Raw genomic sequence first — 55,835 nt, 5'->3', positions numbered from 1 at the left:
GATCAACTTCCCGGTGGGGGCCGGCACCAGCGGCCACCTGATGGGCGGCGCGCTCGCCGCCGTGCTGGTCGGGCCTTGGACCGCGGTCCTGTGCCTGGCGGTCGTCCTCCTCGTGCAGGGCCTGTTCATGGCCGACGGCGGCATCTCGGCCCTCGGCACGAACATCACCCTGATCGGCCTGGTGACGGTCGTCGTCGGCTGGTTCGTCTTCCGCGGGCTCCGCGCCGTCCTGCCCCGCCGGCTCGGCGTGGTCGCCCCCGCCGCCGCGATCGCGGCGCTGGTCTCGGTGCCCGTGGCCGCCGCGGTCTTCACCCTGCTCTTCGCGGTCGGCGGCCAGGTGCCCATCGACACCGGCACCGTGCTGACCGCGATGCTCGGCTGGCACGTCCTGATCGGCCTCGGCGAGGCCCTCATCACCGGCCTGGTGGTCGGCGCGGTCGTCACCGCCCGCCCCGACCTGGTGCACGGCGCCCGCAGCCTGCTCGCCACCCGCGAGCTCGAGATCCGGACGGTGCCGGCATGAGGTCGCGCCGCTTCTTCGCCGTCGCCCTCGTGGTCGCGCTCCTCGTCGCCGGGGTCGCCAGCTACTACGCCAGCAGCCACCCCGACGGGCTCGAGCACGTCGCCGAGCAGACCGGGTTCCTCGACTCCGCGGAGGACTCGCCCGTCGCGGACAGCCCGCTCGCCGACTACCAGACCGAGGGGGTCGAGGACGAGCGCCTCAGCGGCGGCCTGGCCGGCGTGCTCGGGGTGCTGCTCGTCCTGGCCCTGGCCGGCGGGCTCGCCTGGGCGGTACGCCGCCGCGGCCCGACGGCCGCGCCCCACGCCGACACAGTGACCGACGCGCCCCAGAAGGACGAGGCAGCCCGCTAGTGGGCGCCGGCCACGGCCACCGGCTGCACTACCACGGCCACAGCCCCCTCCACCGGGCGCCGGCGCACCTCAAGCTGCTGGCCCTGCTGGCGTTCGTGCTGGCCGTCGTGGCCACCCCCCGCGAGTGGTACGCCGCGTACGCCGGGTTCCTCGCCGTCCTGCTGGGCGTGATCGCGCTGAGCGGGGTGCCGTTCGGCTACCTGGCGAAGCGGATGGTGGTCGAGGTGCCGTTCGTGGTGTTCGCGGTGCTGATGCCGTTCGTGGCGACCGGCCCGCGCACCGAGGTGCTCGGGCTGAGCGTCTCCGAGCCGGGGCTGCTCGCCGCGTGGGGGCTGCTCGCCAAGGGCACCCTCGGCGTCCTCGCGTCGCTGACGATGGCCGCGACCACCGAGCCCACCGCGGTCCTGGCCGGCCTGCAGCGGCTCCGGATGCCCGAGCTGATCGTGCAGATCATGGGCTTCATGATCCGCTACCTCGACGTGGTCACCGCCGAGATGGGGCGGATGCTGACCTCGATGCGGTCCCGCGGCTGCGAGCCCCGCTCGCCGCGGCACTGGCCGGCGCTGGCGCGCTCGCTCGGCGCGCTGTTCATCCGCAGCTACGAGCGCGGCGAGCGCGTGCACCTCGCGATGGTCTCGCGCGGCTACACCGGCCGCCTCCCGGAGACCCGGGACGCCGCGTGACCACGCCGGTGCTCGACGTACGCGGCCTGGCCTACGCCTACCCCGACGGCCACCAGGCGCTGTACGGCGTCGACCTGCACGTCCACCGCGGGGAGCGGGTCGCCATGCTCGGCCCGAACGGCGCCGGCAAGACCACCCTGGTGCTGCACCTGAACGGGATCCTCACCGCCGGCGCGGGCACCGTCGAGGTCAGCGGCCTGCCGGTCGCCAAGCCGCACCTCGCCGAGGTACGCCGGCGCGTCGGCATCGTCTTCCAGGACCCCGACGACCAGCTGTTCATGGGGACGGTGCGCCAGGACGTCGCGTTCGGGCCGGCCAACCTCGGGGTGCGCGGCGCCGAGCTGGACCGGCGGGTGCTCGCCGCGCTGGAGCAGGTCGGGATGGCCGAGCACGCCGACCGGCCGCCGCACCACCTCTCCTTCGGCCAGCGGCGCCGGGTCGCGGTCGCGACCGTGCTGGTCATGGAGCCGGAGGTCCTGGTGCTCGACGAGCCGTCCTCCAACCTCGACCCCGCCTCGCGGCGCGAGCTCGCCGACATCCTGCGCTCGCTCGACGTGACGGTGCTGATGGTCACCCACGACCTGCCGTACGCCCTGGAGCTCTGCCCGCGCTCGGTCGTGCTCAGCGGCGGGACGGTGGTCGCCGACGGCGCGACGTACGACGTGCTGACCGACGACGCGCTGATGCGCGCCCACCGGCTGGAGCTCCCGTTCGGCTTCGACCCGCGCACCACGCGCCCGGCCCCGCCGCAAGGTTGATAGCCTCCACCCGACCGTTCGGCGTACGGAGGAGACGATGGTGAGCAAGGACAACGACACGTCGTCCCTCGAGCGTGAGATCGAGGAGGCGCGCGAGCATCTGGCCACCACGATCGACCAGCTCCTCTACCGGTCGAGCCCCAAGACGATCGCCAACCGCGAGATCGCCTCGCTGAAGGCGCACTTCGTCGACCCGGCGACCGGTCAGCCGCGCACCGACAACATCCTCAAGGTCGCGGGCGCCGTGCTCGGCGCCGTCGTCCTGGTCGTGGTCGTCCGGAAGGTCGTCAAGTAGTCCTGATGACCGACAAGACTCCCATCAAGATGCTGCACGACCGCATCCTCGTGGAGGTCGATCGCGACGCCGGGGAGCGCAAGTCGACGGGCGGCATCGTCATCCCCGCGACCGCCGCCATGGGCGCCCGCCGGCTGTCCTGGTCCAAGGTCGTCGCCGTCGGCCCGCAGGCGCGGGCGATCGAGGCCGGCGACCGGGTGCTCTTCGACGCCGAGGACAAGGCAGAGGTCGAGGTCCACGGCGAGACGTACGTCGTCCTGCGCGAGCGCGACGTGCACGCGGTGGCGGCCGACCGGCTCGCCGACGAGGCCACCGGCCTCTACCTCTGACCGGGGCTCGCTGCCGGGACGAAGCCGAGCTCGGCGTTGTCGGCGTCCTCGAGCGGACCGCTCGTCGACTGCCGGTGCGTGTTCGGGACGAACGCCGCCGCGGCGGCCGCGAGCAGCAGGCCGCAGCCGAGGACGAAGAACCCGACGGTGTAGCCGCGCTCGACCGGGATGCCGAGGTCGTCGACCTTGGCGGTCACGATGCCGGCCATCATCGCGGAGCCGATGGAGCCGCCGATGGTGCGGATGTTGGCGTTCATGCCGCTGGCCACGCCGGTCTGCGCCGGCGGGACCGAGGTCACCACGACCCCCGCGAGGCTGGCGAAGACCAGCCCGGACCCGACGCCCTGGACCGTGGTCGCGGCGTACAGCTGCCAGGTGGCGTCGTGCCACAGGGCGACCGAGAAGAACGCCGCGGCGGTCAGCACCGCGCCGGTGCCGATCACCACGCGGGCGCCGAGCGCGCGCACCAGCCGGGCGGTGGCGAAGCCCATGATGAAGCTGGCGATCGCCGAGGGCACCAGCAGCCGACCGGACTCGGTGATGGTCGCGTCGAAGCCGTACCCGGCGGACGCGGGGGTCTGCAGGAACTGCGGGAGGAACCCGAACGAGGCGAACATGCCGAAGCCCACGAACAGCGCGACCAGGTTCGTCGTCCAGACGCCGCGCAGCCGCATCATGTCCATGTCGATCATCGGCACGGGGACCCGGCGCTCGACGACCACCCACGCCGCGGCGACGAGGACGGCGACCGCGAACAGGCCCAGCACGCGGCCGGACAGCCAGCCCCACGCGTTGCCCTCGCTCAGCGCGAGCAGCAGGGCGATCAGCCAGACGGAGAGCAGGATCGCCGGCACCACCGGCATCCGGCCGGGGGTGCGCACCGGGGACTCCGGGATGAACAGCAGGGCCGCGAGCGCCGCCAGGCTGGTGGCGATCATCGGGATCCAGAAGAGCCAGTCGTAGCCGAGCGACCCGACGATCGGGCCGGCCACGACGATGCCGGCGCCGAAGCCGACGGCGGTCAGCGAGGACAGCACGCTGATCGCGGTCGTCATCCGCTCCTGGAACTCGTCGCGGATGATGCCGAAGGCGAGGGGGAGCACCCCGCCGCCGGCGCCCTGCACCACGCGGGCGGCGATCAGCCAGCCGATGCTGGGCGCCAGGGCGGCCGCCAGTGACCCGACGGCCAGCGCGGAGAGGGTGATCACGAGCATCCGGCGCTTCCCGACGGCGTCGCCGAGACGGCCCAGCAGCGGGGTGCAGATGGACGCCGAGAGCAGGTACGCGGTCAGCACCCAGGTCACGGTCGCCTGGTCGGTGTCGAACTCGCGCTGGGTCTCGGTGAGCACGGGGACGACGAGCGACTGCAGCAGCACGAAGGACGCCACCGAGACCGCGAGGACGGCGAAGGTGATCGGACGGCTGCCGCGGGGGACGGTGCGTGGCACGGGAAGGCTGCTCCTGACGAGAAGTCGTTGCCAGGGGCAACCGAATGGACGAGGCCCAGCGTAGGACCCGAGCAGCAGCGACACCCAGTCGGGAGCCCTACGGTGTGCTCATGACGGAGCGCGTGGTGGTCGTGGTCGGAGCGGGGCCGGGCGTCAGCGGGTCGCTGGCCCGGAGGTACGCCGCGGAGGGCTGGTCGGTCGCGCTGGTGGGGAGGGACGGCGAGGCGCTCGCCGCGCTCGCCGACCAGGTGCGCGCGGCCGGGGCCGAGGTGGCGACCGAGGTCGCCGACCTCACCGACACCGAGGCGGCCCGCCTGGCCCTGGTCCGGCTCGCCGACTGGTTCGGTCGCGTCGACGTGCTGCACGTCAACCCGAGCGCCTACCGGGAGAAGGACCCGCTCGAGCTCACCGTCGCCGAGCTGCTCGCCGACGTCGCGCTGGGCGTGGGCGTGCTGCTCACGGCGGTCCAGACGCTGCGGCCCTACCTCGGCGCGGGGAGCAGGGTCACCGTCACCGGCAGCATGGCCGCCGACCGGCCCTGGCACCGCGCGGCCTCGCTCGGCGTCCAGAAGGCGGGGGTGCGCAACCTCGTGCAGAGCCTGGACGCCACCTTGCGGCCCGACGGGATCCGGGCGGTCTCGGTCACCGTGCGCGGCACCCTCGCGCCGGACGGCCCGTTCAGCCCCGACCGGGTGGCGGAGGCGCTGGTCGCCGCGGCGCGCCAGGACGAGGACGTCTGGAGCGCCGAGGTCGCCTACTCGGGCTGAGCGGGCGCCGGGATTGTCCCCGGCCGCGACCGGGCAGGGACCGGTCAGCGGACGCCGGTGTCCGCCCGACCCCGGAGGTTGCCGTGGAGCCCATCGACCCGGCGTACGGGACCGCGGTGCTGCTGCTCATCGCCGCCGCGTCCGTCGCCCTCCTGCTCGTCCTCATCATCGTCGTCAAGCTGCACGCCTTCGTCGCGCTGGTGCTCGTCAGCGTCGTGACGGCGGTGGCGGTCGGCTTCGACCCGGCGGAGATCCCCGACGCCCTGCTCTTCGGGTTCGCGGACACGCTCGGGTCCGTGGCGCTCCTGGTCGCCTTCGGCGTGATGCTGGGGCGGCTGCTGGAGGTGACCGGCGGGGCCCAGGTCCTCGCCGACCGGCTGATCTCCCGGTTCGGGGAGAAGCGGGCCCCGCTGGCCCTGGGCGTCGCGTCGCTGCTGTTCGGGTTCCCGATCTTCTTCGACGCCGGGCTGGTGGTGTTCCTCCCGGTCATCTTCACCGTCGCGCGCCGGTTCGGGGGCTCGGTGCTCGCCTACGCGCTGCCGTCGGCGGGGGCCTTCGCGGCCATGCACGCGGTCGTGCCGCCGCACCCCGGCCCGGTCGCCGCGGCGGAGCAGATCGGCGCCGACATCGGGCTCACGCTGGTGCTGGGCGTGCCGATCGCCGTCCTCGCCTGGTACGTCGGCGTGCTGCTGGTCTCCCGCGTGATGGCGGCGCGCGTCCACGTCGCCGTCACCGACGCGGTGCTCGGCCAGGTGATGAGCGCCGAGGAGGACGAGGACGCCGGCCGCCGGCCGCCGTCGTTCGCGACCGTGCTCGCGCTCCTGCTGCTGCCGATGGTGCTGATCTCCTTCGACACGGTGCTGGCGACGCTCGCGTCCGCCGACGTGGTCGACGAGGAGGCCGGGTGGGTCGCGGCGCTGTCGCTGCTCGGCCAGACCTCGGTCGCGCTGCTGCTCACGGTGCTGGCGGCGATCGTCGTGCTCGGGCGCCCGCGGGTGTCGATGGCCCGGATCAGCGAGCTGTTCGACCAGGCCCTCGGCCCGGTCTGCTCGATCATCCTGATCACCGGCGCCGGCGGCATGTTCGGCGGCATCCTCGAGCTCTCCGGCATCGGCGCCGCCCTCAGCGGCTCGCTCTCGGACCTCGGGTTCTCGCTGATCGTGCAGGCGTTCGTGATCGCGACGCTGCTCCGCGTCGCCCAGGGCTCGGCGACCGTCGCCATCACCACCACGGCGGGACTGATCGCCGCCTCGGTCGACGAGGCCAACCTCGGCGACCTGCAGCTCACCCTCCTGGTCGTCGCCATCGCCGCCGGCGCGACCGTCCTCTCCCACGTCAACGACTCGGGGTTCTGGCTGGTCGGCCGCTTCTTCGGCATGGACGTCCCCACGACCCTGAAGACCTGGACCGTGCTGGAGACGACGCTCGGCCTCTCGGTGTTCGCGATCGCCCTGGGGATCTGGGTCGTCGTCTGACGGGCGGCGGGATCGCCCGGGTGCGTCCGGGACGTCATACGAGGTGGCGGCTGTCGCGACCAGTTCGTATGACGTCCCGGGGCCCCGGCGGCGCGAACGGGGGCAGGTCAGCGGCAGCCGGGGCAGGTGCCGAAGATCTCCAGGGTGTGGCTGACGTCGGTGAAGCCGTGCTCGGCGGCGATGGACCGGGTCCACCGCTCGACGCCGGGGCCCTCGACCTCGACGGTGCGGCCGCAGTCGCGGCAGACCAGGTGGTGGTGGTGGGTGCCGGAGCAGCGGCGGTAGACGGCCTCGCCGTCCTCGGTGCGCAGCAGGTCGACCTCGCCGGCGTCGGCGAGCCGCTGCAGGGTGCGGTAGACGGTGGCGAGGCCGACCGGCTCGCCGCGGTCGCCGAGCAGCTCGTGGATCTCCTGCGCGGACCGGAAGTCCTCGACGGAGGCCATCGCCTCGACGACCGCCAGCCGCTGCCGGGTCGGGCGCAGCGGGGGCTCAGTGCTCGTCATAGTGCCTCCCGTGGACGGCGTGCCGGTGCCCGTCGTGGACGTAGTCGACGTGGTCGCCGTGGGTGACGGCCACGTGGCCGCAGTCGGGCCCGTGCTCGTGGGCGTGCCCCTCGCACACCTCGTGCTCCTCGACGTCCTCGGCGGCGAACGGCGTCACGAGCCGCTGGCGGCGGCGCAGGACCGCACCGACCGGCCAGGTGGCGATGAAGCATGCGAGAGCGAGCAGCACGATGGTCGGGCCGGGGGCGACGGAGACGTCGTGGTGCACCGAGAGGTACGCCGAGACCAGCAGGCCGCCGACCGCGGCACCGGCCCCGACGACCACCGCACCGGCGACCGTGACGCGGAAGGACCGGGCCAGCTGCTGGGACGTCGCGACCGGGACGATCATCAGCGCGGAGACCAGGAGCAGTCCCACGGTGCGCATCGCGATCGTGACGGTGACCGCGGCGAGGACCGCGACCAGCAGGTTGTAGGCCCGGACGTTGACGCCGGCGACCTGGGCGAACTCCTGGTCCTGGGCGACCGCGAAGAGCTGGGGGAGCAGGCCGAGGCCGAGCAGCAGGATCACCACCGCCAGGGCGAGCGTGAACCAGATGTCGGTGAGCGAGATCGAGGTGATCGAGCCGAAGAGGTACTGCTGCAGCGTCGCGCCGGTCTGCCCGGCGAGCCCGGTGATGAGCACGCCGCCGGCCAGGCCGCCGTAGAAGAGCAGGGCGAGTGCGAGGTCGCCGCTGGTGTGCCCGCGGTCGCGGATCACCTCGATGACGACCGCGCCGACGACGGCGACGACCACGGCGGTCCAGGTGGGGGCGATCCCGGTCAGCAGGCCCAGCGCCACCCCGGTGACCGCCACGTGGCCGAGCCCGTCGCCGAGGAGCGCGAGCCGGCGCTGCACGAGGTAGGTGCCGATCACGGGGGCGGCGAGCCCGGTGACGAACGCGGCCAGCAGCGCGCGCTGCATGAAGGGGTAGGAGAGGAGCTCGATCACCAGCGCACGTCCTGGTCGCGTCGGTCCAGCGGCGCCACGATCCCGGGGTGGTGGTCGTGCCGGCCCTCGTGGGGGTGGTGGTGGCCGTGCGCGTCGTCGACGGCGAGCGGCGGGCCGTCGTACACGACCCGGCCGTCGCGCAGCACCACCGTGCGGTCGACGAGCGGCGCGATCGGCCCGAGCTCGTGGGTGACCAGCACGATCGTGCTGCCCGAGCCGGACAGTGCCTCGAGGGCGTCGGCGAGCGCGTGCTGGTTGGGCAGGTCGACGCCGGCGGTCGGCTCGTCGAGGAAGAACAGGTCGGGCTCGCCGGCCAGCGCGCGGGCGATCAGCACCCGCTGCTGCTGCCCGCCCGAGAGGGTCGCCACGCTGTCGCCGGCCCGGTCCGCCAGCCCGACCAGCTCGAGCGCCGCGGCGACCGCGGCCCGGTCGTCCTTGCCGGCGGGCCGGAACAGCCGGCGCCGGGTCAGCCGCCCGGACGCGACGACCTCGGCCACCGAGGCCGGGACGCCGCTGGCGGCGCCGGTGCGCTGGGGGACGAACCCGATCCGGTGCCGGTCGCGGAAGGTCTCGTACGGCGTGCCGAAGAGCCGCAGCGACCCGCGGGCCAGCGGACGCAGGCCGGTGAGCGCCCGGACGAGGGTCGACTTGCCCGACCCGTTGGGGCCCAGCAGGGTCACGAACTCGCCCTGGCGCACGGTCAGGTCGACGCCGCGCACCACCGGTCGCCCGGCGATGGCCACGGACCCGTCGGTCAGCTCGATGACCGGTGCGGCGGCGCTCAACACCGGTTCGCCTCCTGCAGGGCGGCGAGGTTGCGGCGCATGAGGGAGAGGTAGTCCTCGTCGGCGGTGTCGTCGGTCAGCGCCTCGACGGTGTCCAGCACCGCGGTGCGCACCCCCGCGTCCCCGGCAAGGGTCTCGGCGGTCCCCGGTCCGGTCAGGGTCTCGGAGAAGACCGTGGTGATGCCCTCCTCCTCGATCAGGTCCTGGAGCTCGGCGAGGGCGGCGGGCGTCGGCTCGGCATCGGGGGAGATGCCGGCGATCGACTCCAGGTGCAGGCCGTAGCGCTCGAGGTAGCCGAAGGCGTCGTGCGTGGTGACCACGGTGGAGGTGGCGCAGTCGGCCAGGCCCTCGGCGTACTCGGCGTCGAGCTCCTCGAGGTCGGCGCGCAGCGCGGCCGCGTTGGCGGCGAACGTCTCGGCCTCGTCCGGCACGATCGTGGCCAGCTCCTCGGCGACCGCGTCGCCGAGCGCGGCCATCCGCAGCGGGTCCAGCCAGAAGTGCGGGTCGTCCTCGCCGTGGTCGTGGCCCTCGTGCCCCTCGTCCTCGGCGTGCTCGCCCTCGTGCTCCTCGTGCTCGTCGAACGGCACCAGGTCCACGACGTCCGCGGCGTCCAGCACGACGCCGGACGCGTTCTGCTCCACGGCCTCGTCGACGGCCGGCTGCAGTCCGCTGACGTGGACGACCAGGGGCGCGTCCGCGACCTGTGCGGTCTCCAGGAGCCCGAGCTGGAGGTCGTGCGGCTCCCCGCCGGCGGAGGTGAGGTTCTCGACGTCGAGGACGTCGCCGGCCACCCGCTCCGTGACGTACTGGATCGGGTAGAGCGCGGCGGCCACGGGCGTCCCCTCGGCGCCGGCCGCGGAGTCCCCGAGGCCCAGGGCGCCGCAGCCGCTGAGCGCCAGCGTGCCGAGCGCGAGGGCGGACGCGAGCAGTCGGGGAGCAGCCATGAGAACTATTCTCAAACTTGTTGAGAATCATTGTCAAACCTCGGCGTGGGTAGGCTGCGTCACGTGCTGGTCGTGAACAGGTTCCGCGTGCCCGACGCCGAGGCCGAGCGGTTCCGGGTCGACGTGGAGGCGGCGCGTACCGCGCTCGCGGCGCGCCCCGGGTACGTCGGCGGCGCGATCGGCCGCAACCTCGACGACCCCGGCCTCTGGGTGCTCACCACCACGTGGGAGCACGTCGGCGCCTACCGCCGCGCGCTGTCGTCGTACGACGTGAAGCTGCACGCCGTCCCGCTGCTGGGGCGCGCCCTCGACGAGCCCAGCGCGTACGAGCCCGTGGAGCCCGGGACCGACCTCAACGTGCACGCCGCCCGGTCGTTAGGCTGAGTCGTCCCGTCCGACCCGGAAAGGTTCACCGTGGCAAAGCCGCCCGCATCGACCGTCGATCACGTCGTCTCCCTCGCCAAGCGCCGGGGTTTCGTCTACCCGTGCGGCGAGATCTACGGCGGCACCCGGTCGGCCTGGGACTACGGCCCGCTCGGGGTGGAGCTGAAGGAGAACATCAAGCGCCAGTGGTGGCGCTCGATGGTGCAGAGCCGCGGCGACGTCGTCGGCCTCGACTCCAGCATCATCCTGCCGCGCCAGGTCTGGGAGGCCAGCGGCCACGTCGACACCTTCAGCGACCCGCTGACCGAGTGCCAGTCCTGCCACCGCCGGTATCGGGCCGACCACCTGCAGGAGGAGTACGCCGAGAAGAAGGGCCTCGACGACCCCGACGAGGTCGACCTCGCGACCCTCGCGTGCCCCAACTGCGGCACCCGCGGGGCCTGGACCGAGCCGCGGCAGTTCTCCGGGCTGCTGAAGACCTACCTCGGCGTCATCGAGGACGAGTCCGGGCTGCACTACCTGCGCCCCGAGACCGCCCAGGGCATCTTCGTGAACTTCGCCAACGTCGTCACCAGCTCGCGCCAGAAGCCGCCGTTCGGCATCGCCCAGATCGGCAAGAGCTTCCGCAACGAGATCACGCCCGGCAACTTCATCTTCCGCACCCGTGAGTTCGAGCAGATGGAGATGGAGTTCTTCGTCAAGCCCGGCGAGGACGAGGAGTGGCACCAGTACTGGATCGACGAGCGCACGCAGTGGTACGTCGACCTCGGGATCAACCCCGACAACCTGCGGCACTACGAGCACGCCCAGGAGAAGCTCAGCCACTACTCCAAGCGCACCGTCGACATCGAGTACCGCTTCCGCTTCGCCGGCTCGGAGTGGGGCGAGCTCGAGGGCATCGCCAACCGCACCGACTTCGACCTCTCCACCCACGCCAAGCACTCCGGCACCGACCTGAGCTACTTCGACCAGGCCGCCGACGAGCGCTACGTGCCCTACGTCATCGAGCCGGCGGCGGGGCTCTCCCGCAGCCTGATGACCTTCCTCGTCGACGCCTACACCGAGGACGAGGCGCCCAACACCAAGGGTGGCGTCGACAAGCGCACCGTGCTGCGCCTCGACCCGCGCCTCGCGCCGGTCAAGGTCGCCGTGCTGCCGCTCTCGCGCAACGCCGACCTCTCGCCCAAGGCCAAGGACCTCGCCACGGAGCTGCGCCGCAGCTGGAACGTCGACTTCGACGACTCCGGGGCGATCGGCCGCCGCTACCGCCGCCAGGACGAGATCGGGACGCCTTTCTGCGTCACCGTCGACTTCGACACCCTCGAGGACGGCGCCGTCACGGTGCGCTCGCGCGACACGATGGCCCAGGAGCGGATCCCGCTCGAGGGGATCACCCGCTACTTCGCCGAGCGGCTCCTCGGGTGCTGACCGGATCGGCGGCCCGGCTGGTGCGCACCGGGCACAATGGCCGGATGCCGAACCGCGCCACCGCCGCCGTCGTCCCGACGCTCCTGGCCGCCCTGCTGCTCGCCGGCTGCTCCGGGGACGACGGTGACGCCGCTCCCGCCGAGGAGAGCGACTCCGCCTCGTCGAGCGCGACGGCGGCCGAGGCGCCGTACCTGCCGGTGCCCGAGGGCGTCGAGCTGACCGCCCCCGGGACCGAGCTGGCGCTGCGGGAGCCCGCCGTGCTGGCGTGGGAGCCGCGCCAGGACGCCGTCGGCGTGATCGAGGTGCGCGTCGACCGGCTCGAGAAGACCACGTTCAAGCAGTCGTTCGCCGGCTGGAAGATCGAGGGCCCGACGAAGAAGAGCACCCCGTACTTCGTGCGCGGGAAGGTCGAGAACGTCGGCGACACCGACCTCGGCGGCGTGCGCGTGCCGCTGTACGTCGTCGACGGGAACAACACGCTGGTCGAGTACTCCAGCTTCGGCAGCTCGTTCAAGCCCTGCGGCAGCACCGACTTCCCCAAGAAGTTCGCGCCCGGCGCCACGAGCGACTTCTGCCTGGTCTACCTCGCCCCGGACAAGGGCGACCTGACCGCGGTGAGCTTCCGGCCCACCCAGGAGTTCAACCCGATCACCTGGACCGGCAAGGTCACCTCCCCGAAGGCCGCGAAGGCGGGCCAGGGCGGCAAGAAGGGCGCGAAGGGGAAGAAGCGCTCCTGATCGCCGAGGCGATTTCGCCCCGCGGCGGCGCGCGCCGGAGAATGACGGCATGACCGTCGCGTCCGCCCTGCCGACCTCGCTGACCCTCGGGTCGCTCGAGGTGGCCACCCCGGTCGTGCTCGCCCCGATGGCCGGCATCACCAACGCGGCGTACCGGCGGCTGTGCGCTGAGCAGGGCGCCGGCCTCTACGTCTGCGAGATGATCACCAGCCGCGGGCTGGTCGAGGGCGACCAGCACACCCTCGACATGCTGGTCTTCGACGAGCTGGAGACGGTGCGCTCGGTGCAGCTCTACGGCACCGACCCTGTGTACGTCGCCAAGGCCGTGGAGATCCTGTGCGCCGAGCACGGGGTCGCGCACGTCGACCTGAACTTCGGCTGCCCGGTCCCCAAGGTGACCCGCAAGGGCGGCGGCGGGGTGCTGCCGTGGAAGCGGGGGCTGCTCGGCGAGATCCTCGAGGGCGCGGTCGCCGCGGCCGCGCCGTACGACGTGCCGGTGACGATGAAGACCCGCAAGGGCATCGACGAGGACCACCTGACCTTCCTCGACGCCGGGCGGATCGCCCAGGAGGCCGGCTGCGCGGCGATCGCCCTGCACGGGCGCACCGTGGCGCAGGCCTACTCCGGCGCGGCCGACTGGGACGCGATCGGCGAGCTGGTCGCCCACGTCGACATCCCGGTCCTCGGCAACGGCGACATCTGGGAGGCCGCGGACGCGGTGCGGATGGTGCAGCAGACCGGGGCGGCGGGTGTCGTCGTCGGCCGCGGCTGCCTGGGCCGTCCGTGGCTGTTCCGCGACCTCGCGGCGGCGTTCGGCGGCGAGCAGGTCGCGACCCTCCCGGCGCTCGGCGAGGTCGTGGCCGTGATGCGACGGCACGCCGAGCTGCTGTGCCGGCACATGGGGGAGGAGCGGGGCTGCAAGGAGTTCCGCAAGCACGTCTCCTGGTACCTCAAGGGGTTCACCGCGGGCGGGCAGCTGCGGCGCTCGCTGGGGCTGGTCGACTCGCTCGCGGCCCTCGACCTGCTGCTCGCCGACCTCGACCCGGACGAGCCGTTCCCGGCCTCGGCGCTGGGTGCGCCGCGCGGCCGGCAGGGCTCGCCGCGGCAGCGCGTCGTGGTCCCCGAGGGCTGGTACGACGACACGGACGGCGCCGGCAGCCACCTGCGCGAGGACTCCGGCGAGACGTCCGGCGGGTGACCGTGACGCGGCCGCGAGGTGAACGGGCCGTGACTCGTCGCACGTTGATTTAACGCTCAAAGATTGGGCGCGCCCTGCCGTCTGTGTTTGGCTAGGCCCGACGCCGCGTCCGCCCCCGCGAACCGGCGTCTCCCATGTCTTCAACAGCAAAGGATCAGCGCGTGGCAGACCATCGCCACAAGCGGGACACCACCGCCCGCAGAATGCCCCGTGCCTCCGTCGTCGCAGGCCCGCTCGCCGTCCTGGCGACCGCGTCCGTCGTGACCCTCGGCGTCCTCACCCAGGGACCCACCAGCACCATCGTCAGCGCGACCGACGGGGCCGCGAGCATCGGCGCCACGGCCGGTGCCACCGAGGCCGCCGTACCCCCGCGTCAGCCCGTGCTCTCCCGCGGCGGCGCCCGCGTCATCAAGCCGCTGAGCCCGGTCGAGAAGGTCATGGCGACCCCCGCGGTCCTCGAGGCCGTCCGCCAGGCCGACACCACGCTCTGGGCCACCGAGACCCTCAACCTGTGGTCCGCCCCGAACGCCCAGGCCGACCAGGTCGGGCAGCTCGAGGAGGGCAAGAAGGTGCTGGTCACCGGTCGCTCGCTCCTCGGCCGGGTCGAGGTCGTCGTCGACGACAAGGCCCGCTGGGTCAGCGCCGGCTACCTCGTCGAGGAGAAGCCGAAGCCCGAGGCCGAGCCCGAGGCAGAGACCGAGGCCGGGGGAGGGACCGAGGTCGCCGCCGCCGCCAGCTGCACCAACGGCACCTCGGTGCCGAGCGGCGTCAGCCCCAACATCGTCAAGGTGCACGAGGCCGTCTGCGCCGCGTTCCCCGAGATCGCGACGTACGGCACCTTCCGCAGCGACGGCGAGCACGGCCAGGGCCTGGCCGTCGACATCATGGTCAGCGGCGAGCGCGGCTGGGAGGTCGCGGAGTTCGTGCGCGAGCGCTACTCCGACCTCGGCGTCAGCTACCTGATCTACGCGCAGAAGATCTGGTCGGTCGAGCGCTCCGGCGAGGGCTGGCGCGGCATGGAGGACCGTGGGTCCACCACGGCCAACCACTACGACCACGTGCACGTCACGACGTACTGAGCCCGGACCCGGCGCGTCGCCGCCCGTCGGCGGCGCGTCGGCACCGGTCAGTAGGGTCACCGTCGATGGACCTCCACGAGCTCTACGACGACGCCGCGTGCGCGCGGGTCGTCGCCGAGCCCCCCAAGCGCGTCGACGCCCCCGTGCGGACGCCGTTCGAGCGCGACCGCGCCCGGGTGGTGCACGCCGCGTCGGCGCGTCGGCTGGCGGCCAAGACGCAGGTCGTCGACCCCCAGTCCGACGACTTCGTGCGCAACCGGCTGACGCACAGCCTCGAGGTGGCCCAGGTCGCCCGCGACCTGTCCCGCGCGCTCGGCAGCCAGCCCGACATCGCCGAGACGGCGGCGCTCGCCCATGACCTCGGGCACCCGCCGTTCGGGCACAACGGCGAGCGCGCGCTGGCCGAGCTGAGCGACGCGTGCGGCGGCTTCGAGGGCAACGCCCAGACGCTGCGGCTGCTGACCCGCCTGGAGGCCAAGACGTTCGACGCCGACGGCCGCTCGGTCGGGCTGAACCTCACCCGCGCGACGCTGGACGCCTGCACCAAGTACCCCTGGCAGCGCGACGCCGCCCAGGTGCCGGCCGGCGTGCACGCCGACGGCGCGCCGCGGCGGCTGAGCAAGTTCGGGGTGTACGACGACGACCTGCCGGTGTTCACCTGGATGCGCGAGCCGGCGCCGCCGGGCACCCGGCAGTGCCTGGAGGCGCAGGTGATGGACCTCGCCGACGACGTCGCCTACTCGGTCCACGACGTCGAGGACGGCGTCGTCGCCGGCCGCGTCGACCTGACCCGCCTGGACCCGGCGGCGGTGTGGCAGACGGTCCGCGACTGGTACCTCCCCGACGCGGCCGACGACGTCCTCGACGAGGTGCTGGCCGAGCTGCGCGCCCAGGGCAGCTGGCCGACCGCGCCGTACGACGGGTCGCGGCGCAGCCAGGCCGCGCTGAAGAACCTCACCAGCGACCTGATCGGCCGGTTCTGCGGCGCCGCGCAGACGGCGACGTTCGCCGCGAGCGGCGGCCCGTTCGTGCGCCACCGGGCCGACCTGGTCGTGCCGGAGCGCACCCGCCTGGAGATCGCGGTCCTCAAGGGGATCGCCGCCCACTACGTCATGCGCACCGAGGACCGCGTGCAGCTGATGGTGCGCCAGCGCGACCTGATCCTGGAGCTGGTCTCGGTGCTCGCGCACCGCGGCCCGGACGCCCTGCAGCGGTCCTTCGCCGACGACTGGCGCGCGGCCGCCGACGACGCCGCCCGGCTGCGGGTGGTCATCGACCAGGTCGCCTCGCTCACCGACGCCAGCGCGGTCGCCTGGCACGAGCGGTTGCGCACCGCCCCCTAGGGTCGATCACGTGAGCGCACCCCTGGTCTGGCTGCCCTTCGACCCGGCCCTGCTCGGCGACCCGCCGGAGCAGCTGCGCTACGAGGTGGTGGACCCGACCGAGCACGTGCCGGGGTCCGTCGGCGAGGTCGCGTTCTACGTGCCGCCGTACCAGATGGGGCCGGCGATCGGGGACGTGCTGCCGCGGATGTCCGGCCTGCAGGTGCTGCAGCTGCTGTCGGCCGGGGTGGACAACGTCCGCGACCGGGTGCCGGCCGGCGTGACGCTCTGCAACGGCCGGGGCATCCACGACACCTCGACCGCCGAGCTCACCGTGGCCCTGGTCCTGGCCTCGCTGCGTGGCATCCCGGACTTCGTGCGGCGCCAGGACCGCCACGAGTGGCGGGGGGAGTGGCGGCCCGCGCTGGCCGACAAGCGGGTCCTGCTGATCGGGTACGGCGCGGTCGGCCGGGCGATCGAGGCGCGGCTGCTGCCGTTCGAGACCGAGGTGGTCCGCGTCGCCCGCCGCGCCCGGGAGGGGGTGCACGCCCTCGAGGACCTGCCGGGCCTGCTGCCGGACGCCGACGTGGTGATCCTCGTGGTGCCGCTCACCGAGGCCACCCGCGGGCTCGTGGACGCCGACTTCCTGGCCCGGATGAAGGAGGGGGCGCTGCTGGTCAACGTGGCCCGGGGCCCGGTCGTCGTCACCGAGGACCTGGTGGCGGCGCTGCACGCCGGCCGGGTCACCGCCGCCATCGACGTCGCCGACGGGGAGCCGCTGGCCGCGGACAGCGCGCTCTGGGAGGCACCCGGCCTGCTGGTCTCCCCGCACGTCGGCGGGGCGAGCAGCGCCATGTGGCCGCGGGCACACCGACTGGTGCGCGACCAGCTGCACCGCTTCGCCCGCGGCGAGGACCTGTGGAACGTGATGTCGGGGGAGTACTGACCCGACCGTAGGATCGGGCCCGTGCCGGGCCGGATTCGCGAACAGAGCATCACCGAGGTGCGCGAGAAGGCGCGCATCGACGAGGTCGTGTCCCAGTACGTCACCCTGCGCAACGCCGGCGGCGGCTCCCAGAAGGGGCTGTGCCCCTTCCACGACGAGAAGTCGCCGTCGTTCCACGTCACGCCCAGCCGGGGCTTCTACCACTGCTTCGGCTGCCAGAAGGGCGGCGACGTCATCAGCTTCCTGATGGACATCGACGCGCTGTCGTTCGGCGAGGCGGTGGAGCGGCTCGCCGACAAGTACGGCGTGCAGCTGCAGCGCGAGGACTCCGACGAGCGTGACGACAAGCCCCGCGGCCCGCAGCGCGGCAAGCTGATCGAGGCCCACCGCGTCGCCCAGGAGTACTACGCCGAGCAGCTGGCGACCCCCGAGGCGCTCCAGGCCCGGCAGTTCCTGGCCGAGCGCCAGTTCGACCAGTCCCACGCGGAGATGTTCGGCATCGGGTTCTCCCCGCGCGGCGGCGAGGACCTCTTCCGCCACCTCCGCGCCCGCGGGTTCTCCCAGGACGAGGTCGTGGCCGCCGGCCTGGTCGCGGTCGGCCGCTCGCCGTACGACCGGTTCCGCGGCCGGCTGATGTGGCCGATCCGCGACGCGAGCGGCGACACCATCGGCTTCGGCGCGCGCCGGATCTTCGAGGACGACCGGATCGAGGCGAAGTACCTCAACACCTCCGAGACCACCATCTACAAGAAGAGCCAGGTGCTCTACGGCATCGACCTCGCGCGCAAGGAGGTGGCCCGGTCCGCGCAGGCCGTCGTCGTGGAGGGCTACACCGACGTGATGGCCTGCCACCTCGCCGGCGTCGGGACAGCCGTGGCGACGTGCGGCACCGCGTTCGGCGAGGAGCACTCGCGGGTGCTGCGCCGCTTCCTCCACGACCACGAGGAGTTCCGCGGCGAGGTGATCTTCGCCTTCGACGGCGACGCGGCCGGCCAGAAGGCGGCGCTGCGCACCTTCGCCGGCGACCAGAACTTCGTCTCCCAGACCTACGTCGCCGTCGAGCCCGACGGCCTGGACCCGTGCGACCTGCGCATCCAGAAGGGCGACGCCGCGGTCCGCGAGCTGGTGGCGCGGCGGGTGCCGCTGTACCGCTTCGTGCTCAGCAACGTCGTCAACAAGTACGACCTCGACCGCGCCGACGGGCGGATCGACGCGCTGCGGGAGAGCGCCGGGCTGGTGGCGTCGGTGCGGGACCAGTCCAAGGTGACCGCCTTCGCGCAGGAGATCTCCAAGATGATCGGCGCGGACGTGGACACCAACGCCGTGCTCTCCGAGGTACGGCGGGCCGCCAAGCGGCCGGCCGCGCGACCCGCCGAGCAGCGCAACCACCGTGCCCCGGAGCCGGCCGAGGAGGCGCCGCCCCCGCGCCGTCAGCTGCCCGACCTGCGCGACCCCCGTTTCTCCCTCGAGCGCGAGACGCTCAAGCTCGTGGTCCAGCACCCGATGGCGATCGGCCGCACCACCGGCGAGATCGGCGCCAACGACTTCCGGCACCCGACGTACCGCGCGGTGTGGGACCTGGTCGCGGCCGCGGGCGGGCCCGCGGCGGGGTCGGGCGACCCCGGGTGGGCGAGCCGGCTGCGCGACGCGGCGACCGACCCCGAGGTGTCCTCGGCGATCAGCGCGCTGGCGGTCGAGCCGCTGCTCACCGCCAAGGAGCCCGACGCGGCGTACGTCGCGGTGCACGTCACCCGGCTGCTCGAGCTCACCACGATGCGGCGCATCGCCGAGCTCAAGTCGCGGCTCCAGCGCACCAACCCCGTCGAGCAGGCCACCGAGTACAACCGGATGTTCGGCGAGCTCGCCGCCCTCGAGCAGCACCGCCGCGCGCTGCGCGACCGGATCGTGGGGGGCGCATGAGGTTCCGACGTACGCCGGCGCCGCTCGCCGTCGGCGCGGGGGAGCGGCTGCTCGCCTGGGCCGAGACCGCCGACGGGGCCGTAGGCGGCACCCGCGACGCGCTCTACCTCCCCGACGGCACCCGCCTGCCGTGGGAGGAGGTCGAGGCCGCCGACTGGGACCTCGAGGGGTCCGTGCTGACCGTGACCGAGGTCGGGTCGTGGGGCGAGCTGCGCCGCCGGCACCGGCTCGAGGTCGAGGAGCCCGGGCGGCTGCTGGAGCTGGTCCGGGAGCGGGTCACGGCCAGCGTCGTCCTGCAGCGGCACGTCGCCGTCACGGGCCGGCGAGGACTGCGGGTGATCGCCCGTCGCGCTCCTCGCGGGGACCGCCCGCTCACCTGGGTCTACGAGTACGACGAGGGGATCGACCCCGCTAACCCGGAGGTGCGGGCCGCCGCCGCGGAGGCGTTGGCCGCCGCTCGCAACGAGGTCGACGTCCGGTAGGTGGCGATTTCCGTCGCCCTCGGACGGCTTGCTAGGGTTTCCCGCGCTGCACCGATCCCCTGTAGCTCAACTGGCAGAGCATTCGGCTGTTAACCGGAGGGTTGTTGGTTCGAGTCCAACCGGGGGAGCAGGAAGAGGGCCTCTGGCCTGGCGAGAGCCAGGTCAGAGGCCCTCTGAGCTTCTCGGCCCGCCGGAGCTCAGTCGTCGTCCTCGCTCTGGGGCGCACTCTTGTCGTGTCGCTCCGCGGGGCACAGGTACGCCCACGCCCCGTACACGACGTTGGCATGTCCGTGCCGCGTGAGGGATAGGGCGGAGTCAGCTCGGGCGTCGAGGTAGGCATGGACGAGGCTGTACACGGACGTGGCTCCTGAAGGGTCGATGTCCGGAGCTGACCCGCGGCGGGAGAGCCACGCGCACGCGCGGTCACCCTCGGCCAGGATGTCGTCCGGGTGGTCGGTCGCCCAGTCCTTGTCCTGCTGGGTGCCCGGGTGAAGCATGTGCGTGACGACGTAGTCCGCGAAGCCGTCCTCGTCGCGTGGGTGGATCAGCCGGTCCGCGACCGAGGGACCGACGGAGATGCCCGCGACGAGGACCGTCACGCCCAGCGAGACGACGAGCCGGCGGGCCATGCAACGGACCGTAGCGGCGTCACTGTCCTCGGCAGGGTGGCGTGCCCGTTATCTCGCTGGAATGGGGTAGGCGGGCCGACGTCGGATGGATGTCCGAGGCGTGCGTCTGGGGATCACGTCGGCGCAGTCGGACATCGGGGCCGGCCGCGTCACGGATCCCGGCCGCGGCGGGCATCCCGCCGCGGGTCGGATCGGCGACCAGCACGTGGGTAACACTGGATGACCACCTTGGTCCTACGACCCCACCCAGGAGACATCGTGTCCCTCACCCACATCCCGATTCGCGTCGCCACCGGCGCGTTCATCCTCAACTCGGGCATCAGCAAGCTGGGCGCCGACGAAGGCACGGCCCAGTTCCTCCATGGTGCCGCGGCAGCGACCTACCCCGCTCTCTTCAAGGACATGGAGGCGACGAAGTTCGCGCGAGTGCTCGCCCTGAGCGAGATCGGTGTGGGCGCCGCCCTTCTGGCGCCCATGGTCCCCGCAACCGTGGCCGGCGCCGCACTGACCGGTTTCGGTGCCAGCCTGATCGGCATGTACCTGAAGACCCCCTCCATGACCTTGGACGACGGCATCCGCCCGAGCCAGGAGGGCACCGCAGTCGCGAAGGACGTGTGGCTGGTCGGTGCCGGATTGACGCTCCTCACCCAGGGGATCACATCAGCGGCGAAGTCAGGCGCGAAGACCTCGAAGCGAGCCCTTCGCAAGGCCTCGCCGCTGGCTCGCTGATCGGGTCGCACCTCACCTGCGTTCGCACCACCACTCGCCGGACGCCCGGATCTGCCGCTGGTGGTGCGCAATCAGGCGGGCGCCTGCCGGAGACCTTCAGTCATGTCGCGCAGGTGGTTGAGCGAGTTCGCGAGGTGGTCGTCGGGGAACGGCGGAAACTCAAGGTGCTTGCGGGGTTCTGGCCCCACCGCCGACCAGTCATAGGTGTGCATGACCTTGCACGCGTCTGTTCCGCATGGGGTCAGGTCGTAGCGCCACGTCCAGCCGCCGAACCCGAGTTCGCCGGTGCTCGCGTCCTCCACGAAGCCCGGTCGCCAGGCGATAGCCCGGTCTTGCTCGAAGTCCAGGACCAAGTTGTGCATCTCGTAGTTCCCGTCCGGGTGCTTCGGATGGAACATGTTCATCCTGAAAACCTGCCCCGACTCGGTGATGGGCTGGGGGTCGATGGCCTCGCACACCCAGCCCGTCCCGTCGATCGCAGCGTGTCGGGCTGGGTTGGTGAGCACCGCAAAAATTCTCTCAGCGGCAGCACTGATCGTGGTCGTCGCGCTGACGCTCTCGGAGGTCATGGTGTGCTGACCGCACTTCGACGCACGACTCATCGGTAGTCCCACGGACCTGCCGCGCTGCGCGCTCATGCCGATGAGCGCGTGCGCTACTTGCACTCTTCGGCTGCCTCCATGTACCAGCCGCCCGTGGTCTCCCACCGAGCGAACCGGTACTCGCCGGTCAGTGCGTCGTCTGCGAACGCTCGGACGAGTGCCACGCCTCGCTGCTGATCGTCGATCTCGTACGGCGGCTCCAAGCGGAACGCCACGGCTTCGGCGAGCGTGCGGTCGCCTGGTGGCTTGGACGGGTCCACGGTCGAGAAGGTGCGCTCGTTCTGCTCACACAGCCAGGACCCGGCGCTATCGCTAGGAGGACTCACTTCTTGCTCCTCAGAGCCACACGCGGTCGCGAACAGGAGCAGCGAGGCTGCGCCAGCACCCAGTCGGGCAATCCTCATCCGGGTATGACGGTCAGCGGAGGCCTGAGGTTCCGCCCGGATCTGCCGCATAGAGGGCGGCTACGCTCGCCCAGATCTACCGCAGCCTGCGCAACTGCGAACGCGGCCGAACCGTGGAGTTGGCCCGGCTGCGTGAGAAGTCGATTTCCCAGATCGCAAAGGATCTCGGCATCGCCGAGTCCGGTCTGCGTCGGTGGATGAAGCAGGCCGACATCGACGAGGGCAAGAAGGAAGGCCTTTCCACCGACGAGCGGGCCGAACTGGTCCAGCTGCGCCGCGACAAGCGTGTCCTCGAGATGGAAGTAGAGATCCTCAAGCGCGCGTCCGCCTACTTCGCTCGGCAGAACGTCCTCCCAGAATGATCTACCCGGTGGTCTGCGAGCTCGCCGCCAGTGGGGTTCCCGTCGCGGTGACCTGCCGGGTCCTGGATGTCTCGACCTCGGGCTACTACGAGTGGCGCAACCGGCCCGCCAGCGCGCGGGCCTGGGAGCAGACGCACCTGATGGAGACCATCCGTCAGGTCCGGCAACCGGGTCAGCCACGGCCGGGTGGAGCGGCTGATGCGCCACACCGGTGTGCAGGGCGTGCACCGCCGCCGGCTCCGCGGAGGCACCCGCCGCGACGAGTCAGCCACGCCGTCGCAGAACCTGGTGGAGCGGAACTTCACCCCGGACGCCCCGGACCGGCTCTACGTCGCCGACGTCACCCAGCACCGCACCAGCGAGGGGTGACTACGAGGTCGACGGGCTAACCCTGACTCAGTTGATCGCCCACGGTGGACGCAGGGCCTATCCGATCGTCGCAGACCCGTGGTGGAATCCATTCTCCTGGCCGTGCGGTAAGTGACTCACGAAGGCCAAGACGGTCATTAAGTGTGCGCTGATCAAGTGCGGTAAGGGCGCCCCTTGTAACCACCCTGGGCCTTGGCATTACGACCGGGACGGCGAATGTCGTGATTGAGAAGGTGGGCTCTGGCATCTCCAAGGTTAATGTGGGAGGTGTTTACGGGTACGTTGAGGCGGCTGTGGCCGGATGCATCATGAAAAACCTATAGGAGCCATGACATGGGAACTGTCAGGGAACAAAACTCGCGACGAAGCGGTGACTACGCGGCTGGTACAGTTCTAGCGTTCCTGGCTCCCCTCGCTGGATTGGTTGCTGGCAACGCCATGAACCTTGAGTTTTCGGCGCTTCTGGCTCTCGTTCTCGGCGTGAGTGTTGTTTCGGCCGTGATCTACGTGCTCGTCCAAATGGCGCGGGTTCGACTTTCTCGGAACGGCTCTGATCTTCGATAGCAATCGAAACAGCCTGCCCGCCACTTTCCCAGAATTAGAAGTGGCTGGTCTAGATACACTCGGCCACGACGTTGGTGACGTTTAGCCGATAAAGATTCTGGTTGACGCGAAGGAGAACCCCCGGCCGGAGTGTGGCTAATGGTCACCGTGTGCTGCGCGGATGCCAGCGATGGGGCCAGCAGTCACGGCGGGGTGATAGAGGACACGACAAAACGGTCGCCGTCACATCGCGCGGTCCTGCCGATGACAGGTCGGGCGAATGTCGGGAAGTGCAACCGCACAGCCACGTCGTGCGTCAGAGTGCTCCTGGGGACCGAGGGGGGCTGATGAGGAAGTACGCACAACCTCTCGCCGTCGTGGCCCTCACTGCCGGACTGGTGACAGGCGGAGCGGGTTGGTATGCGGCAGCACACCCGGAGGGTCATCAGCACTTCGACTCATGCGCGGTGCAGCCCGACGACACGCTCGTGTTGCGCTATGGGCACGGCGTCGGCGACAAGGTCACTGCCTCCGCTCAGGCCACCAAGACCGCCATCGTCGTGTCCCTGCATGTTCAGCGCGAACCCGGCCTCAGCCCGGCTGTGTTGCTGCATGGGGAACTTCAGTTCAACCCTGACGGCCTCGACGGCAAGCCCGTCGTTGACGTCGACGGCACGGTGCTGCCTTGCCCGCCCGAGTCCTGACATCGCTCGAAACGCCCGCTTCTGCCGGGTTCAGTGCGGAACCCCGGATCAGCGGTCGATCTCCGCGCTGGTGCGATGACCGGTCGAGCCGAAGCAGAACCTGGGACGATGTGCCGATGCAGTTCACGAAGCTGGCCTCGGTGTTCTCGTTGAGATCAACGTCCTTGCCGGACGAGGTCGCTCGCATCGAACCCCACAGGACTCCTCCCAGCGTCTTTGCGGCCACCGTCCTCGCCGTCCTCGTGCCCCTGCTTGCCGCCGGCATCCCCTTGAGCACCGCCACGGCCGCCGTACCGACCACCCACGTCGTCCCGAGCGAGCTGCCGGCGGGCCCGGAACGACGCGCCGCCTACTACGACGACGCCGCGGAGCAGATCGTCCGACCGGGACGCTCCCCGATCGCGGTGAGCGGACTGCCGACCGACGCCCAGCTGCTGCGCGTCCACGACGGCTATCTCGCTTACGCGGAGCGCCATACCGACGACTTCGAGACCCTGGGCTACCGCCTGGACCTCGTGAGGGACAACGGTCGCCACCGCGTCCTGACCAGACGTGCCCCGAGCCCGCCCTCCGGCGTCTCGGAGGACGGCCGCACTTTCGTCATAGGACCGGCCGACTTCAGGCCGCGCGCGAAGGGGCACTTCCTCCGGGTGCACCGGATCTCGGACGGACGTCAGGTCGGACGGACGCTCCGGACCACCCAGCTCGCCGCCGTCCAAGCCATCTCGGCAAGGCGGGTCCTGGTCGCGGAGAGGATCAGGTCCCGATCCACCGTGACTCGGCTGCTCTGGTGGACGCCCCGCACCGGCCGCACGGTGGAGATCCCCAGGAGCCGGGCCCCCATCGGCGCGTGGGACGAGCCGGTAGGCGCGGTCTCCAGCGTGCGTCGCCACGTCCTCGTCCTGCCGACCGGCCGCGTCGTCGACGACCGTCGGCCACGCCGAACCCTGTGGACCCTCCGACGCACCGAGACGACGGCCGCGTTCTCCCCGAACGCACGTCTCGTCCTGACAGTCTCGGACGTTCTGGGCAGGACCGACGAGCGGGAGGTTTCGACGCTGACCGTCCGCCACAGCAGGTCCGGGCGGGTGACGGCCCGCTTCAAGGGAATCTTCGCCTACGCCGGCAGCGACCCGCGGTTCGTCGACCGCGTGTGGGAGACCAACGATGCGTTCGTCGTCGAGGCGTACGAAGGCATCCATGAGGAGGAGGACAACAACTACGCCTACGGGTCCGCGTGGGTTCGCTGTCGAGTCTCGACCGCACAGTGCGAACGGGCAGAGCGCACCCCGTAGCCGCTTGCCGGTCACCCGAGTCGAGCAGCTCAGGAACGATCGGGTGCGCTCGCGATCGCTCGATGGCCGAGCCGCCGGCTCCGTGTGGAACGACCACATGGACCTGTGGCGACGCGCCCACCTCGCGGCGTGGCTGGCACCCGTCGTGGGCGCGATCGTCGCCGTCTACCGCGCGACCCACGAGAGCGGGGAAGGGCTGTACGCCGGGGCCGAGCCCGTGGCGGCGGGTGTCCTGATGGCTGCGCCCTTCGTCGTGCTGACCCTCGCCCAGGCCGGCCGCTCGGGGTGGCCGTTGAGAAGGGTTTTCTCGTTGTCTGCGGAGCACGCCGCGCCGAGCTCGTCGTAGTCGGTCTTCGGCATCGGCGCTCGATCTGTCGTCAGGCTCGCATCACCGGCGCGGTCGGATGCGCCACCCAATAGAACAAGAGCCGGCCGGGGCGCCGTCAAGCACTCGCCCAGGCGCTGCCGACTTTCACGGCGTAGTCCTACGCTCGCCCGGATCTGCCGCCGACCGCTCACGCCCCAGGTGAGCGGTCGTGGCGATGAGCGGGCGAAAATAGGAGTACGTACTCATTAGGGTTGAGCCTCCAGGCAACGGCTTTCGAGGTCCGCAGCCCCGCCACTCAGCACACCACGACGCACAGGCGACGGGTGCGCGCGAAGGCGTTCCGCCTCGAGGTCGAGCCTTCACCGCTTCCATCCCGCGCGGCGAATCGTCATGACCGACGGGACGTTGCCCGTCAAGCGTTCCAATCGGAACGCTGCACCCATACCCCCGGACGTCCTGCATCCGAGGCAGCATGGACGGAGTCACAACGCACCCACCTCGTAGGCCTGTCGGTCCGAGGCGCGCACGCAGTACGACAGGGCCGCAGATCATCGACGACGACCACGATGGTCGCGTGGTCCAGCGGCGCGGCCGCGTGAATGAGGTCGTTGGTCATGAGGCTGTGACCGAGATTCTGGAGCATCGGAGAAGGCTAGGAGGCCAGATCGCCCCTAGCCACCGCCGCCTTCATCACGGGAGCGATCGAAACCGGCACCTCCCGACGGAGGAAGGAGCTTGTGTGCGGTCCTCCCGTTCAAGGAGAACTCCCGTGTGGCTTGCCCGGACGGACCGGCGTAGAAGGCGTGTGGGTCCCGCAGCGTTCGGCGACACCTGCGATCGCGAACCCGTCCCGCCGACCTCACCGAGTTCTGCCCACGCAGCGTCCATGATGGCTTGTTCCAGTTGCAGCCCACGCCTGCGCTTCCGGATCTCACCCACGTCACCATTCTTCTCCGCCTAGGTGCCACGACGGCTTCGACGCGCTTTGAGTCGAGAGACGCCGGCTGAGACACCGCCGGTGTCCTATTGACGCGCGTGATCGGCACCTCTAGCGTGACGACGACCACACGTTTTGAAACCTTTCACTCTTGAGGAACGATGACCCAGACCCGAACCCCCCGGCGGCTTGGTCGTCGAGCCGTGGCCGTCGTGTCCGCGCTGACCGTCGCCGTCGCCGTCTCCGCGACAGCCGTTGTCCCTGCGGTAGCGGAGCCGTCTGCCGCTCCGACAGAGCCTGCACGCGGCGCAGCAGCCACGACAGGTGAGTCCCCCCTGTTGACGGCGGAGGCGTTCGCGAATCCGCCGATGGGCGTCCGGCCGATGTACCGGTACTGGATGCCGCTGGCTTACACCGACGACGAGGTGCTCCGCGCCGAGCTGCGTGACATGGCCGCCTCCGGCGCCGGTGGCGTAGAGATCGCGCCCTTCGTCGTCCCGGGAGCGGGCAACCAGACCAACTCGTTCCTCGAGCAGTACGGCTGGGGCACCCCGGAGTGGGCACACAAGATGGAGGTCATCACAGCAGAAGCAGCCGAGCTGGGCCTCGTCGTGGACCAGAACCTTGGTCCTCAGTACCCGCCGACCGTTCCCACCCTCAACAGCTTCAATCAGCGCGAGGCCGAGCAACAGCTCATCTTCGGCCGCGAGTTCAATCCCGCGGGGTCCAGCCGTACCGGCGCCCTCCCTGCCCCGACGGTGGCCCCGCCGAACGTGACCACCCAACTGTGCGGCGCGGCAGCGCCTGGTGACGAGATGCTGAAGGTGCAGAGCCTGGGCGGCTACGCGCCTGGCGACAGCGTCACCGTCGGAACCGGTGCGGATGCCGAACGGGTCGTGGTGAGCGGTCTGGGCGACCGCACCGCCGAGTGCGGTGACCTGTCGACCTCGCCCATCAAGAACGCGCACGCTGTCTCGGAGCCCGTCGTGACCGTGGCCCGGGCAACGCGGTTGAGGACCCTCGTCGCTCAATGCGCCACTGCGTGCACCGCGTCCGACGCTGCCCCGGTCCAGCTGGTTCCCTCCTCGGTCCTCGATGTGACCGCTCAGGTCAGTGCGGGCAAGCTCGACTACACGTTCCCGAGCGGTAACGGAAACCCGTGGGTGGTCATCGACTTCACCCAGACCGCGTCCGGTCTCGTGGCCCAGCGCAACGGCTACACAGCCACGCAGCCCAACTACGTGCCCGACCACTGGAATCGCGGTGGAGTACAGATCCAGACCAACTTCTGGGACGAGCACATCCTGACCCCGACGGTCCGCGCCAACCTGCGAAAGATCGGCGGCGGCGCCATCTTCGAGGACTCTCTCGAGCTTGGTGAAACTCAGAAGTGGACCTGGGGCTTCCTCCAGCAGTTCGAGAAGCGGCGCGGCTACGACCCGACGACCCTGCTCCCGGCGCTCGCCGGCGCCGGGATCCAGGGCAGCGGCACTCCGGCCTTCAAGCTCGCGGGCGTGGATGCACAGATCCGTGAGGACTACCGCCAGACTCTCAGCGACCTCTACATCGAGCGCTACGTCGCTCCGATGCAGGAGTGGGCCGAGGGCCACGGATTGAACTACCGGGCCCAGTCCTACGGCGTGCCGATCTCCACCGGCGCCGCCGGTGGGGCAGCTGGAATCCCCGAGGGCGAGTCGCTGAACTTCGCGGGCCCGACGAACACCGTCGGTCCCGAGCAGAGCCACCGTGCAGTCGCCGCCGGCGCGCACCTGACCGGTAAGAACATCGTCTCCGTCGAGTGCTGCGCCGTCTTCCAGGGCGGCTACCGCTCTAGCCTGGCCGGACCCAGCGTCGGCGGCCAGTTCGGTCAAGGCGGCGACGGCACACAGGTCGGTGGCAAGTACTCCCAGGGTCTCCTGGACAGCATCTACAAGTCGTATGCCGGCGGCGTGAACCAACTCGTATGGCACGGCTACGCCTACCGCGACGCCCCGGTCGGTGTCGGCTCCAGCGGTCGTGATGGCTCTTGGCCCGGCTACCACCCGTGGGACATCTTCGGCGTCATCAGCGTCAACGACGAGTTCGGGCCGCGTCAGGCCAGTTGGCCTGACTACAAGCCGGTCAACGAGTCCCTCGCGCGCGACCAACTGGTCCTCCGTCAGGGCCGCGCAACCCTCGACCTCGGCGTCTACTACGAGGACCTCGGTCTCGCTGGCGCCAGCGCCGGCACCCAGCAACCGGTTCAGCACATGCTCGGCAACGACTCCGCGACGTCGAGGGCCGGCTACACCTACGAGTACGTCGCCCCGGACTACCTCACCGACCCCGACCTTCAGGTCGAGGCCGATGGCGGTCTCTTCGCCGACACCTCCGACCATGAGGCGCTGGTGCTGAACAACCAGACCACCATGTCGGTCGCCAATGCCAAGCGCCTTCGCGACCTGGCTGAGGACGGCCTACGAATCTTCATCGTCGGATCGGCGCCGAGCACCACCACGGGCGCCGCCCCGGGCGGCGCCGGACTGGCAGGAGTCGTCGCGGACCTCATGGCTCAGCCGACCGTCGTCCACGTCCCCAACGAGGCCGACATGCCCACTGCGCTCGCAGCGGCGGGGATCCGACCCACGGTCATCCCTGAGGAGCCCACCGCGGCCCTCGGTCTGGTCCGTCGCGACGGCGACGGCGTCAGCTACGACTTCGTGTACAACCGTTCGAGTGAGACCCTGGCGCAGGAGCTGACCTTGACCGGCACTGGCCGTCCGTACTTGATGGACACCTGGACAGGGAAGATCACGGCGATCGCGGAGTACACCACTGGCAACGGCACCGTCAGGGTTCCCGTCGAGGTGGCGCCGCACGACAAGGTCGTCATTGCCCTGGTCGCGGCGGCCGACGAGCCGGTCCCGGCACCGGGAGTGCACGCCCTGAGCAGCACCGGCGACGTCCTTGCCATGGGTGACGCGCTCACTCTGCGGGCCGGAGCCGACGGCCAGTACGTCACGAAGCTCAGCAACGGCGACACCCGCACCACTGAGGTGAGCGGCCTGCCCAGCGGCCAACGGATCGACACCTGGACGCTCCAGGCCCAGACGTGGACGCCCGGCGACAAGCAGTGGACGACGGTTAAGACCGATCAGCCGGAGGTCGCCGTCACCGCAGGCGAGGACGGCGCCTTGCCGTCCTGGCGCGACATCACCGGGCCGGTCGACCTGAGTCAGTCCTCTGGCATCGGCGCCTACACCGCGACGATCGAGCTCGCGGACACCTGGCAGCCGATTACCGACGGCGCCTACCTCGCCCTGGGGGCAGTGCTGGACTCTGCATCGGTGACCGTCAACGGGGCCCCGGTAACCGTGAACCAGGCCGACCGAAACCGCATCGACCTTGGGAAGAACCTGCGGCCCGGCACGAACACCATCGTCGTCCGTGTGGCGACCACCATGTTCAACGCCGTCCGCAAGTCCGGGGACAGCAACTACCAGCTACCGGCGTGGCAGGAGGCGGGTCTCCAGGGTCCCGTCGTGCTCTCGCCCTACCGGGACACCGCGATCCCGGTGACGGCCACTCCGTCGACGCCGCCCACCAAGAAGGCCACCAGCACCAAGCTCAAGGTCAAGCCGACGAGGCTCACCGCCGGGAAGCGCGCTGTCGCCATGGTGACCGTCTCGGCGAAGGCCGAAGGCAAGGTCCGCATCCGGGTCGACGGAAAGGTCGTTCGCACGATGGAGACCTCGCAGGGCAAGGCCAGGATCAGGCTGCCGAAGCTGCACGTCGGCAAGCACCGCGTCCGCGCCGAGTTCCTGGGCACAACCAGTCTGAAGCCGTCCAAGTCCCCCCGCGTGAAGGTCACGGTGGTCCGCAAGGGGCGCTGAACCGTCGATAGACCCTGACGAGGGCGGCGCGACCCGCATGGGTCGCGCCGCCCTCGTCATGTGGCCGGTCGAACCGCACCAGCGGCCAGCTTCGCCGACACATCCATGACCCGCACCCCATCCGCCACGAGGCGTGGTGCCAGCGGGACGACCGGCGCCGTTGGCTCCCTCGACCGCCCACGAGATGCTCGTCGCCCGCCTTCTCCGCCCAGGCGTTGGGCGCGACAGTCGTCGTCGCCGTCTACCGCGCGACCCAGGAGAGCGAGCGAGGGCTGTACGCCGGGGCCGAGCCCGTGGCGGTGGGAGTCCTGGTGGCCGGGGTGAGCGCGGTCGGGGCCTACGTCCTGCTCAGGTCAGCCGGCTGAACGCCTCGACCTGGCGTCGCGGTCCGGAGACGATGATGTGGTCCCCGGTGCGCAGCACCGTCTGCGGGGTGGCGTAGCTGAACTCGCCGCCGTCGCGCTTGAGGCCGACGATGGTGACGCCGAACTGCTGGCGGACGCCGTACCCCGCCAGGCTCCGGTTGAGCAGGCCCGGCGGCGGCGTGGTCTTGGCGAAGGCGTACCCGTCGTCGAACTCGATGTAGTCGACCATCCCGCCGCGGACGAGGTGGGCGACCCGCCGGCCCATGTCGTGCTCGGGACGGACGACGTGGGGGACGCCGATCTGGGTGAGGATCCGGGCGTGCGCCGAGCTGATCGCCTTGGCCCACACGTTGCGCGCGCCGAGGTTGAGGGCGACCGACGCGGTGAGGATGCTGGACTCCAGGTCGTTGCCCACCCCGACGACGACGATGTCGAGCTCGCCGATGCCGAGCTGGCGCATCGCCTCCTCGTCGGTGGTGTCGGCCTGGACGACGTGGGTCAGCCGGCCGGCCAGGGACTGGACGGTCCGGGCGTCGCTGTCGACGCCGAGCACCTCGATGTCGTCGCTGACCAGCTCGAGCGCCAAGGAGCGGCCGAACCGGCCGAGGCCGAGCACGGCGACCCCGTTGTTGAGCTTCCTAGCCAAGGATCGGCCGTCCTTCCGGGAGGCGGTGCAGGGAGGGACGCTCGCGGAGCGCGAGCGCCGAGACCAACGTGACCGGCCCGAGCCGGCCGAGGAACATCAGGGCCGTCAGGACGAGCTGGGCCGAGCCCGGCAGGTCCGCGGTGATGCCGGTGGAGAGGCCGACGGTCGCGAAGGCGGACACCGCCTCGAAGAGGACGTCCCGGGTGGGGTGGGTGGTCAGCTCGAGCAGGACGAAGGTGGCGAGCACGACCGCGGCGACGCTGAGCAGGGCGATCGTCAGCGCTTGGCGGACGGTGCGGTCGCCGATCCGCCGCTCCATGGCCTCGACGTCCTGCTCACCGCGGACCTCGGCCCAGATGACGTAGAGCAGCAGCACGAACGTGGTGACCTTGATGCCGCCCGCGGTCCCGGCGGAGCCGCCGCCGATGAACATCAGGATCTCCGTCCCCAGCAGGGTCCCGTCGCGCATCTCCCCGTAGTCGAGGCTGTTGAAGCCGGCCGTGCGGGGCATCACGCCCTGGAAGAACCCGGCCAGGACGCGCCCCGGCGGATCGAGCGCCCCGAGGGTGGCGGGGTTGCTCCACTCGTTGAGCGTCACGAACACCGACCCGGCCACCAGGAGGACCAGGGTCGCGGTGAGCGTCATCCGGGTGTGCATGCTCCACCGACGCGGCTGGCGCAGGTGCCGGCGCAGCTCGAGCCAGACGGGGAACCCCAGCCCGCCCGCGATGACGGCGAGCGCGATGGGCACGCAGATGAAGGGGTCGGTCACGAACGGGGTCAGGTTGTCGGACCACAGCGCGAACCCGGCGTTGTTGAAGGCCGAGACCGAGTGGAACACCCCGAGGTACGCCGCCCGCGGCCACTGCTCGTCGTAGGCCAGCGCGAAGCGGAGCGTCAGCACCGCCGCCGTCACCGCCTCGAACAGCAGGCTGGTCACCACCACGCCTCGGACCACCGACCGGACCTCGCCGAGCCCGACGGCCTTCGTCTCGGTCGCCGCGGTCAGCCGCGAGCGCAGCCCGAGCCGCCGCCAGACCAGGATCCCCAGCAGCGAGGCGAAGGTCATGATGCCCAGCCCGCCGACCTGGATGAGGGCCAGGACCACGCACTCGCCGAACGTCGACCAGTGCGTGGGGGTGTCGACCACGACGAGCCCGGTCACGCACACCGCCGAGGTGGACGTGAACAGCGCCGTCAGGAGCGAGGTGCCACCGGGGCCCTCGCTGGACACCGGCAGCATCAGCAGTGCCGTGCCGATGGCGACGGCCGCCGCGAAGCCGGCGACCACCACCTGCGCCGGGTGCAGCCGCAGGGCCGATCGGCGTCGGCCGTCGGCGATGGCCTGGCCCGGCTGCGCCTGCTTCCCCACCACGCCCCCCCAGGTGCCGGACGGACCGCGGGGACGCGGCCGGTGCCGCGGTGCACCCTAGACCCGCTCGACGGTCCGCGGGCGGCGGGACCAGATCCGCGTTCCCGGCGTGTCAGGAGTCGGCCGGCTAGCTGCCCCAGCCCATCGGGAAGACCTCGAATGCCGCCCCGAACGTGACGCCGAGCCGCTGGCCGGTCGGCCGCGAGGTGCCCTCGAGGAACTCGCGGGCGTCGAAGTGCTCCCACCCCAGGCCCTCGATGTACGCCGAGTGCGCCTCGAGCGAGGCCACCCCGGCGTCGAAGGTGTCGGTGGTGTCGACGCCGTGGGCCGCCTCGGGGGAGCCGAACGCCCACACCTCGCGGACACCGCCCCACGGCTCGGTCCCGTCCCGGAGCTGCTCGGGGAAGACCCACCGGTTCCCGGCGTCGCGCGCCGCGTCCACGACCGCGCGCCCCACCGCGACGTGGTCGGCCTGGTTGAGGTTGCGCCCGCCCCAGGTCTCCCGGAAGTTGCCGGTGATGACGATGTCGGGGCGCGCCCGCCGGACGACCTCGGCGATCGCGCGGCGCAGCGGCACGCCGTACTCCAGGACCCCGTCGGGCATCCCGAGGAACTCCACGACGGGGACGCCGACCGCCCGCGCGGAGGCGACCTGCTCGGCCTCGCGGACGGCCCGGCACTGGTCGGGTGCCAGGGCGTCGATGCCCGCCTCGCCGCTGGTCACCATGCAGTAGCCGACCTGCTTGCCCTGGCCGGTCCAGCGGGCGACCGCGGCGGCCGCGCCGAACTCCATGTCGTCGGGGTGCGCCACCACGCAGAGCGCCCGCTGCCAGTCCTCGGCGAGCGGCTCCAGCGGGGGGAGTGGCGTCTCCGGCATGCGTCCAGCGTGCCAGCAACCGTCCGGCCGGTCACGGCTCGACGGCGCGGCGATCCGCGCGACGTCCCCGCCGGTGGTCCCGCGCATGGGTATTTTGTGCCGGCCATGTCCGAGACCCCGCCCTCCCCGCCTGCCGCGCCTCGCCCGCAGCCCGGGCGCCGCAAGGCGGAGTCGGCGCGCGTCGTACGCCGGTCGCGGAGGTCGGCGGCCGCCGCGGCCGCCGCGGCCGATCGGGCGCGGCGCGCGAACCGTCCCGGGACCCGGATCGCCCGCCGCCGGTTCCGGCGCACGCACGGCCTGCCCGGCACCCTCGGCGTGACCCTGCTCGGCGCGCTGCTGCCGGGGTCGGGGTTCCTGTGGAGCGGGCGCCGGCTCCTCGGGTGGTGCGTGCTGCTGCCCGCGGTCGCCGTCCTCGCCGGCGGCGCCTGGTACGTCGGCCGCGACCTCGAGGCGGTCCTCGACTTCGTGTTCAGCCCGACCCGGCTCCAGGTGGCCGCCGCGCTGCTCGCGGTCGGGCTGCTGGTCTGGGTCTGCGTCGTCTACCTGACCTACCGGCAGGTCCGGCCGCGGGAGCGGGAGCGCTGGCAGACCGCCGTCGGCCACGCCTTCGTGCTGGCGCTGTGCCTGCTGGTGGGCTTCCCGTTCGCGCTCGCCGCGCGGTACGCCCTGGTGCAGGCCGACCTGGTCGAGACGGTCTTCGAGGGCAACACCAGCGCGACCGCGCCGCGCGACGTCAGCCGCGAGGACCCGTGGGGCGGGCGCGAGCGGGTCAACGTGCTGCTGCTCGGCGGCGACGGCGGCGAGGGACGCACCGGCGTCCGCACCGACACGGTGGTGCTGGTCAGCATGGACACCGGCACCGGTCGCACCGTGATGTTCAGCCTGCCGCGCAACATGATGAACGCGCAGTTCCCCGAGGACAGCCCGCTCCACGACCTCTACCCCGAGGGCTACTCCGGCCCGGAGGACGACGGCTTCTACATGCTCAACGCGATCTACGGGCAGATCCCGACCCGCCACCCCGGCGTCCTCGGCAGGAGCGAGAACGAGGGCGCCGACGCGGTGAAGCAGGCCGTCGAGGGCAGCCTCGGGGTCCCGGTCGACTACTACGTGCTGGTCAACCTCAAGGGGTTCGAGGAGGTGGTCGACGCGATGGGCGGGATCACCGTGAACGTCAACGAGCCGGTCGCCATCAACGGCGACACCGACGCCGGGATCCCGCCGACCGGTTACATCGACCCCGGCCCCGACCAGCACCTCGACGGGTTCCACGCGCTGTGGTTCGCGCGGGGGCGCTGGGGCTCCGACGACTACGAGCGGATGGAGCGGCAGCGCTGCACCATCGACGCGATCATCGAGGCGGCCGACCCCGCCAACCTGATCCGGCGCTACCAGGCGCTCGCCGCGGCGGGCAAGGAGATCGTCTACAGCGACATCCCGCTCGACCTGGTGCCGGCGTTCGTCGAGCTCGCGCTCAAGGTGAAGAACGCCCAGGTGCGCTCGGTCGTCTTCCGGGCCTCGGAGGAGTTCTTCTCCGGCGACCCCGACTTCGCGTGGGTGCAGGACCGGGTGGCCGACGCGATCGACCCCCCGAAGCGCCGCGACCGGCCCACGGACCCCGACCCAGCCGATCCCGACCCGACGCCGACCGACCCCAGCGAGCCCCCCGAGCCGGAGCCCGGCGCGGCCGTGGACGCCGAGGACTCCTGTGCCTACGACCCGGACGCGAGTGTGGTCGCCGCCACGGGCTGATCCGCACCTGCAGGGGAACGATCCCGGCGTCGCCGTTCGTTCACCCTGAACCATGCGCAAGAAGCGACCTCGACCAGTCCAGGCCACCCCGCACCGCGCTGACGTCTCCGTCGGCACCGAGGGAGGTGGCCGATGACGACGATCCTCTCGCTCCTCCTGGGGCTGCTCGTGGTGCTCGCGATCACCGCCGTCACGGGCTACTTCGTGGCCCAGGAGTTCGCCTACATGGCCGTCGACCGCTCGCGACTCAAGGCGCGCGCGGCGGCCGGTGACGCGGCCGCCGGGCGCGCGCTGGCGGTCACCCGGCGGACCTCGTTCATGCTCTCGGGCGCCCAGCTGGGCATCACGGTGACCGGCCTGCTCGTCGGGTACGTCGCCGAGCCGCTGATCGGCGACTCCCTCGGCGAGCTGCTCGGCGGGGTCGGCGTGCCGACGGCCGTGGGCATCGCGATCGGCACCGTGCTCGCGCTGGTCTTCTCCACGCTCGTGCAGATGCTCTTCGGCGAGCTGTTCCCCAAGAACCTCGCCATCGCCCGCCCCGAGCCGGTGGCGGACCGGCTGGCGCTCTCGACGCTGGGCTACCTGCGGGTCGCCGGACCGCTGATCTGGGTCTTCGACCAGTCGTCCAACCTGCTGCTCCGGGTGCTGCGGATCGAGCCGGTCCACGACGTCGAGCACTCCGCCACCGCGCGCGACCTGGAGCACATCGTGGCCGACTCCCGGGAGAGCGGCGACCTCGACCCGGAGCTCTCGGTGCTCCTCGAGCGCGTCCTCGACTTCCCCACCCGCGACGTCGAGCACGCGATGGTGCCGCGCACCCGCGTCGACGTCGTGGCCGAGGGGTCCGCGATCGCCGACGTACGCCGGCTGATGGCCACCGGCCACTCCCGCTACCCCGTCACGGACGCCGAGCAGGGCGTCGTCGGCGTCGTCCACCTCGGCGACGTGCTCGCCGCCGGACCCACGACCACGCTGGCGGACGTGACCCGGCCGCCGCTGGTCGTGCCCACCCGGATGTCGCTGCCCGACGCGCTCGAGGAGCTGGCCAGCACCCGCAACGAGCTGGCCGCGGTCGTCGACGAGTACGGCGGCTTCGTCGGCGTGCTCACGCTGGAGGACCTCGCCGAGGAGCTGGTCGGCGAGCTCGCCGACGAGCACGACGAGCACGAGCCGGTCGCGGTCCACGACGCCGTGGACTCCTGGCTGGTGCCCGGCGACCTGCCGCTCGACGAGGTGGAGCGCACCCTCGGCCAGGACCTCCCGGAGGGCGACTACCAGACCCTGGCCGGTCTGGTCATCGCCGAGCACGGACGGCTGCCCGCCGCGGGCACCGTCGTCGAGATCCGCCTGCCCGACGACCCGGCCGACCTGGTCCAGGACGGCACGCCGCTCCCGCGGCTCGCCCGCCTGGAGGTGGTCGAGGTGGACCAGCACGTCCCCGCGACCGTCCGCGTCACCCTCATCCAGCACGAGACCGAGGAGACGTCCTGATGGAGAACCCGTTCCTGGTGGCCGTCGTCACCGTCGTCATCATCGCCGCCAGCGCGTTCTTCGTGGCCGTCGAGTTCGCCCTGATGGCCGCCAAGAAGCACCGGCTCGAGGACGCCGCGGCCACCAGCCGCTCCGCCCGGGCCGCGCTGCGCAGCTCCTCGGAGCTGACCGTCCTGCTCGCCGGCTCCCAGCTGGGGATCACGATCAGCGTGCTGGCGCTGGGCGCGACCACCAAGCCGGCCGTCCACCACTGGCTCACGCCGCTCTTCGAGGACTGGGGCGTCGCGCTGTGGCTCGCCGACGTGGCCGGCTTCGTGCTCGCCCTGATCGTCGTCACCTTCCTGCACCTCGTGGTCGGGGAGATGGCCCCCAAGTCGTGGGCCATCGCCCACCCGGAGCGGTCGGCGACGCTGCTGGCGATCCCGATGCGCGGGTTCATGTGGCTGACCCGCCCGCTGCTGCGGGCGCTCAACGAGTCCGCCAACTGGTGCCTGCGCCGGGTGGGGGTCGACCCCACCGACGAGATGGGCGCCGGGCAGGACACCGCCGGGCTGCGCGAGCTCGTGGAGCACTCCGCCAACGTCGGCGCGCTGGACGCGTCGTACTCCACCCAGCTCTCGGGGGCCCTCGAGCTCGAGACGCTCACCCTCGGCGACCTGCTGCGCGCGACGGTCCCGACCGCCGTGCCCGAGGGCGCGCGGGTGCGCGACGTGCAGGCCGCGAGCCGCCGCACCGGCCACCTGCGGATCCTGGTCGGTCCGCCCGAGCGACCGGTGGGCGTGGTGCACGTGCGGGACACCCTCGACGAGGACGAGGCGGGCCCGATCGCGCCGCTCGCCCGGCCGGTGCTGTCCCTGCCGAGCACCACCACGGTGTACGCCGCGCTCGCGCGGATGCGGGAGAGCAGCAACCAGCTGGCGGTCGTGACCGAGCCCGCGGACCCCGACCGGGTGCGCGGCCTGGTGACCATCGCCGACCTGCTGACCCGGCTGTTCCCGCTGCGCGCGGAGCCCGTCCCGGTGCCGGCGACGACCTAGGCGGCGGCCCCGACCGCGGGCGCGGCCACGGGCACGCGAGCCGCGCGCGCCGCGACCACGGCGACGAGCACGCCGGCGGTGAGGAACACCCCGCCGAGGAACAGCCAGCCGAGCGCCCCGTGGGCGATGGCGGTGACCGTGATGACCAGCGGCGCGACCATGCCGGCCACCGAGTACCCCATCTGGCTGACCCCCTGGTAGGCGCCGGCGCTGAGCGGGTCGGCCAGCTCGAAGGCCAGCCCCCAGGTGCCGGCCTCGGAGAGGATCTCGGCCATCGTGCTGGTCACCTCGGCGACCAGCAGCAGGACGATCGCCGCCACCACCCCGACCGAGCCGGAGGCGGCCAGGAGCAGGCAGGCCACCGCGAGCAGCAGGCCCGCGCGTCGTACGGCGCGGCCGGCGGTGGCGACCTCGTGCGTGCCGCGGGAGGCCCGCACCTGGAGCAGCGCGACCAGCACGGTGTTGAGCAGGAGCAGGACCGAGACCATCACGTCCGGCGCCTCGGTGTGGTGGGCGACCCAGAGCGGGACGCCGACGTTCTGCAGGCCGAACTGCATCGCCATCACCGACGTGAGCGCGGTGACGGTCAGGTAGGTGCGGTCGGTCAGGGGGGAGCGGCCGAGCGGGGCGTCCGGGAGCGCGTGCCGTCCCCGGACCGGGCGGAGCGCGGCGGCGAGCCCGTCCACGCGCTGGCGCAGCCCGCCGAGCGGCACGGCCGCGACCAGGGTGCCGACGCCGACGGCGACCAGGGTGCTCCGGTACGCCGTGGCGGTGCCGACCAGCAGGGCGATCGCCGCGAGCGCGGTGCCGAGGCCGATGAAGACGTTGGTGACCACCCGGAGGCGGGCGCGGACCTGGACCCGGTCGGGTCCGGTGAACCAGCGCGCCAGCAGGGTCTGCTTCGCGGTGCCCTGCACCGCACGGGACGCGACCGCCACGCAGGCGACGAGCACGAACGAGACGGTGTCGTCGGCCCAGGCGTAGGCGAGGATGGCCAGCGCCTGGACGACGGTCGAGACCTGCTGCACCCGGTCGGGGCCGAACCGGTCGGCGAGCCGGCCCCCGCCGTACGAACCGGCCACCCCGGCGGCGCCCGCGATCGTCAGCCCGGTGCCCACGGTCGTGGCCGAGAGCCCGATGACGGTGGTGAAGTACAGCGCGCTGACGCTGTAGAAGAGGCCGGTCGAGAGGGAGGCGGCCATGGTGGCCAGCGACAGGGCCCGGGCGACGGGGTCGTCGGGCAGGAGGGTCCGCTTCAGCACGTGCCCTGTTGTCCCACGCCGCTCGCCGGTGCCGCCAACGATGTAGCGTCCGGCTACATGATCGAGTACGAGCTGGAGGGGCTCGACCTGGGCGCGGTGCGCTTCGCGATCTCACCGCTCAACGAGCTCGGCCTCGGTCTGCGGGTGTTCCGGGACCCGGGCCGCTACCCCCAGCACCTGCCCTGGCTGCGGATGACCGAGTCCGCCCGGGCCGGCCTGGACACCGAGGTGCTCACCGCGCTGACCAACGAGCGGCTGTGGACGCCGGACTTCCTGCACCCGCTGCCGACCTCGCCGCTCACCCGGTTCGACGACGAGCTGGCGCTGGTCGCCGCGCTGCCGGGCCGGGTGGTGCGCGGCAAGCTGCTCGAGGTGCACGACCCGCTGCCACCCGTCCTGGCCGGGCGGAGCGACCGGGTGCTGGCCCGGGTCGTCCGGGCCGTGCGGGAGTTCTGGGAGACCTGCTTCGCGCCGTGGTGGCCGCGGATGCGGACCGTGCTCGAGGGCGACGTCGCCCACCGGGGACGGGTCATCGCGCAGCGCGGGCTGGCGGCGATGTTCGACGACCTCAGCGTGCGGGTGCGGCTCGTCGGGAACGTGGTCCAGGTGTCGACGACCGGCCGGGGCGGCTACCGGCGTACGACCACCGGGGCGGGGCTCACGCTGGTGCCGTCGATCTTCTCGCGCGGGGGATCGACGCCGATCACCGCCGAGCAGCCGCCGCAGGTCATGTACGCCGCCCGCGGCGTCGGGACGCTCTGGCTGCCGGACGACCGGGTCGCCGGTCCGCAGGCGCTCGTCGACGTGCTCGGCGCCGCCCGTGCCCAGCTGCTGGTGGTGCTGGAGTCCCCGGCCTCCTCGACCGAGCTCGGCGTACGTCTCGGCGTCACCACGAGCGCGGTCAACCAGCACCTGCGCGCCCTGCGCGCCGCCGGGCTGCTCACCTCGGCACGGCACGGGCGCGCGGTGCTGTACCTGCGCTCGGACCTGGGGGACCGGCTGGTCCGCGGCGGCTGAGCGCGACTTTGGTCTGGGGTCGTCCCCTGCCATCCGCCGATGCGGAGGCCCGACGACCTGGGGCAGGGTCCGGGGCATGAGCTTCGTGGCGCAGGTGGTCGTCGGTGTCGGGCTGGTCGTCGTCGGCGCCGTGGTGGCCCTGGGGTTCGCCGATGCCGAGCTCCTCTGGTTCCGGGGGCGGCCGCTCGGCGTCGTCCTCGGCATCCTCGGCCTCGTGGACATCGGCGAGGCGCTGCTCCGCCGCCGCGGCCCTGACTCGCTCCGCTAGCCCGCCCGGTGGGTGGATGGGGGGCCACCCGTGCCCGGGTCCGGGCGGGTGCGTCGCGGACTGCCCGCGAGACCCGATCGAGCCCCGTTCGGCCGAGTTTTCGTGGGTTGGTGTGCGGTGCCTCGCGATGCGATCCGGATGCCTCGCGACCCCGTCCGGCGTGCCTTGAAGCCAGGCCCGGAGAGGCGCATCGTTGAGTGATTCACGTCACCCCACGGATGGATGGGACGTAGCCCATGAAGAGAAAAGTCGTCAGCGCACTCTCCGCCCTCGCCTTGGTGACGACCCTCGGGGCCACCACCATGAGCCAGCCAGCCACGGCCCAGGAGGAGCTTCCGTGGATGGACACCAGCCTCCCGGCAGTCGAGCGGACCGCGCTCCTGCTGGACGCGATGACCTTGGACCAGAAGCTCGAGCAGATCTTCAACCGACCCGTCTACAACGACGACCTCGACGACGGGGACCCGGACAACGGCGTCGGCTGTGACTTCACCCTGATCGGCCGTCACATCGAGGGCATCCCAGAGCTGGCGATCCCCGACTTCCGGATGGCCAACGGCGGGACCGGCATCCGGGGTGGCGACTGCCTCCCGGAGCCGACCGCGACCGCGCTGCCCGCTCAGATCTCCTCGGCGGCCACGTTCGACCGTGGCATGAACCTGCGCTGGGGTCAGGTGCTCGACGTCGAGCTGCGGGCCTGGGCGCACCAGGTGCTCTGGGGCCCGGTCCTGAACCTGATCCGCACGCCGTACGGCGGGCGCAACAACGAGTTCTTCAGCGAGGACCCGTACCTGACCGGTGCTCTCGCGTCACAGATCATCCGCGGCATCCAGCAGCGCAAGGTGAGCCAGGCGACGGCCAAGCACTTCGTCGCCAACGACAGCGAGTTCCAGTTCGAGCGGTGGACCGCGGCGATCCGGGTCCCCTCCCGGGCGATGAACGAGCTCTACCTGCTGCCGTTCGAGATGGCCGTCAAGGACGCCGACGTCGCGTCCGTGATGTGCGCCTACGGGCAGGTGAACTTCACCTACAACTGCGAGAGCAAGCCCCTGCTGCGCCAGACCCTGCGTGATCGGTGGGGCTTCGACGGCTACGTCTTCTCCGACCGGCGCGCTGCGCAGAGCACCGTGCCCTCGATCCTCGCCGGCACCGACGTCGAGGTCGACGAGGCGCCGGAGTGGTACGCGCCCGACCTCGTCAGGGAGGCGATCAGGGACGGCGAGATCACCGAGGCCGACATCGACGACATGCTGCGCGAGCGCTACATCAAGATGTTCGAGTACGGCGACTTCGACGACCCGCACACGGAGTTCACCTGGGACCAGCTCGAGGACGAGATGGTCCAGGGCGGCACCCACGCCCAGGTCGCCAAGGACGCGGCGGAGGAGAGCCTCGTGCTGCTGCGCAACGAGCGCGACATCCTGCCGCTCGATGCCGGCGCGATCGACTCGGTGGCGCTGATCGGCGCCAGGTGGTTCGCCGGCGAGGCGACGCTGCCGCCGCGCAGCGGTGACCGGACGAACAACGTCTCGGTCAACGCGCCGTACGAGGTCACCCCCCGGCAGGGCCTGCAGAACGTCCTCAGCTCGCTGGGCTCCGACGCCACGGTCACCTACAACAACGGCAACAACATCGACAGCGCCGTCCAGCTGGCCCGGAACTCCGACGTGACCATCCTGATGCTCGGTGACGTCGCCCGCGAGACGTGGGACAAGAACAGCAACTGGCAGGACGAGAACCCCAGCGGCGGCGCCTCGGGTGCCGCGAACGAGGTCCCCGACCTCGATCTGCCCACGGTGACGGGCACCAACCAGCAGCAGCTGGCCCCCCGCGTGCTCGAGGCCGTCCCGGACACGGTCACGGTGCTGAAGACCCAGGGCCAGGTGAACATGCCGTGGATCGACCAGGTCGACACCCTGGTGGAGGCGTGGTACCCCGGCCAGGAGGACGGCAACGTGGTGGCCGAGGCGCTGTTCGGGGTCAACAACTTCTCCGGCAAGCTGCCGGTCACCTGGGGGAAGACCGACCGGGAGGCGGCGTACGCGAGCCAGGAGCAGTACCCGGGCTACAAGGAGGACACCGGGTCGCCCGGTGGCATCGGTCGTGACCCCATCCCCGGTGAGCCGCAGCGGGTCGTGCGCTACACCGAGGGGCTGAAGATGGGCTACCGGTGGTACCAGGCGACCGGCACCGAGCCGCTGTTCCCGTTCGGCTACGGGGAGTCCTACACGACCTTCGGCTACCGCGACCTCGCGGTGGAGAAGGTCCGCCGGAACAAGCGGCAGACCGGCCTGCGGGTCAGCTACACCGTGACCAACACCGGCGAGGTCGCCGGCAGGGAAGCCTCGCAGGTGTACCTGAGGCTCCCCCGTGAGGCCCGCGAGGACTTCAACCGCCTGGTCGGGTTCGAGAAGGTCGACCTCGAGCCCGGCGAGAGCAAGCGCGTCTCGACGGTCCTGGACGCCGGCGCGTCCAACCACCCGCTCTCCTACTTCACGCCCGAGGATCCCGACGACCTCCGGCGCTGGGCGGACGGGGAATGGGTGACGCCGAAGGGGCGCTTCACCGTGCACGTCGGCGGATCCTCCGAGAGCACCCCGCTGCGCCAGGCCGTGCGGCTGAACATCGGCAAGGTCGCCAAGTCGCCCTCGCGGATCACGAAGCCGACCGTGCGCCCGCGCCCGGTGACCACGAGGAGCCGGGCCCGGGTCACCTTCCGGGTCGTCTCGGCCGGGAGGCCGGCCACGGGCCAGGTCGTGGTCAGGGAGCGCGGTGCCGGGCTCGGCCGCGACACGCTCAACGCCCGCGGCGTCGCGCAGGTGACGATGCCCCGGCTCACGCCGGGCACCCACCGGCTCCGCCTCGTCTACCAGGGCTCGGAGGTCTCGAAGCGAGCCACCAGGTCGCTGGTGGTCCAGGTCCGGAGGAGGTAGCGCGAGGGTCGCGGTCGAGTCCCTCGAGGTGGGGCCCCTTCGGGGCTGCGGGATCGTCGTCTGCCTGCTCGTGGTCTCCCTGACCGCCTGCAGCGGCGATGATCCCGCCGGCCCCCGGGCCGCGCCCTCGGCCGGACTGGTCGGCCCCGACGGGACACCTGTCGAGGTCCCCGTGCCGGCCGGCCCGACCGGGACGTCCTACGACGTCACGGACCTGGGTGCCGACCCGGAGCCGGGCACCGGGGACGACGCTCCCGCCATCCGGGAAGCGTTGGCCACGGCGGAGCCGGGCGACGAGGTGGTCCTTCCCGCCGGGGTCTACGACCTGAGGTCCGCCGAGCCCGGCGACGAGGACGCGAACCTGCTGCTCGCCGACGGCGTGCTCCTGCGCGGCGCGGGCAGCAGCGCCACGGTGCTCCGCACGTCGTTCGACGGGGAGGAGGGCAGTGCGGTCGTGCGCGGCGCGGGCGTCGAGGACGCCACGGTCAGCGGCGTCACCATCAGCTCGGAGCACGACGGAGACCTCGGCACCGACCCGGACGAGGAGGGCCCCGGCGGAGGGCCGATGTACGGCGTGCAGATCGGCGAGGACGACGGGGAGGGCAGCCGGAGGGTGCTCGTCGACGACGTCTCCGTGGAGCTGTTCCAGCGGCACGGCATCACGGTGAAGGCCAGCCGCGAGGTGACCGTGACCGGCTGCCGCGTCGCCGACGCCACCAGCGTCGGTCCCGGCGGGTCGGGCTACGGCATCGTGGTCGAGGGCAAGCCGGACCAGCGCGACCCAGGGGCTCGCAACGACTCGCGGCACAACGTGGTGGTGGACAACCACCTCGACGGCAGGCACCTGCGCCACGGCATCCTGTTGCAGTTCCCCACCCACCACAACCTGGTCGCCGACAACGTCGTCGACGGCGGCGTCCTGGACGCCATCGACCTGCACGGCGAGGGGGAGTACCTCAACGAGATCCGCGGCAACACGGTCACCGGCGGCGACGCCGCCGCCGTCGCCCTGGGCAACTCGGGAGGAGAGGAGAACCGGCACGACGCGAGCGGCGAGGGCAACTGGATCCACGACAACCGTCTGGTCGGCAACCGGCAGGGCGTGCTCGTCATCCTCGGCACCCCCGACACCCTCATCGAGGACAACGAGATCGTCGGGCGCCGTGACTCCGAGGTGGGCATCGAGCTGCGCAACGCACCCGGGACGGTCGTGCGCGACAACACGGTCACCGGCGCCGATGAGGAGTTCTGGGCGATCTCGGTGACCGAGGACGACGGCGCCGACGGCCGGGGCGCGGGCGTCGCCACCCGGGTGCTCATCGCCGGGAACCGACTCACCGGCCTTGCGAGCGGCATCCTCGTCGAGGCGGGGCGCGACATCGAGATCACCGGCAACGCCCTCGACGTCGAGGGCACCCGGTTGCGCGTCGCGGAGGGGGCTGAGGTCGATGAGGGTGCACCGTGATTCCGTTCCGCGTACGTCGGCAGGCGCGCCAGTGGGCCGGGCGGGGCTCGAACCCGCGCGTGGGAAATTATGAGTTTCCTGCTCTGCCAGCTGAGCTACCGGCCCGAGGTGCGCGAGCAGCCTAGTAGGGGTGGTCGCACGGGCGGAGCCCTGCTCGGCCGCTGCAACCGCTGATCCTCGGGGCTTGCGTCCGCCGGACCGGGGAACCGGCCGAGAGATGTGCTTCTCGATGAGCGCCGATCTGACCGCTGGCGTGGGCCTGCTCCCCGTCGCTGCGGTCTGCCTGCGTGAGGTGCGGACGGTCCGGGAGCTGCCGTTCGCGTCGCTGCCGTTGCTCTTCGCGCTCCACCAGCTGACCGAGGCCCTCGTCTGGAGCGGCGCGTCCGACGACGTCTCGGCCGGTGTCCAGCACGCCGCCGCGATGATCTACGTCCTCGTCGCCTTCCCGGTCCTGCCGATCCTGGTGCCGCTCGCGGTGCTCTTGCTCGAGCCTCAGGGGAGGCGCCGGCGGGTGGCGCCGTTCGTCGTCCTCGGCGCAGTGGTCGCGGCGTACCTGCTCTGGGCGGTGCTCGACGGCCCGGTCCAGGTGAGGGAGGAGCCGCACGCACTGGTCTACGACGTCGACCTGACGTACGGGACGATGTGGGCCGTGCTGTACATCGTGGCGGTGATCGGCCCGTCGGTGCTGTCGGGCTACCCCTCGATCGTCGCCTTCGGACTGCTCAACCTGGTCGGGCTCACGGTCGTCGCCATCGTCTACGTCCAGGCTTTCGCGTCGCTGTGGTGCGTCTATGCGGCGTTGACCTCCACGCTGGTCGCCGTGCACATGGTGCTGCGCCGAAGGCTGCCCGACCTCCACCGCCTCGAGGGTCAGGCAGTGGTGCCGGCCTGAGGCGGCACGCCGTACCTGTCGCGCTCCGGGCGGTCTCGGGGCACCACGGGCCGTCCTGGCTCGACACCTCGGGCCGATCACGCCCGACACGCTCAAGCGCGAGTGTCGTATTCGCCGGCCGCCGTTCGTAGCGTAGGTACGGCGGGCACCAGGTCCGCCCGACGAAGGGGACCGGGATGCCTCACTACCTCATCTACTTCAACCAGCAGTGGGTCGGCGACCACGACGAGACGTGGTTCGAGAGCCGGGCGGAGCCGTCCCGGGCGGTCGTGCGGGAGATGCAGGACCAAGGCGTCCTGGTCTACGCCGGGGGACTGGTCGAGGAGCTCGAGGAGGCGGCGGCCGCGGACGCCACGAGTGGCGAGCTGGTCGTCACCGACGGGCCGTTCGCGGAGACCAAGGAGTGGCTCGGCGGGCTGACCATCGTCGACGTGCCCGACGACGAGTCCGCGCGCCGGTGGGCGGGACGGGTGGCCGAGGGGTGCGGCTGGCCGCAGGAGGTACGCCGGTTCAAGTCCGGCTCTCTGCAGGCGCTCGTGCCCGGGCGATGAGTCAGGGGGCCGCCGTCGCCCTCGCTCACGACCTGTCGTCGTCGACGGGCACCTGGACCATGGCCGCGGCGCCGGTGGGCCAGGCCGTCATCGCCAACGCCGCAGCGGCCTCCAGCTCCTGACGGGTCGCTCCGTCGCGGGCCTGCGTGGCCATGCCGGTGAGAATCGTGTCGATGAACGCGGCGAGGCACTCGACGCTCCCCTCGACGACGTTCGCGCAGAGATGGAGACGAGCCAGGGGCTCAAGTCGGCGATCGGGCAGGACCTGAGCGGCCTGTATCCCGGTCTCCACCGCGCCGGGCCTGTCCCCTAGCCCGCTGAGTCCCCGAGACAACCAGTCCTCGCTGCCCGATGATCGAGTCATGGGCCGTGGGGAGCGCGCATCGACGTCCGGCGGTGGGTCGTTCGGGGAGTCGCGGTCCGGGGGCGATCGCGGGCTCCAGACGTCCCTCGTCTTCGTCGACGGGCGGCTCGACGTGGACGCCACGATGGTGACGTACGAACGCACCCTGCGGCGCGCTGTCTGGTGGCCGTTGCCTGGCAGGCGGAGACAGGTGCAGGCGACGAGGGAGTGGCTCGAGACCCTCCGCGACCAGGGCCTTCTCGAAGACGGTGCCCACGGCTCCGACGTGTGAGGCGCCCGACCCGCGACTGTGCTGCTCGACCTGGGAGCTTCTCCGGCACCAGGCGCCGGAGATCCTCCCCGAACCGGCCGGGCTCCGACGGCTCCGTCCCGCACGCCTCCCGCGGCGGACCTCGCTACCCTCGACCGGCACCCGCGAAGTCGAGGAGGTGGGTACGTCGCGTCCGTCGTCGCCCAGGCTCTCCACGGTCGCCGCAGCCGTCGGCTGCGGGACTCTCGCGATCGTGCTCCTCGTCGCGGCGTCCACGACGGACGACCCGGCGGTGGTCGCCCCGGCGCCGGGTGGGACCGCCTGGTGGCTCACCGCGCCCGGCCTCCTCGCGCAGGCGGCTGCGCTGCTGGCCGCAGGTCACCGGCCACGAGCGGCGCTCGTGGGCGTGGCGGTGCCGGTGCCCCTGCTCGCGCTCGCCGGGGCCGCGGACGCGACCAGCATCGGCTCGCTGGCGATCGTGACGGCGGTGTACGCCGCCGCCTCGTCCCGGCCGGTCCGCAGCCTGGTGCCGGCGCTCGCGGTCGTCGCGGCCTGCATGACCCTGGCGGGGGTCCTGGTCGCGGCCGACGTGGGTCTCTCCCGGGCCGGGGCCCTGGGCTTCTCCCTCCTGCAGGCGCTGCTGACCATCGGGGCGGCCGTGGTCGTGGGCTCGTGGGTCGGTGCGCTGCGAGAGAGCGTGCGCGCCCGCGCCGCGCAGGCCGAGGCGATCGCCCGGGAGCAGGACGCCCTCGTGGAGGCGGCCGTCGCGCGCGAGCGGGCCGACATGGCGCGCGAGCTCCACGACATCGCGGCGCACCACCTGACCGGGATCGCCGTGCTCGCCGGCGCGGTCGAGCGGCAGATCGACACCGACCCCGCCGGCGCCAAGCAGGCGGTCCACCAGGTGCGGTCGCAGAGCACCGCGGTCCTCCGCGACCTTCGCAGCCTCGTCGGGCTGCTCCGTGTCCGGGAGCCGGACGCCGACGCGCGGCCCGAGACGGTGGCGGGCATCCGCCACCTGGTGGCCGAGGTGACGGCCACCGGGCGGGACGTCGAGCTGACGGTGCTCGGCGAGGAGCCGGACCTGGGCCGGGACGTGGGACCGCTGGCGCAGCTCGCGGCGTACCGCGCCGTCCAGGAGGCGCTGGCCAACGCCGGCCGGCACGCACCCGGCGCGCCGTGCCGGGTCACCGTGGACGCCCGGGCCGACGACGCCGTGGTGGTGACCGTCCGGAACGCGCCCGCGCCCGCCGTACCTCCCGCGTCCGGCGGCAGCGGGTTCGGGCTGCTGGGCATGCGCGAGCGGGCCCAGCTCACCGGTGCCACCCTGGACGCCGGACCCACCGAGGACGGCGGGTGGCAGGTCACCCTGCGGGTCCCGCGCGAGAGGGAGACATCGTGATCCGAGTCGTGGTCGCCGACGACCAGCCGCTGGTGCGCACCGGGCTGGTGACGCTGCTGGGCCTGGAGCCGGACCTCGAGGTCGTCGGTACGGCGGCCGACGGCCGGGAGGCGGTCGAGGTCGCCCAGCGGCTGCGTCCCGACGTCGTCTGCATGGACATCCGGATGCCGGTGCTGGACGGCATCGCCGCCACCCGCGCGCTGAGCGGACCCGACGTTCCGGACCCGATCCCGGTCCTGGTGCTCACGACCTTCGAGATCGACGACTACCTCTTCGGGGCGCTCGAAGCGGGGGCGGCCGGCTTCCAGCTCAAGGACGCCGACCCCGAGGTCCTGGTGCGTGCCGTGCGCTCGGTCGCCGCCGGCAACGGGACCCTGGACGACTCGCTCACCAAGCGGGTGGTGGGGGAGGTGCTGAGCCGGCGGCGTACCCAGCCCGTCACGGCGGCCCGCGGCACCGACCTGCTGACCCCCCGCGAGCTCGACATCGTGCTGCTCCTGGCCCAGGGCATGTCGAACGAGGAGATCGCGCAGTCGCTGGTCCTCGAGGTCTCGACGGTGAAGTCGCACCTGGCCCGGATCCTGCCCAAGCTCGGGGTCCGCTCGCGGCTGCAGGCCGCCGTCTGGGCCTACCAGAACCGGATCGTCGACCTCCCCGGCTGACCGGCGGGGCGGACACAAGCGCCGACTCGGCGTACCTGCCTGCATCGAAGGATGGAGGTCCTGGGGTTGCGTCCTTCGGGTCTCGTAGGGGCCGCTCGGGCTCCCTAGCGTCGTGGACATCACTCCCGACGACTCCAGGAGCACCTGATGTCCTTCGTCCGCAGCACCGGTCTGGCCGTCCTGGCCGCCGCCATGTCCGTCACGGCACTCACCGGCGGGACGCCGGCGGGAGCCCACGCCGACCCGGCGGCCTCGGCCGCCCCGGCCGCCCCGGCCGCCCCCGAGCGCGGCAAGCGCGGCCGGGACGCCGCCATCCAGCGAGCGGTCGACCGGCTGGTCAGCCGCACCGGCCTGCCCGGGGCGATCGCGACGGTCCGCGGCGGCGACGGGAAGGTCCGCACCTACCGCGCCGGCGCCGGCGACCTCCGGACCGGGCGACCCATCCCGCGCGATCCCCGGGTCCGGCTCGGCAGCAACAACAAGACGTTCACCGCCACCGTGGTCCTGCAGCTCGTGGCCGAGGGGCGCGTGGACCTCGCCGAGCCGGTCGAGACCTACCTGCCCGGCCTGATCCGCGGCCACGGGAACAACGGACGGCGGATCACCGTGCGCCAGCTCCTGCAGCAGACCTCCGGCCTCCCGGACTACGACAGCATCGTCCTCGAGGGCGGCGGGACGCTGCTCTCCATGGCACGCACCTACGTCGAGCCGCACGAGCTGGTCGAGGCGGCCCTCGCCGAGCGCCGGCACTTCCGGCCCGGCACCCGCTGGGAGTACAGCAACACCAACTACATCGTCCTGGGCCTGCTCGCGCAGCGGATCACCGGACGCCCGATCGGCGAGGAGATCGAGCGCCGCATCATCGACGAGATCGGGCTCGAGGACACCTACTGGCCGGAGACCGGCGAGCAGGGGATCCGCGGCCGCCACCCCCGGGGCTACCTCGCCGAGAAGCCGGGCGACCCCTGGGTCGACCTGACCCGGATGGACCCGTCGTTCGGCTGGGCGGCCGGCAAGCTCGTGGGCTCGCCGCGGGACCTCGGCCGCTTCATGACCGCGCTGCTCGGCGGCGAGCTGCTGCCCCCCGCGCAGCTGCGCGAGATGAAGAAGACCGTCCGGGCGCCCCACTTCGACCCGGGCCCCGGGTGGCGCTACGGCCTCGGCCTCACCACCCGCCGACTCTCCTGCGACGTCCGGGGCTGGGGCCACGGCGGCGACATCCAGGGCTTCGAGACCCGCAACCTGGTGACCCCCGACGGCCGGTGGGCGGTCGTGGCCGTCAACGGGCTGCCCAACACCTTGGGCATGGTGTCCGACGTCAACCGGGCGGTGGACACCGCGATCTGCCGGTCCTGACCGAGCGAAGACACCAGGACGGAGGGGCCGGCGCACCAGGTGCGCCGGCCCCTCCGTCCTGTGTCACTCCGGTGTCACTTCGAGGGCTCGGGCACGTTGCACTTCACCTTGGGGTTGACGCCGACGTAGTTGAGCGGCCCGGCGACGACGGTCAGGGCCGTGTCCGCTGCGGTCTTGCAGCTGACGTCCCGGTCGTCGCCGAAGTAGCCCCGCTGGAACGCCGCGACGGCGCCGATGACCAGCCAGGCGACGACGAGCAGGGCGATGATGCTCTTCATGGGGTGTCCCTCCGTGGTCCGATGACGTGTCCGGGGGATCCCGTACCCCTCGGGGCGTCCGCTCAGGCGGGCGCGCTGTCCCCGGCCTGGTACGCCGCCTGGTAGGCGCGGAGGCCGACGCGGGCGCGCTCCAGGATCTCCTCGAGTCCCGGCACGAGCTCCGCCGCGCCGTCGCAGGTGCCGGTGTCGGCCAGCAGCTCGATCCGCTGCGCCGCCTCCCCGGCGTACGGCACGCCCAGGTTGAGGGCGCTGCCCGCGAGCTTGTGCGCCGCCGCCCGCAGGGCCGGCGCGTCGCCCGCGGCGATGGCCGCCCGGATGTCCTCGACCGCGCCGGGGGTGTTGGCCATGAAGTTGCCGATGGCCCGGTCGAGGTACGTCGTGGTCCCCGGGTCGAGGTCGCGCAGCATGTCGAGACGCTCGAGGTCGAGGCCGTCGACCGGCGAGGACGGGTTCACAGTCGGCTCCGTTACGGGTTCGGGGGGCGGGGGCGGGGGCGCTGGTGCGGTCGTGCCGTCGAGCCAGCCTGCCAGCACGGAGGCCATCGCCGTGGGATCGACAGGCTTGGTGAGGAAGTCGTCCATCCCGGCCGCCAGGCAGCGCTCGCGCTCGCCCTCGACCGCGGTGGCGGTCATCGCGACGACGGGCACGCGGGTGCCGTCGGCGGCCTCCCGGGCGCGCAGCTCGCGGGTCGCGGCGTACCCGTCCAGGCGGGGCATCTGCACGTCCATGAGGATCAGGTCGAAGCTGGTCCGCTTCAGGATGTCGAGCGCGGCCAACCCGTCGTCGGCGGTCTCGGCCGCGTACCCCAGCGACTCCAGCAGACCCACCGCCACCATCTGGTTGACCGGGTTGTCCTCGACCACCAGCACCCGCCGACGCCGCGGGCCCGGGGCCGCCACGGGCGCGGGAGCGCTCGACCGGCCGCCGACGCCGGCGACGTGCTCGAGCAGGGCCCCCCGCAGGGTGCCGGCGAGGACGGGCTTGGTGTGGCACTCCGTGATGCCTGCGGCGCGCGCCGTCTCGGGGTCGATGTCGGCGTGCGAGGTCAGCATCAGCAGCACCGTCTCGCTCAGGCCGGCACGGGCGCTGACGTCGGCGGCCAGGGAGAGCCCGTCGCGCAGCGGCATCGCGAGGTCCAGGAGCGCGGCGTCGTACGGGTCGCCGGCGGCGAGGGCCGACTCGAGCTCCCGGACCGCCGCGGCCGCCGACCCGACGCTCGTCGCCCGGACCCGCCACCGGGCGAGCTGCTCGTCGAGCACCAGCCGGTTGTGCGCGTTGTCGTCGACGACCAGGACGCGGGTCCCGGCCAGCCAGGTGCGGGCGTACTCGTCCTCGACGTCGACCAGGGTGCCGGACGGGGGGCCGAGGACGGCGGTGAAGCCGAAGACGCTGCCGCCGCCCGGGTTGGGCGCGTAGGTGATCGTCCCGCCGAGGGCCTCGACGATCTCCCGGGAGATCGCCAGCCCGAGCCCGGTGCCGCCGTACACGCGGGTGGTGGAGGCGTCGGCCTGGGCGAACGGCGCGAACAGCTTCTCCACCTCGCCCTCGTCGACCCCGACCCCGGTGTCGGTGACCTCGACCCGCAGCACCGTGGTGTCGTCGGGGCCCGGCTCGGACGTCGCCCGCACGAAGACCTCGCCGCGGTCGGTGAACTTCACCGCGTTGGAGACCAGGTTCGTCAGCACCTGGGAGATCCGGGTCGGGTCGCCGGCCAGCACCTCGGGGACGTCGGGGTGGCAGGAGCCCGAGAGCTCGAGCCCCTTGGACCGGGCGGTCTCGGCGAGGACGCCGAGGACCCGGTCCAGCAGCGGGCGGACCTCGAAGTCGAGCACCTCCAGCTCGAGCCGGCCGGCCTCGATCTTGGAGAAGTCCAGGACGTCGTTGATCACCGAGAGCAGGGCGCGGCTGGCCACCTGCACGCCGGAGGCGAGCCGCAGCTGGTCGGGCGTCAGCTCGGTGCGCAGCAGCAGGTCGTTGAGCCCGATCACCCCGTTGAGCGGCGTGCGGATCTCGTGGCTCATCGTCGCGAGGAAGTCGGACTTCTGCCGCGACGCCTCCATCGCCTGGTCGCGGGCGTCGGCGAGCTCGCGCTGGGCGCGCTCGCGCTCGGCCACCCGGCCCAGCTGGACGGCCACCTGCTCGGCCATCGCGCGGATCATGTCGTGGCGGTAGAGCGGCGGCGCCGACGTCAGGGTCACGACCGCGCAGACCTCGTCGGCCAGCAGGACGGGGAAGGCGATGGTCAGCCGCTGCTCGGGTTCCCACACCGAGGTCCGGGACCGGTACGCCGCGTGCGCGAGCTCGGCCTCCATGGCCGACTGCTCCGGCGTCGCCTCGTCGGCGAGGCGGTCCTCCTCGGTGACGTACAGGGGGACCATGGTCTCGCCGTCCTCGCTGGGCACGAACCCGCGGCAGCGCTCCCAGTCGTCGTGCAGGAGCACCAGGGACCGGGCGTGCCCGAGCACCTCGGCCAGCGTCCCGGCCTCGTTGGCCGCGCTGGCCACGGCCTGCATCAGGGTGTTCTGCGCGACCTGGTCCTCCAGGGCGATCTCCGCGAGCCGGGCCTCGGTGATGTCCTGGTGGGTCCCGGACATCAGGACCCGGCCGTCCGGGTCCCGGTGGACGACGCCGCGGCCCCGGGTCCAGACCCAGTCGTCGCGGCCCCGGACCCGGGCGACGAACGCCAGCTCCCCGGTGCGCTCGAGCGCGTCGTCGAGGGCGGACCGGACGGTCTCCCGGTCGTCCTCGTGGACGGCGTCGAAGAACTCGTCGATGCTGATCGTGGAGTCGGCGCGGGTCGTGCCGTAGAGCTCGAAGAGCTCGGGCGACCCGACGACCACCCCGGTGGCGACGTCCCACTGCCAGCTGCCGATCCGGGCGATCCGCTGGGCCTCGGAGAGCCGCAGCCGGCTCTCGTAGAGGTCCTCGAGCACCGCTCGTCGGGCCTCGTAGTCGCTGAACCGGTGCAGGACGGCGGTGACTCGGCCGTCGGCGTCGCGCAGCACGCTCTCCCGCACCAGCGTCCACAGCGAGGTGCCGTCCCGGCGCACGAAGTTCACCTCGACCTCGGCGTCGTTGAGGTAGCCGTCGCGCACGCGGTCGAGGTGCTCGGCGAACTGGCGCCGTCCCTGCTCGTCGAGGGTCTCGAAGACCGTCTCCGGACCCGGCTCGCCGGGCCCCGCGCCGTACATCTCGACGATGGCGGCGTTCGCGAACACCGTCCGCCCCTCGAGGTCGAAGACCCAGATGCCGTCGGGGGAGGACTCGACGATGTCCCGGTACAGGCCGGCCAGCTCCATGCCACCTCCTGCAGTCACGATAGGGCGCCCGGCGTGGCGACCGCGCCGGTCAGGGGAGCTCACCCGCGACGCGGTACTCCCCGTCACGGTAGGAGAGGCGCAGGCTGACCCGGTCAGGGACGGGCGGCCCCTGCTCGAGCTGGTAGGTGTAGGAGTAGGTGACGACGAGGTCGGTCGGGTCGGCGTCGATCACCTCGATGTCGCGGACCCGCTTCACCGCGCCCCAGAACCCGTCGTACCCGGTGAAACCGCCGCTCGCCTCCTGGAACTCCGGCGTGAGCAGCGCGAATCCGGCGCGGGGGTCCCGCGCGGCCGTGGTCACGTAGGTCTCGGCGAACTGCGCCATCCCCTCCGCGGTGGCGCCCTCGCTCGGGGACGGCGTCGGCGGCGACGGGGACGACGCCGGCGCGGACGCGCTCGGGGCCTGCGTGGCCGGGCGCTGGGGGGCCTCCTCGTCGTCGCCGAGGCCGAGGAAGAACGCGACGACTCCCGCGAGCGCCGCGAGCGTCACCGCCAGCAGGGCGGGCACCAGCCAGCGCCCGAGGCGGCGCTCATCGGGGGTCGCGGTGGGCGGCGGGGTCGGCGGCGGGATCGGCGCCGGGCCGGGCATCGCCTGGGTGGTCTCGGGGTCGTGGGCGAGCACGCGGGTCCGGCGGGCGGGCAGCGTGCCGCCCGGACCGGCCTGCAGGACGTCGCGCACCTGCGCCATCGACCAGCGGTCCTCGGGGTCGCGCGTCATCGTGGCCTCGAGCAGGGGAGCGAGCCACCCGGCGTCGGGCAGGCGCGGCGGCTCCTCGTGCACGATCCGGTACAGCGTGCCCAGCAGGTTGTCCCCGACCTCGTACGGCGGGTGGCCCGACAGCGCGTGGTAGAGCGTGGCGCCGAGCGACCAGACGTCGCTGGCGTCGGTGGCGGTGCGGCCGGAGGCGACCTCCGGGGCGAGGTACGCCGGCGAGCCGGTCACCAGGCCGGTCTGGGTCAGCGTGGGGTCGGCCTCCGCGCGGGCGATGCCGAAGTCGGAGAGCTTCACCTGGCCGTCGGCGGTCACCAGGATGTTGGAGGGCTTCACGTCACGGTGCACGATCCCGGCCGCGTGCGCGGCCGCGAGACCGTCGGCGGCCTGACCGAGCAGGGCGGCCGCCTCGTCCGGGGGAAGCGGGCCCCGGTCGCGCACGAGCTGCGCGAGCGTCGACCCCTCGACGTACTCCATCACCAGCCACTGGGCGCCGTCCTCCTCGACGAGGTCGAAGACCGCGACCACGTGGGGGTGGCTGAGCCGGGCGGCCAGCCGGGCCTCGCGCTCGGCGCGCTGGTCGGGGAGGGCACCGCCGGCGGGCGTGCCGACCGGGGCCATGCCGATCCGCTTGATGGCGACGGGTCGGCCGAGCACCTCGTCACGACCCAGCCACACGGCACCCATGCCGCCGCGACCGACCTCGTGGTCGAGCGCGTACCTGCCTGCGATCACCGTGCGCTACCTCCCGTGCCGACGTCACTGTAGAGCGTGCCCGTCCGACAACCCGCTGGGCGCGGCCGGGAGCGATGCGGCAGGCTGGGGGGGACGGTACCCCTCAAGCCCGGAAGGCTCACCGTGCCCCTCGACCCCACCCTCCTCGACGACCTGGAGTGGCGCGGCCTCGTCGCGCACGCCACGGACCTCGACGCGCTGCGCGAGGCGCTCGCCGGGGGGAGCGTGCGCTACTACGTCGGCTTCGACCCGACCGCGCCCAGCCTGCACATGGGCAACCTGCTCCAGATCGTGACCGCGATGCGGCTCCAGCGCGCCGGCCACACGCCGTACGTCCTGGTGGGCGGCGCCACCGGCATGATCGGCGACCCGCGGGAGTCGGGGGAGCGCACGCTCAACTCCCCGGAGACGGTGCGCGACTGGGTGGGCCGGGTACGCCGGCAGATCGAGCCGTTCCTCTCCTTCGACGGTGAGAACGCCGCCACCATGGTCGACAACTACGACTGGACGGCGAACCTGTCGACGATCGACTTCCTGCGCGACATCGGGAAGCACTTCCCGGTCAACCGGATGCTCGCGCGCGACGTCGTCCGCACCCGCCTCGAGGCCGGGATCAGCTACACCGAGTTCAGCTACGTGCTCCTCCAGTCCCTCGACTTCCTCGAGCTGTACCGGCGGCACGGCGTGACGCTGCAGTTCGGCGGCTC

54 protein-coding genes and 2 tRNA genes (2 of these 56 running past the window's edge) are annotated in these 55,835 nt (G+C 72.2%); 39 read left to right on the top strand and 17 right to left on the bottom strand.

Translation table 11 applies throughout. The annotated features are described in order from the left end of the window. The 6 genes in view from H4O22_RS15490 to H4O22_RS15465 are tightly spaced (at most 40 nt apart) and all read left to right on the top strand, a layout consistent with a single transcriptional unit that may run on beyond the window. Positions 1–523: the 3' portion of an energy-coupling factor ABC transporter permease gene (locus H4O22_RS15490; protein WP_182524241.1), read on the top strand. 164 nt of this gene lie to the left of the window's left edge; the window shows 523 of its 687 coding nt (coding positions 165–687); its start codon lies beyond the left edge, outside the window; its stop codon occupies positions 521–523. Next, entirely contained in the window at positions 520–873 is a 354-nt protein-coding gene (locus H4O22_RS15485) for a PDGLE domain-containing protein (protein WP_182524240.1), read from the top strand. Before H4O22_RS15490 ends, H4O22_RS15485 begins: the two co-directional genes overlap by 4 nt. Then, positions 873–1,556 (top strand): cobalt ECF transporter T component CbiQ, encoded by a 684-nt coding sequence (gene cbiQ, locus H4O22_RS15480; RefSeq protein ID WP_182524239.1) that lies wholly within the window; start codon positions 873–875, stop codon positions 1,554–1,556. Before H4O22_RS15485 ends, cbiQ begins: the two co-directional genes overlap by 1 nt. Further along, the gene (locus tag H4O22_RS15475; protein ID WP_182524238.1) at positions 1,553–2,314 is read left to right on the top strand and encodes an energy-coupling factor ABC transporter ATP-binding protein; all 762 of its coding nucleotides are present in this window, start codon (positions 1,553–1,555) and stop codon (positions 2,312–2,314) included. Before cbiQ ends, H4O22_RS15475 begins: the two co-directional genes overlap by 4 nt. Positions 2,315–2,354: 40 nt before the next feature. Further along, positions 2,355–2,609: a DUF3618 domain-containing protein gene (locus H4O22_RS15470; protein WP_220451184.1), complete on the top strand. Its 255-nt coding sequence runs from the start codon at positions 2,355–2,357 to the stop codon at positions 2,607–2,609. A 5-nt stretch (positions 2,610–2,614) separates the two neighbouring features. Further along, entirely contained in the window at positions 2,615–2,938 is a 324-nt protein-coding gene (locus tag H4O22_RS15465; protein ID WP_182524236.1) for a GroES family chaperonin, read from the top strand. Here the strand turns inward: H4O22_RS15465 and H4O22_RS15460 are convergent. Further along, positions 2,929–4,386 carry an MFS transporter gene (locus H4O22_RS15460; protein WP_220451183.1) on the bottom strand — a complete coding sequence of 486 codons (1,458 nt, stop codon included), beginning with the start codon at positions 4,384–4,386 and terminating at the stop codon, positions 2,929–2,931. The two genes, H4O22_RS15465 and H4O22_RS15460, sit on opposite strands and share 10 nt — an antisense overlap. A gap of 110 nt (positions 4,387–4,496) precedes the next feature. Between H4O22_RS15460 and H4O22_RS15455 the strand changes: the two genes are divergently transcribed. Both H4O22_RS15455 and H4O22_RS15450 read left to right on the top strand, forming a co-directional pair. Continuing rightward, a complete protein-coding gene (locus H4O22_RS15455) occupies positions 4,497–5,153 on the top strand; it encodes an SDR family oxidoreductase (RefSeq protein WP_182524235.1) in 657 nt (218 codons plus the stop codon). Between the two features lie 83 nt (positions 5,154–5,236). Continuing rightward, complete coding sequence (locus H4O22_RS15450) at positions 5,237–6,628, top strand: GntP family permease (RefSeq protein WP_182524234.1); 1,392 nt, start codon at positions 5,237–5,239, stop codon at positions 6,626–6,628. A gap of 107 nt (positions 6,629–6,735) precedes the next feature. Here the strand turns inward: H4O22_RS15450 and H4O22_RS15445 are convergent, their stop codons facing one another. Genes H4O22_RS15445 through H4O22_RS20425 form a run of 4 tightly spaced genes read right to left on the bottom strand, consistent with a single transcriptional unit; the run spans position 6,736 to position 9,851 of the window. Next, a complete protein-coding gene (locus H4O22_RS15445; RefSeq protein ID WP_182524233.1) occupies positions 6,736–7,131 on the bottom strand; it encodes a Fur family transcriptional regulator in 396 nt (131 codons plus the stop codon). Beyond that, the gene (locus H4O22_RS15440; RefSeq protein ID WP_319804178.1) at positions 7,118–8,122 is read right to left on the bottom strand and encodes a metal ABC transporter permease; all 1,005 of its coding nucleotides are present in this window, start codon (positions 8,120–8,122) and stop codon (positions 7,118–7,120) included. Before H4O22_RS15440 ends, H4O22_RS15445 begins: the two co-directional genes overlap by 14 nt. After that, positions 8,119–8,910: a metal ABC transporter ATP-binding protein gene (locus H4O22_RS20430; protein WP_220451182.1), complete on the bottom strand. Its 792-nt coding sequence runs from the start codon at positions 8,908–8,910 to the stop codon at positions 8,119–8,121. Before H4O22_RS20430 ends, H4O22_RS15440 begins: the two co-directional genes overlap by 4 nt. Beyond that, positions 8,904–9,851, bottom strand: coding sequence for a metal ABC transporter substrate-binding protein (locus tag H4O22_RS20425; protein WP_220451181.1), 948 nt, complete (start codon positions 9,849–9,851; stop codon positions 8,904–8,906). The genes H4O22_RS20430 and H4O22_RS20425 overlap by 7 nt, the downstream gene beginning before the upstream one ends. Positions 9,852–9,914: 63 nt before the next feature. Between H4O22_RS20425 and H4O22_RS15430 the strand changes: the two genes are divergently transcribed. The 10 genes from H4O22_RS15430 (at position 9,915) to H4O22_RS15385 (ending at position 19,475) form a co-directional block, all read left to right on the top strand. Further along, positions 9,915–10,235: an antibiotic biosynthesis monooxygenase family protein gene (locus tag H4O22_RS15430; protein ID WP_182524232.1), complete on the top strand. Its 321-nt coding sequence runs from the start codon at positions 9,915–9,917 to the stop codon at positions 10,233–10,235. Between the two features lie 30 nt (positions 10,236–10,265). After that, entirely contained in the window at positions 10,266–11,663 is a 1,398-nt protein-coding gene (locus H4O22_RS15425; protein WP_182524231.1) for a glycine--tRNA ligase, read from the top strand. Between the two features lie 44 nt (positions 11,664–11,707). Continuing rightward, positions 11,708–12,400 (top strand): hypothetical protein, encoded by a 693-nt coding sequence (locus H4O22_RS15420; protein ID WP_182524230.1) that lies wholly within the window; start codon positions 11,708–11,710, stop codon positions 12,398–12,400. Positions 12,401–12,449: 49 nt separating this feature from the next. Beyond that, complete coding sequence (dusB, locus tag H4O22_RS15415; protein WP_182524229.1) at positions 12,450–13,598, top strand: tRNA dihydrouridine synthase DusB; 1,149 nt, start codon at positions 12,450–12,452, stop codon at positions 13,596–13,598. A gap of 203 nt (positions 13,599–13,801) precedes the next feature. After that, positions 13,802–14,677, top strand: coding sequence for an SH3 domain-containing protein (locus H4O22_RS15410; RefSeq protein ID WP_182524228.1), 876 nt, complete (start codon positions 13,802–13,804; stop codon positions 14,675–14,677). Between the two features lie 65 nt (positions 14,678–14,742). Then, a complete protein-coding gene (locus tag H4O22_RS15405) occupies positions 14,743–16,020 on the top strand; it encodes a deoxyguanosinetriphosphate triphosphohydrolase (RefSeq protein ID WP_182524227.1) in 1,278 nt (425 codons plus the stop codon). 10 nt (positions 16,021–16,030) lie between these two features. Continuing rightward, on the top strand, positions 16,031–16,945 hold the full coding sequence (locus tag H4O22_RS15400; protein ID WP_220451180.1) for a 2-hydroxyacid dehydrogenase: 915 nt from the start codon (positions 16,031–16,033) through the stop codon (positions 16,943–16,945). Between the two features lie 21 nt (positions 16,946–16,966). After that, on the top strand, positions 16,967–18,865 hold the full coding sequence (gene dnaG / locus H4O22_RS15395; RefSeq protein WP_182524226.1) for a DNA primase: 1,899 nt from the start codon (positions 16,967–16,969) through the stop codon (positions 18,863–18,865). Next, on the top strand, positions 18,862–19,347 hold the full coding sequence (locus H4O22_RS15390; protein WP_220451179.1) for a hypothetical protein: 486 nt from the start codon (positions 18,862–18,864) through the stop codon (positions 19,345–19,347). Before dnaG ends, H4O22_RS15390 begins: the two co-directional genes overlap by 4 nt. A 55-nt stretch (positions 19,348–19,402) precedes the next feature. Continuing rightward, positions 19,403–19,475: transfer RNA gene (locus H4O22_RS15385), tRNA-Asn, on the top strand. Between the two features lie 69 nt (positions 19,476–19,544). On the opposite strand, the gene H4O22_RS15380 is transcribed toward H4O22_RS15385, so the two are convergent. Continuing rightward, the gene (locus tag H4O22_RS15380) at positions 19,545–19,976 is read right to left on the bottom strand and encodes a hypothetical protein (protein ID WP_182524225.1); all 432 of its coding nucleotides are present in this window, start codon (positions 19,974–19,976) and stop codon (positions 19,545–19,547) included. A 258-nt stretch (positions 19,977–20,234) separates the two neighbouring features. Between H4O22_RS15380 and H4O22_RS15375 the strand changes: the two genes are divergently transcribed. After that, positions 20,235–20,705 carry a hypothetical protein gene (locus H4O22_RS15375; RefSeq protein ID WP_220451178.1) on the top strand — a complete coding sequence of 157 codons (471 nt, stop codon included), beginning with the start codon at positions 20,235–20,237 and terminating at the stop codon, positions 20,703–20,705. A gap of 71 nt (positions 20,706–20,776) precedes the next feature. Here H4O22_RS15375 and H4O22_RS15370 read toward each other — a convergent pair whose 3' ends face one another. Next, positions 20,777–21,274, bottom strand: a complete 498-nt coding sequence (locus tag H4O22_RS15370; RefSeq protein WP_182524223.1) for an SRPBCC family protein — start codon at positions 21,272–21,274, stop codon at positions 20,777–20,779. An 86-nt stretch (positions 21,275–21,360) separates the two neighbouring features. Beyond that, positions 21,361–21,567, bottom strand: coding sequence for a hypothetical protein (locus H4O22_RS15365; protein WP_182524222.1), 207 nt, complete (start codon positions 21,565–21,567; stop codon positions 21,361–21,363). Positions 21,568–21,824: 257 nt separating this feature from the next. Here H4O22_RS15365 and H4O22_RS15360 point away from each other — a divergent pair, with 257 nt between their 5' ends. The 7 genes from H4O22_RS15360 (at position 21,825) to H4O22_RS15330 (ending at position 30,486) form a co-directional block, all read left to right on the top strand. Continuing rightward, positions 21,825–22,073, top strand: coding sequence for a transposase (locus H4O22_RS15360; RefSeq protein WP_182524221.1), 249 nt, complete (start codon positions 21,825–21,827; stop codon positions 22,071–22,073). Between the two features lie 198 nt (positions 22,074–22,271). Beyond that, complete coding sequence (locus H4O22_RS15355; protein WP_182524220.1) at positions 22,272–22,442, top strand: hypothetical protein; 171 nt, start codon at positions 22,272–22,274, stop codon at positions 22,440–22,442. An 890-nt stretch (positions 22,443–23,332) separates the two neighbouring features. Next, a complete protein-coding gene (locus tag H4O22_RS15350) occupies positions 23,333–23,689 on the top strand; it encodes a hypothetical protein (protein ID WP_182524219.1) in 357 nt (118 codons plus the stop codon). Between the two features lie 116 nt (positions 23,690–23,805). After that, complete coding sequence (locus tag H4O22_RS15345) at positions 23,806–24,984, top strand: hypothetical protein (RefSeq protein ID WP_182524218.1); 1,179 nt, start codon at positions 23,806–23,808, stop codon at positions 24,982–24,984. A gap of 97 nt (positions 24,985–25,081) precedes the next feature. Continuing rightward, positions 25,082–25,330, top strand: a complete 249-nt coding sequence (locus H4O22_RS15340; protein ID WP_182524217.1) for a hypothetical protein — start codon at positions 25,082–25,084, stop codon at positions 25,328–25,330. Positions 25,331–26,587: 1,257 nt separating this feature from the next. After that, positions 26,588–30,121: a glycosyl hydrolase gene (locus H4O22_RS15335; RefSeq protein WP_182524216.1), complete on the top strand. Its 3,534-nt coding sequence runs from the start codon at positions 26,588–26,590 to the stop codon at positions 30,119–30,121. Positions 30,122–30,336: 215 nt separating this feature from the next. After that, positions 30,337–30,486, top strand: coding sequence for a hypothetical protein (locus tag H4O22_RS15330; RefSeq protein WP_182524215.1), 150 nt, complete (start codon positions 30,337–30,339; stop codon positions 30,484–30,486). Here the strand turns inward: H4O22_RS15330 and H4O22_RS15325 are convergent. The 3 genes from H4O22_RS15325 to H4O22_RS15315 form a co-directional block, all read right to left on the bottom strand. After that, positions 30,470–31,132, bottom strand: coding sequence for a potassium channel family protein (locus H4O22_RS15325; RefSeq protein ID WP_182524214.1), 663 nt, complete (start codon positions 31,130–31,132; stop codon positions 30,470–30,472). The two genes, H4O22_RS15330 and H4O22_RS15325, sit on opposite strands and share 17 nt — an antisense overlap. Then, positions 31,125–32,504, bottom strand: a complete 1,380-nt coding sequence (locus tag H4O22_RS15320; RefSeq protein WP_244962994.1) for a TrkH family potassium uptake protein — start codon at positions 32,502–32,504, stop codon at positions 31,125–31,127. Before H4O22_RS15320 ends, H4O22_RS15325 begins: the two co-directional genes overlap by 8 nt. Positions 32,505–32,631: 127 nt before the next feature. Next, complete coding sequence (locus H4O22_RS15315) at positions 32,632–33,381, bottom strand: PIG-L deacetylase family protein (protein WP_182524213.1); 750 nt, start codon at positions 33,379–33,381, stop codon at positions 32,632–32,634. 105 nt (positions 33,382–33,486) lie between these two features. Between H4O22_RS15315 and H4O22_RS15310 the strand changes: the two genes are divergently transcribed. The 3 genes from H4O22_RS15310 (at position 33,487) to H4O22_RS15300 (ending at position 37,661) form a co-directional block, all read left to right on the top strand. Next, positions 33,487–35,133 (top strand): LCP family protein, encoded by a 1,647-nt coding sequence (locus H4O22_RS15310; RefSeq protein ID WP_182524212.1) that lies wholly within the window; start codon positions 33,487–33,489, stop codon positions 35,131–35,133. 132 nt (positions 35,134–35,265) lie between these two features. Further along, positions 35,266–36,624: a hemolysin family protein gene (locus tag H4O22_RS15305; RefSeq protein ID WP_182524211.1), complete on the top strand. Its 1,359-nt coding sequence runs from the start codon at positions 35,266–35,268 to the stop codon at positions 36,622–36,624. Then, positions 36,624–37,661 carry a CNNM domain-containing protein gene (locus tag H4O22_RS15300; RefSeq protein WP_182524210.1) on the top strand — a complete coding sequence of 346 codons (1,038 nt, stop codon included), beginning with the start codon at positions 36,624–36,626 and terminating at the stop codon, positions 37,659–37,661. The genes H4O22_RS15305 and H4O22_RS15300 overlap by 1 nt, the downstream gene beginning before the upstream one ends. On the opposite strand, the gene H4O22_RS15295 is transcribed toward H4O22_RS15300, so the two are convergent. Continuing rightward, positions 37,658–38,923 (bottom strand): MFS transporter, encoded by a 1,266-nt coding sequence (locus H4O22_RS15295; RefSeq protein ID WP_220451177.1) that lies wholly within the window; start codon positions 38,921–38,923, stop codon positions 37,658–37,660. The genes H4O22_RS15300 and H4O22_RS15295 overlap by 4 nt on opposite strands. Positions 38,924–38,980: 57 nt before the next feature. Here H4O22_RS15295 and H4O22_RS15290 point away from each other — a divergent pair, with 57 nt between their 5' ends. From H4O22_RS15290 to H4O22_RS15275, 4 genes are all read left to right on the top strand, one after another. Further along, positions 38,981–39,940, top strand: a complete 960-nt coding sequence (locus H4O22_RS15290; protein ID WP_182524209.1) for an ArsR/SmtB family transcription factor — start codon at positions 38,981–38,983, stop codon at positions 39,938–39,940. A gap of 76 nt (positions 39,941–40,016) precedes the next feature. Continuing rightward, on the top strand, positions 40,017–40,208 hold the full coding sequence (locus H4O22_RS15285) for a hypothetical protein (RefSeq protein ID WP_182524208.1): 192 nt from the start codon (positions 40,017–40,019) through the stop codon (positions 40,206–40,208). Positions 40,209–40,549: 341 nt separating this feature from the next. Beyond that, positions 40,550–43,141, top strand: coding sequence for a glycoside hydrolase family 3 C-terminal domain-containing protein (locus H4O22_RS15280; RefSeq protein WP_182524207.1), 2,592 nt, complete (start codon positions 40,550–40,552; stop codon positions 43,139–43,141). 28 nt (positions 43,142–43,169) lie between these two features. Further along, entirely contained in the window at positions 43,170–44,606 is a 1,437-nt protein-coding gene (locus H4O22_RS15275) for a right-handed parallel beta-helix repeat-containing protein (protein WP_182524206.1), read from the top strand. Between the two features lie 32 nt (positions 44,607–44,638). Here H4O22_RS15275 and H4O22_RS15270 read toward each other — a convergent pair. Next, a tRNA-Ile gene (locus H4O22_RS15270) sits at positions 44,639–44,711 on the bottom strand. Between the two features lie 124 nt (positions 44,712–44,835). Here H4O22_RS15270 and H4O22_RS15265 point away from each other — a divergent pair. Both H4O22_RS15265 and H4O22_RS15260 read left to right on the top strand, forming a co-directional pair. Beyond that, complete coding sequence (locus H4O22_RS15265) at positions 44,836–45,498, top strand: DUF6629 family protein (RefSeq protein WP_220451176.1); 663 nt, start codon at positions 44,836–44,838, stop codon at positions 45,496–45,498. A gap of 176 nt (positions 45,499–45,674) precedes the next feature. After that, on the top strand, positions 45,675–46,049 hold the full coding sequence (locus H4O22_RS15260) for a YciI family protein (RefSeq protein WP_182524204.1): 375 nt from the start codon (positions 45,675–45,677) through the stop codon (positions 46,047–46,049). 25 nt (positions 46,050–46,074) lie between these two features. Here the strand turns inward: H4O22_RS15260 and H4O22_RS15255 are convergent, their stop codons facing one another. Further along, on the bottom strand, positions 46,075–46,341 hold the full coding sequence (locus tag H4O22_RS15255; protein WP_182527257.1) for a hypothetical protein: 267 nt from the start codon (positions 46,339–46,341) through the stop codon (positions 46,075–46,077). Between the two features lie 575 nt (positions 46,342–46,916). On the opposite strand from H4O22_RS15255, the gene H4O22_RS15250 reads away from it, so the two are divergent. The 3 genes from H4O22_RS15250 to H4O22_RS15240 all read left to right on the top strand — a co-directional run bounded on the left by H4O22_RS15250 (position 46,917) and on the right by H4O22_RS15240 (position 50,083). After that, positions 46,917–48,065, top strand: coding sequence for a sensor histidine kinase (locus H4O22_RS15250; protein WP_182524203.1), 1,149 nt, complete (start codon positions 46,917–46,919; stop codon positions 48,063–48,065). Next, positions 48,059–48,727 (top strand): response regulator, encoded by a 669-nt coding sequence (locus H4O22_RS15245; RefSeq protein WP_220451420.1) that lies wholly within the window; start codon positions 48,059–48,061, stop codon positions 48,725–48,727. The genes H4O22_RS15250 and H4O22_RS15245 overlap by 7 nt, the downstream gene beginning before the upstream one ends. A gap of 147 nt (positions 48,728–48,874) precedes the next feature. Next, complete coding sequence (locus H4O22_RS15240; protein WP_227466427.1) at positions 48,875–50,083, top strand: serine hydrolase domain-containing protein; 1,209 nt, start codon at positions 48,875–48,877, stop codon at positions 50,081–50,083. A gap of 74 nt (positions 50,084–50,157) precedes the next feature. Here H4O22_RS15240 and H4O22_RS15235 read toward each other — a convergent pair whose 3' ends face one another. From H4O22_RS15235 to H4O22_RS15225, 3 genes are all read right to left on the bottom strand, one after another. Further along, the gene (locus H4O22_RS15235; RefSeq protein WP_182524201.1) at positions 50,158–50,361 is read right to left on the bottom strand and encodes a hypothetical protein; all 204 of its coding nucleotides are present in this window, start codon (positions 50,359–50,361) and stop codon (positions 50,158–50,160) included. A 62-nt stretch (positions 50,362–50,423) separates the two neighbouring features. Next, entirely contained in the window at positions 50,424–53,660 is a 3,237-nt protein-coding gene (locus H4O22_RS15230; protein ID WP_182524200.1) for a response regulator, read from the bottom strand. 49 nt (positions 53,661–53,709) lie between these two features. Then, the gene (locus H4O22_RS15225) at positions 53,710–55,128 is read right to left on the bottom strand and encodes a serine/threonine-protein kinase (RefSeq protein WP_182524199.1); all 1,419 of its coding nucleotides are present in this window, start codon (positions 55,126–55,128) and stop codon (positions 53,710–53,712) included. A 123-nt stretch (positions 55,129–55,251) separates the two neighbouring features. On the opposite strand from H4O22_RS15225, the gene tyrS reads away from it, so the two are divergent. Then, on the top strand, positions 55,252–55,835 hold the start of the coding sequence (gene tyrS / locus H4O22_RS15220; RefSeq protein WP_182524198.1) for a tyrosine--tRNA ligase. 688 nt of this gene lie beyond the right edge of the window; only the first 584 of its 1,272 coding nucleotides appear in the window; the start codon lies at positions 55,252–55,254; the stop codon falls past the right edge of the window.

The organism is Nocardioides dongkuii, assembly GCF_014127485.1.
Taxonomy (GTDB): Bacteria; Actinomycetota; Actinomycetes; order Propionibacteriales; family Nocardioidaceae; genus Nocardioides; species Nocardioides dongkuii.
Note: the sequence above shows the minus strand (reverse complement) of the source record. Positions and strands in the feature narration are given on the sequence as shown.

What these genes read in the sequence shown, in the direction of transcription:
- H4O22_RS15315 (WP_182524213.1), bottom strand. Translation starts at nt 33,381, where the DNA reads ATGCCGGAGACGCCACTCCCCCCGCTGGAGCCGCTCGCCGAGGACTGG.
- H4O22_RS15290 (WP_182524209.1), top strand. Translation starts at nt 38,981, where the DNA reads ATGATCGAGTACGAGCTGGAGGGGCTCGACCTGGGCGCGGTGCGCTTC.
- H4O22_RS15345 (WP_182524218.1), top strand. Translation starts at nt 23,806, where the DNA reads ATGCAGTTCACGAAGCTGGCCTCGGTGTTCTCGTTGAGATCAACGTCC.
- H4O22_RS15340 (WP_182524217.1), top strand. Translation starts at nt 25,082, where the DNA reads ATGGACCTGTGGCGACGCGCCCACCTCGCGGCGTGGCTGGCACCCGTC.
- H4O22_RS15305 (WP_182524211.1), top strand. Translation starts at nt 35,266, where the DNA reads ATGACGACGATCCTCTCGCTCCTCCTGGGGCTGCTCGTGGTGCTCGCG.
- H4O22_RS15285 (WP_182524208.1), top strand. Translation starts at nt 40,017, where the DNA reads ATGAGCTTCGTGGCGCAGGTGGTCGTCGGTGTCGGGCTGGTCGTCGTC.
- H4O22_RS15465 (WP_182524236.1), top strand. Translation starts at nt 2,615, where the DNA reads ATGACCGACAAGACTCCCATCAAGATGCTGCACGACCGCATCCTCGTG.
- H4O22_RS15280 (WP_182524207.1), top strand. Translation starts at nt 40,550, where the DNA reads ATGGACACCAGCCTCCCGGCAGTCGAGCGGACCGCGCTCCTGCTGGAC.
- H4O22_RS15405 (WP_182524227.1), top strand. Translation starts at nt 14,743, where the DNA reads ATGGACCTCCACGAGCTCTACGACGACGCCGCGTGCGCGCGGGTCGTC.
- H4O22_RS15265 (WP_220451176.1), top strand. Translation starts at nt 44,836, where the DNA reads ATGAGCGCCGATCTGACCGCTGGCGTGGGCCTGCTCCCCGTCGCTGCG.
- H4O22_RS15235 (WP_182524201.1), bottom strand. Translation starts at nt 50,361, where the DNA reads ATGAAGAGCATCATCGCCCTGCTCGTCGTCGCCTGGCTGGTCATCGGC.
- H4O22_RS15445 (WP_182524233.1), bottom strand. Translation starts at nt 7,131, where the DNA reads ATGACGAGCACTGAGCCCCCGCTGCGCCCGACCCGGCAGCGGCTGGCG.
- H4O22_RS15370 (WP_182524223.1), bottom strand. Translation starts at nt 21,274, where the DNA reads ATGACCTCCGAGAGCGTCAGCGCGACGACCACGATCAGTGCTGCCGCT.
- H4O22_RS15260 (WP_182524204.1), top strand. Translation starts at nt 45,675, where the DNA reads ATGCCTCACTACCTCATCTACTTCAACCAGCAGTGGGTCGGCGACCAC.
- H4O22_RS15455 (WP_182524235.1), top strand. Translation starts at nt 4,497, where the DNA reads ATGACGGAGCGCGTGGTGGTCGTGGTCGGAGCGGGGCCGGGCGTCAGC.
- H4O22_RS15485 (WP_182524240.1), top strand. Translation starts at nt 520, where the DNA reads ATGAGGTCGCGCCGCTTCTTCGCCGTCGCCCTCGTGGTCGCGCTCCTC.
- H4O22_RS15230 (WP_182524200.1), bottom strand. Translation starts at nt 53,660, where the DNA reads ATGGAGCTGGCCGGCCTGTACCGGGACATCGTCGAGTCCTCCCCCGAC.
- dusB (WP_182524229.1), top strand. Translation starts at nt 12,450, where the DNA reads ATGACCGTCGCGTCCGCCCTGCCGACCTCGCTGACCCTCGGGTCGCTC.
- H4O22_RS20425 (WP_220451181.1), bottom strand. Translation starts at nt 9,851, where the DNA reads ATGGCTGCTCCCCGACTGCTCGCGTCCGCCCTCGCGCTCGGCACGCTG.
- H4O22_RS15380 (WP_182524225.1), bottom strand. Translation starts at nt 19,976, where the DNA reads ATGGCCCGCCGGCTCGTCGTCTCGCTGGGCGTGACGGTCCTCGTCGCG.
- H4O22_RS15300 (WP_182524210.1), top strand. Translation starts at nt 36,624, where the DNA reads ATGGAGAACCCGTTCCTGGTGGCCGTCGTCACCGTCGTCATCATCGCC.
- H4O22_RS15420 (WP_182524230.1), top strand. Translation starts at nt 11,708, where the DNA reads ATGCCGAACCGCGCCACCGCCGCCGTCGTCCCGACGCTCCTGGCCGCC.
- H4O22_RS15355 (WP_182524220.1), top strand. Translation starts at nt 22,272, where the DNA reads ATGCGCCACACCGGTGTGCAGGGCGTGCACCGCCGCCGGCTCCGCGGA.
- H4O22_RS15240 (WP_227466427.1), top strand. Translation starts at nt 48,875, where the DNA reads ATGTCCTTCGTCCGCAGCACCGGTCTGGCCGTCCTGGCCGCCGCCATG.
- H4O22_RS15350 (WP_182524219.1), top strand. Translation starts at nt 23,333, where the DNA reads ATGAGGAAGTACGCACAACCTCTCGCCGTCGTGGCCCTCACTGCCGGA.
- H4O22_RS15410 (WP_182524228.1), top strand. Translation starts at nt 13,802, where the DNA reads ATGCCCCGTGCCTCCGTCGTCGCAGGCCCGCTCGCCGTCCTGGCGACC.
- H4O22_RS15310 (WP_182524212.1), top strand. Translation starts at nt 33,487, where the DNA reads ATGTCCGAGACCCCGCCCTCCCCGCCTGCCGCGCCTCGCCCGCAGCCC.
- H4O22_RS15390 (WP_220451179.1), top strand. Translation starts at nt 18,862, where the DNA reads ATGAGGTTCCGACGTACGCCGGCGCCGCTCGCCGTCGGCGCGGGGGAG.